We start from the raw sequence: 50,049 nt of genomic DNA on the forward strand, positions 1-50,049 counted from the left end.
GTTACGTTGGCTCATGTTCTCACTAAATATATAGTAGAAACACGAATGTTATTGTTTGTTTGCACGATTTTGTTTGTTTAGTTTTCAAAGAGCAATTCCACTTCAGTAAGAAGCGACAAAAAATATTATACTATAATTCTTTTAAACAAGTCAACATCTATTTTATAATAAAAAAGTTTATTGCTTGAAGATGTTTAACTGCTCGAAAAGAACTTTCTTATAGTACCATGCAGCTCACTCCAAGTTCAATGAAAAGTTTTTCCAGTAAAACAAAAATGGGCTGTGATTCGCAAACCACAACAGCCCTTTTGTTATTATTTTAAGTCTATCTTTTTCCATTCCTCATATATGGATGGGTTTAATTCCTTCACATGCCCTAAGAACTCATCTAAATAACCAAGTTTTTTTAATCCAGTGAATAATTTAGTCGGGACAGACCTTACAGTAGTCATTGCCCTCTTGTGATCAATCACTTTAATTTCTCCCAGCTCATTAAAAAATATGTGGCGAACCTCGGTGTCAAGTCTAGCAAAACCAACCTTTTTTAATTCCCCTAGCATGAATAATATCTTCATTGCGATTAGCTTGGGTAGTTGCTTTTCTTTTTTTAAGTAGGCTTTTAGATTACCTCCATTCACCAATTCCATTACAATATAATTGGATCCATATTCATAGAGACGGGGGATAACGGAACTTGATTGTCCTATTTGTAGAGCATTTAACTCCTTTTTTTGATTGTCTTCATTAACATATACTTTGACACACTTCTCAGGTGACAATTGAAAAACGGACCCATCTGCACCTTTCCCAAGCATTGGAAAACCGTTCAAATCTTGTAACGTTATTTTGCCATTATTTTTGGCTGCTAATTTATTAAAATCATTCATTTCTTATCTCCTTTTATTTCATTCTTCTTTCAATATCCTTTTATAATAGTTTAATGTTTCATTTAATCCTGTTTGCAAATCAAAGTTAGGTTTCCACGACAAAAGATTCACAGCTTCGGTATTATCCAATCGACTATAACGAATATCCCCTTCGCGTACAGGCATAGGGTTAGGTAATAGATTACTATTAGTTAATGAAGTGATTATTTGATATAGTTGGTTAATGCTTGTTTTAGAATTAGTGCCGATATTGAAAATACCATTTGTTCCCGTTTCAATGGATAATACATTGGCACGCGCGACATCTTTCACATACACAAAATCTCTTGTTTGTTCTCCGTCTCCTGATATATATGGGGCTTCACCATTGAGCACTTTCTTCAAAAAGATGGAGATGACCCCGCCTTCTCCATTAGAAGATTGGCGCGGTCCATATACATTCGCATATCTAAGAATCGTGTAAGGAAGTTGAAAAAGTCGATGAAAGGCCTGAATGTATTGTTCTGAAGTATATTTGCTAATTCCATAAAAGGATAAGGGGTGAACGGGGAATGTTTCCTTTATACTACAGTCATCTTTTTCCCCGTATACTGCACAAGACGAAGAAAATATGAATTTTTTCACGTTAAACTTATAGGAGCAGGCCAATAATCGAATCGTTCCCAGAATATTTTGGTTTGCATCCTCGACTGGATTTTTTATCGAGGAGGCAACATCTACTTGTGCCGCTAAGTGGATCACCACATCCGGTCTTTCTCTTTCAAAAACAGCCTCAATTTTGGGCGACGAGATGTCCATTCTAATGAATCGAACGTTTGGAGGGACAAATGCTTTATTACCAGACCGTAAATTATCTACTACGATCGGTTCATAACCGGATTGAATTAATAAATCAACAACATGCGAACCAATGAATCCAGCTCCCCCAGTTACGAGCACCTTCATCCAAACTCACTACTCACTTTAATTAAACTAAGGGAAGATCGTCTAATCTTTTCCATACAACAAACCCCTTTAAATGTTTATAAACTTTGGGTTCTTCATTAATATAACCCCAGTTCTTTGCCCCAAACCTCTATTTTCTCGAGATATCTCTTGAGGAGAGTGCTCTTACCTCCACCCAACACCTTTTGCAAATGACTAGAGAGCTTTTTTTCAAGCGTTCTTTGTAAATAGGCTTTTTTAAGAAGATTTAGTGGATCCTCATTAAAGGTTATTCCATATTTTAACATCTCTTCACAATAAACTTGCACGCAATTTCTTCGAATCTCTTCTTCACTCTGCTGCCAATCTGAGCGAAAATCTATTAATAATTCAACTAAAACGACTAAATCATACCAGCATGGATAATGTTTCGCAGACTCCCAATCAATTAAAGTAATTTTCCAATTCTCTACATCACGGGCATTTTCACAGCAAATATTATGGACATGGAGGTCGCCATGGATGAGACATTGTCCGGATTCAGTAATTTCAGGAAAAAAAACGGGACCTTTTTTTAATATTTTTTTGATTATTTTATACCTTGGTGCTATCAATTCTGTTAAATTAGGATCTTTCATTGCCCGTTCTAGGTTTTCCTTTGCCTTTTTGATTCCTTTCGTCCTTTCCTTAACCTTTTCCTCGGAATCAAAGTAAGGAAGTGAGGAGTCAAATAGGTCCGCATGCTGTAAAAATCGTTTATCATATGTTATGGCATGAAATTTTGCCACAGTAGGGATAATTTGTTCCAAATGCTTGGGGGCTAATTTTATTTGTCCACGTAACGGCTGTAAGCATTCAGTAAACATCCATGTTTCTTCGCCATTAACGTTCGGTTCCAACCAATACAATTTCGGCATAAACTCTTGATAAATGTTATAGGCTTTTTGATACATATTGATTTCCAACCGATGATTTTCTTTCAGCGGCTGTTTGTATATCTTTAGCACGATGGGAATGAACTCCCGTCCATCTGTTAGAATCAACTTCCAAATACTAGTCTTTTCACGAGTATTTTTAAGGCATTCTATTTTTTCATCTACTAATTTTACTTTTTTATTCAGGACTTTTTTTAGCTTTACTTCCCAATCATATTGTTTCCAACAGCTTAAAACTTCTTCTAAACTATTCAAAAAGAATGTTCCCTCCTTCATTTATTATTTATAACTGTCTTCCCCATAAATTTCGCAAATGGGAAACAAAACTTCGAACAAATGGAAGTGGGTCATTCCAAGCAAAAAGAGCCTCAACTTTTTTACCAGATAAGCTCTTTATCCACTCAAAGAATTTCATTTCCCCTTTTTTGTGTTTTTGGCGAAAGGATAGAAAATCCCGAACAAAGTAAACCCATTTGACCCCTTCTTTCTGCTGTGTCACTGGTGTGGGATTTTGCCCGGTAAGGGATAAATAATACAAGTGAGCCAAATTAACCCCACAAGCAATTGATAACGCTTGAGTTAAACCGATTCTTGAATTGATTTCAATAAATTTCAGTTTTCCATCTCTTGGGTCCCGTTTAAATTCGGCAATAGCTAAGCCTTTGAATTCAATATCTTTCAGAAATGTCGTAGCGAGTTGAATGACTTCTTCGTCCCTAATACTAAGGGCAAGGGCTGTTGATCCAAAATGTGGGGGAAATTGATGTAATTTTTGATTCATCCACAAGCCAACTAAATTCATTTTCTCATCAAAAAATGTTTTCACAGAATAAATGCAATCCTCATTACCAGGGATGACTTCCTGAATCATGAGTTTCCCGAATGGGCGATAAAAAAGGTACTCTTCTCTCAATTTAGAAGGCTCTTCAACAACGATTGCTTTTTTATAGAGTCTATGATCGATATTTGTGCGAAAATGGGAGGAATAAACTGGTTTTAAAATGCAAGGGAAGGTAACTTGATCAATAATTTCTTCGAACTGCTCTTCGTTATTAATAGCAAATGTTTTTGGGCATGGCACATTTGATTTAAGCGCCAATTCGTATGTTAGTCTTTTATCCAATACCGCTTCTACCAGGGTGTGTTTTGGTAATAGAAACCTATAATAGTGGGAAAGGACAAATCTGTTTTTTGAAATAAACTGAACAAAGTCATCAGAACCTGCGTACAGGACTGCCTTTTGTCCTACTTTTTGTGCCAGCCTGGTAAGAAATAAAATTAATGCAGGTCCTTCACTAACTGGATTCGGACAAATTCCACAAGTGGCTAATCGAGTTTTACCAATTTCATATTTTCCTTTCGTATCAAAGGCATATACCTTTATTCCGGTTTGCGCTAAACTTCTTACAATTCCTATACCTGTTGCACTAAGATCAAGTACAACAGCAGGAACATCGTGTCGCATGTTGTTCTCCTCCTTTCATAATAATGATTGATAAACTTCTTCAATTTTCCGAACCATTTTATTAACGGTTAAATGTCGTTGTGCATATGCATAGGCATTTTGTGCTAATTCTTCCCTTAATGATTTTTTTTGTAAGAGGAGCAATAACTTGTCTGCAAGTTGCTTGTAGTTAGCAGGTTCAACGATAATTCCTGAATAGTTATCTTCAATAATCTCTGGAATCCCCCCGCAATTGGTTGTAAGGATTGCCTGATTGCTAAACATTGCTTCGATAATGGAGAGCGGCAGTGTATCACTAGTTGTTGGGAGTACAAAAATGTCTGATTCGCTTAACAACTTGGGTATGTCATTTCTGCTCCCTAAAAAGGTAATATTTTTTAATCTCAACTGTTTTACCTGCTTCTCAAGATCCTTTCTCATTTCACCATCGCCGACAATCCTCACTTCTACATTTTTCAGTTTGTCTTTTATGAGCGCTAACGCTTCAAATAAATACTTATGTCCTTTACGAGGACGAAGCCGTGCGATACAAGTTATGACCGTTTTATTCCTGCTTTTCTTCTGAAAATTCCCTACACCAAAATCAATCCCTGTATGAACAGTAGTTATTTTATTATCCGCTGCACCTAAATTTCCTAGAATTGGACGGAAGATATCGCAAAGGACGATTACTTGATTGGCATTTTTTATGGCATGGCTATCAATCGCCCAAAAATAGTTTTGCTCAACCGAACCTTCCTCCATCAAGTTAAACTTTAATCTGTTTTGGGTCATAAATCCGTGAGGTGTAAAAAGAAGAGGTTTTTGAAAGGATTGGTTAAGCATTCCCAGTACATTAGCTGTATATCGATCTTGTGCGTGGATAATATCGTATTGAGACAGATCAAAATTTTTTAACATCATATAATAACTGGATAATTTGCTGATATTGTGTAGAATTTTTTCATTAAAACTGCCATAACGATTAAGAAAAAATTGTTTAAATTCCTCAGAAAAGTGATTGCGTAATTTCTTCATTTCCTCTGGCGAAAAAGAGTTTAATGCTATTACATCGACACTATGTCCTAAATTTTCCAAGCCAATTTTAAGGGTATTGATATATTTCTGCAAACCGCCTATCAATGGATATTCCCAAAATGTTGTGATTAATATTTTTAATTTTTTGTTTGGTATTTTTGTTGTATAGAAGTGCTCCCTTTTTGTTGCTAGTTCTTGTTCAATAGGTTGATCAATTCCGTAATATTGATCCAATGTAGAGATTAAATATGGAAAAATGGCTGGCATAAAAGGTTGGTCATTTTCGATCATTTCCATACCCTCCTAATGATTTCAAATGCTTCCCCGTATTCGACCCCAACCGTCATACCTCTGATACGCGCCAAATATCTCACACCATCATAGGAACGTGGATGTGGGAATGGTCTCATTTCTACATCATAATATTGAAGAGATCTGATTTTATCTTCTATGGTATCTGTAATATCCACAAAATAATTAGGTTTGAATTCTTTGTCATTTGTATGCTGACTCCATTCACTCGACGAAACCGTTTCAAAACAAAGAATTTCAACCGGATCTTTTCCAGGCAACGGCCGTGCTGCTGTTAACACTGCCTGAAATAATATTTGGTGGTCACGGTTGGTATCACCATAATGATGGGTGAAAATCATGTCAGGAGTATATTTGTCCATCAGGTTCTCAATAGATTTGTTAATTTCAACAAGCGGGATTGTTTCTAGTAATAAATTTGGGAATTCCAGAAATAGAACCTCATCTACTCCTAAGTGTTTATTTGCCTTCAGCATAAATTCTGGTATATGATGCTCCTCTTCCTTCCGCCCCTTAGCAGCAATCACAGTAATGACTTTATAGCCATGATTAATTAATTTCTTAATGGTACCTCCACTTCCAAGAATCTCATCATCAGGATGAGCGGCAATCACAAGCACATTCTTACTCATTAGAAAACCTCAACTCCTGTTAAAATAGTTTTCTTGTAATTATATGTTAATAAGAAGAAGGCGATATGGACAAATATGGTAATAAAGAAAAATAGGCATTTTTAGGAATTCTTGGCTATTTCCTTCTACACTAGATTTTTAATAAAAAAAACATATGCATTCCGCATATGTTCTCTAGAGCTGGAAAACTTTTCAAGTACATTTTCTAAAAAACACCCCTTTCTCATTAGAACCTCGTTAACCTTTTCATGATGTCTGTTTTTCGTTCCCTATCTTTAATTCTGGTTAAATCTAGCGCATACTCATGTCCTTTATTTTTCGATTTTAAGATTTCTCTTATTGCATTTTTTACACTTTCTTCATCATCTATAACCATAATCACCTTACGCAGCATTCTTCCCCACCTCTACATTTCATTTATTTTTCTATAAAAGTTTCAAAGCATGCCCTTTTCCAAAAAAGGGTATGAAATCCATCTAGCGGCATCCATAAAACACTGTACAAGATAAAGTATGCAATAATCGTTTCCGGTACAACCGAAAACGGTTCAAATAAAGCTTTTATGTTGTTGTAAATACGATTGTTGCAGGAACAATAAAAACCGTTCTCATCATTTGAGAACGGTTTTTATTGTATTAATTTATCTTGAATTATTTAGAAGCCTTCTTTTGTTTTTTATCACAGCAAGTGCATTGTCCGTACAAAGTTGATACTTTCTCATTCTCAAATTGCTCAATTGTGTTATTGCAATTTTGGCATATGATAGTTCCCATTAGAAAAACCCCTTTGTTTGAATTTTATTAGATAGACAATTTTAACCTCTTAAAATGTAAGCGGTTTTTACTTGTTGATATTATAATAGTATATCACATTTAGATTGTCAATCGTAAATTGTATAACACATTTCAAGGAATAATCTCGATTGTTAGGAAACTATAAATTTAAGGTACTGGTGCACAAATTTCAGATAACTTGAAAAGTAGATAATCACAAAGATTAATTTACATCTGTCCCTAGTATCGGCCCCACCTACGCCAAATACGCTGACGGCCACGCATGCCATCCAACCCATTATCTATTATAATAGAAAACGCTTACATTTTCAAACTTTAATTGAATTTTCAGAAAAAATTAAATCTAGAATTTATCATTTCCTACACAACGAAGAAAATGGCACCACATAATGGCACCATTCCTATTTTTCTTGTAAACTGCCAAGTTTAATATCACTTTATGCAATCTATCTGACACCTTACCCCACATACTTAATCATTGCGACTTCATCACAACAATCTAACTTAGGACAATTCATACAATCCACCCACACTTTTTCAGGCAAAGTCTCCCTAGCTACGATCTTAAAGCCACATTTTTTGAAAAACTCTGTTTCGTATGTGAAAGACATTACACGGCTAATTCCAAGTTTCGGTGCATCACTTATAATACGATTAACTAATTTGCGACCAATACCTTTTCCAGCATAATCGGGAGAAACAACCAAAGATCGTATCTCTGCCAGGTCTTGTCCTAAAACATGTAATCCTGCAACCCCTAGTATATTATTATCCTCTTTCATAACATACAAACATTGTATATGTTGATAAAGTGATAAATACGTGCGAGGCAATACGGTTCCTTTTTCAGCAAAAATTTGGATTAAATCATAAATATCTTTAACATCACTTGTCACTGCATGGTAAATATCCATTCTGTATCTCCTTTTGTAACATTTATTTATAAATATACAACAATATGTATTTTCATTCAATCGTTTTAAGGAATTACCCTTCAATGATCTTAAGAAAGTGAATGCAACTGCAGCTGACTTTACCTTACAAAGAGATTGAACCGAATAGCAAAAAAAGGGTGTCAGGCACCGTTAGGTGCCTGACACCCTTTTCTAACACCTATTTATTCCTATTGGAGTAGTTTATAATCCCATCTGAAATGTTGGTGACTAAGTTGGTAAGATAGCCGGTGTCGGACAGGTTCTTGTCTTCGCTAGGATTGCTCATAAAGCCCATTTCAATTAACGTACTAGGCACTTTCGACCAATTAAAGCCTGATAGGTCACTGCGAAACGATATCCCATTTACTTTTACAGCTGGATTTTTTTTAGTTTCATCAAGTATAAGCTGGGAAGCCTTTAGACTATCTTGATAAATAGCCTTTGTATATGGATCATCATCAGAAGGAGTTAAGACAGAAAGACCTTTAACATTCCGATTGGTTGACCCATCCGCATGAATCCGCACAAATAAGTCGGCGTGATTTTGATTAGCGATTTCGGCTCTTTCTTTGTTACTCATATTCACATCATGGCTTGTTCGGGTATAAATGACTTTTACTCCTCTTTTTTCAAGCAATTTTCCTAAAATTAGCGAGGCCTCTAACGTTAATTTGTACTCTGGCTTCCCTGTAGCAACTCCAGCCGTTCCACCCGTTACTTTAATTTTATTTTCTAACGCACCCGGTCCTACAGGCTCCTGTCCCAGGTTAGCCGAACGTTGGTGTCCAGGATCAATGACGACTAAAAAGTCCTTTTGCCCTTCCTCTTTTTCTTTTTCTTCTTCATCTGAAGTTTTGATTGTTTCTTGATTTTCTTTACTAAATTCCTGTTTTACAGGTTCTTCGTTCTTTTCTGCTGCTGGGTTATCTTGGCCTTCTGAAGTAAGTTCATTCGTATCAGTTGTTTCTTCCTTAGTTTTTATCGCTGCGATTTTAGCAACTTCTTGTTCCAACTTCACATTCTTCGTTGTTGGGTCATTTCCTCCCTCTTCGATTGGTTGATTGAAGAGAAAGTACACAGGAATCACTGCTAGAAGGATTATGATTGTGATTCCTATTTTTACTGTCTTTGACATTACAACAGAAACTCCTTTCGGCTATTGATCAAATTCATATTGTCTTTTCCAACAATATTTAATGGGCCACAATCATATTATGGGGCCGAGCCATCTTTAATAACATATTATTGAGTAAAATTCCGAATAATTACAGATAGTATTATATTTCGACAAACTCTTTATGAAATCCTACATTTCTAACTTTGAACCACGATAAAAATAACCACCTAGCAAGTAGATGGCTCCTTTTCCTCTGAACACTTCAATTTAGCGCTGCTAATTTCCTGGATAAGTATTTTCTTCTTTCCTCGATATATTTCGTGATGACCGATAATTCCTGGTCGAATTTATCCATATCTTGTTTTTTATATGGGTCCTCTAAGACATAAGGACGAATCAATTGTGAGAGTTTTTCCGCCTTCGGAATCATATGTCCTACTGTAAATTGCTGCTCCATTATCTCCTTTAGGAGCTGTTGATATTGCTTTCTAAAGGTATCCACATATAATAATCGTGCAGTTAATGTATTAAAACCATCAATCGGAACATAATCAGACTCCAACGGTTTCCCATTGACATCCCGGCCCCATGTTGCATCATAGTCCCACGGAATAATCTCAAAAAGGCGTGTTTCACCATTCCTATAAAGGGCATAGTTATGAACAAACCCATCATAGTTTGATGTAAAAATAACACCAGCCACCCAACGGAGATATTTATCAATATCTACAAATTTATGAATTTCTTTTTCAAATTCACTTTTTGAAAATGTATTGATATTAAAGATAAATTCCTGTAAGTAAAAATCATCTTCTGGCGCACCAAATTTTCTTTCATAGCCTAATCGGAGGGATTTTTTTGTTTCTTTGTCCAAATCGCTCATTAGTGAGAAGTTGGCGTCCCCATCAACGGCATAAAAGATACTCCCTTTCGGTAAGTCCCTTCTTGTTAAAAAATTCTCATCCACACTCTCAATTTCCAAATAGACCCCTTCAGCTTTCCCATTCAGATTCAAAAAGATATGATGCGATTGAGGTGATAAAACACCTAGCTCCGCAAAGAAATCAAATGATAGTTTGTTTCTAATAAATGAAGGATCCTTAAATTCCGCATTCAAATGAATATGTTTGGAACCTCTGTAGGTTTTTGGTTTGTAGAAGGAAACCTGGTATGACTTTTTTGAAAAATCACGGATATGTGATCCTCGATAGGCAATATCAATGTCGAGCCGTTTCCCTTCAATTGTTAACTGGGCTGGTATTGGGTCATCAATCCAAATGTCTCTTCTTAGTTCCCGCAGGTCGATGGGTCTAATAAATAGTTTGTATTGCGGTAGTAGTGCTGTCTCGTCCATTATTATATTCCTCCCTCCTATATTCGTATGAGAATTGTAGGAAGGAGGTCCCCGGTTGGACAGCTTTTTTTTCATTGATAGGCCTTTTTCTCACTCAAATGTACCTGTACACACGTAATTTATTAGAAGAAGAGAGAGTTTCTTGGACAAATTTGTCAATCAGATATGTACTCCCTTTTCAAGCTTAAAGGAGGTGCTAAGTTACTATGAGCGATTTTTCAGCTGAAGATATTGAAAGAGCGGCAGATGAAGTAAGACGAGGCGAATTTTGGGACTTTATGTTCCGTGACCCTAGTCAAGACCGTCGCACTACACGAAGAAGGACATCTAGACGTAAAACATCCAGACAGCAAATGACATCACGGATGAACACATCTAGACGTAATACATCAAGAAACCGTAACACTTCAAGAAACCGAAATACTTCTAGAAATCGTAATACTTCTAGAAATCGTAATACTTCAAGAAACCGAAATACATCACGCCGAAATACTTCCAGAAGGTGTACCTCAAGACGAAGAACTTCTAGATGCTGCAGATGGACAGGATGGCGTCGAGGTTATAGATGCAATTCTATCATCAATCGTTGTTGGAAGGATGGCAACATGTGGAATTTAAGAGTCCGCAACCGCTAATAAGGTATTTATAAAATAAAATGGGAAAGGAAACTTGTCTTCCTTTCCCATCCTTAATTTATGAAACAATCTCTACTTTTTCTCTGGAATAACACAATTGCCATCCGCACAACTAACATCTTCCTCGGTTGAAAGATCTTGCAGAACTGGAACCGGTGACTCTTCTTCCCAAACTTTTTGCAACGCTCCGATAAAGGTTTCTGTAGGTTGGGCACCTGAAATTGCATATTTTTGATTAATGACAAAGTACGGTACCCCGCGAACACCATACTGCTGGGCAAGGGATTCATCATTGCGGACATCAACCGCAAACGCATTTTTATCATTTAAGACATTCAATACTTCTTGTCGATTTAAACCTGCTGCTTCAGCAATATCTGCAAGTGTTTCAATTTCCCCAATATGCTTCGACTCTGTAAAATAGGCACGGAGAAGTTTTTCTGAGACGAGCGCTTCTTTTCCTTGTGTTTCTGCAAATTTGGCCAAACGGTGGGCATCAAATGTATTCGTTGGCTTCATTTCATCAAAATTAAACGTCAAGCCAACAGTGGCTGCCTGCTGACCGACCCCCTGATTCGCTTGTTTCGCTTGCTCCAAACTCATCCCGTATTTATGTGCCAACACCTCATGAATACTTTGATCAATCTTTTTAGGCGAATTGGGGTCAAGCTCAAAACTTTTGAATTCTACTTCTACTTGATCCTTGTGAGGAAATTGATCCAAAGCTAATTCTAATCGGCGTTTTCCTATATAACAAAACGGACATACATAATCAGACCAAACTTCAATTTTCATTTCGGCACCTCCATTTCTTCTGATAAGTTATATAGTACCACAAGGAGAGTGAAATCCAATTCATGATGCTCACTGAAATAGTTTGGGGATTGTTAAATGGGTCACTTTAGGATATGCAAAAAATAATGCCTCAAGTAGTTGATCATCAACCGGTTAAAGGGACAATGTAGCAAGCGATAAAATCGTCGTTCCATTTTGTGAAAGAGAGTAAAAGCAGTGGTTGAAGAAGAATATACATTCAAATTATAAGAAAAGAATAAATCGTTCAAATTTGGTAATAATAACCTCGGGTTAACATAGAAAGGATGGGATGTTTGATGTCGTTAGAATGGTTTGACAGAGTATGTGGAGAACTGCAAGAACACCTGGAATCTATTTGTGAAGAATATGATCAGGTTGGTCAAATGACCGTTGAAAGAGCTGCCAAACATCCGAGGATTGAGTTTTATGTCGATACCGCAGATGTTGATACGGAAGAGTTGGAGCGTGATTATTTCTGCTCATTGTTCTTTGATCCTCAAAACGAGGAATTTTACATCGATACCTTTGATGTGGACACCGGACATACGGCGAAGGTCATCCTTTCAGATATAGAGGACATTATCGAGGAAGTTCACGCCAGTCTGCATGATTATATGAACGGCGATGACCATTATACAGATGATGGGGTCTATCTTCAGACTTCCGAGGTCTATGATGAGGATGATGGTGAGATTGAAACCGTTTATGTGGATGATGACGACGAAGAAGAGTATTACGAAGCGGAACAAGTCAACAGTGACGACATCTTTGAGGAAATTGATGTAGATTGGTCTACACCGGAGGTAACAGCCTTTAAACATGAAGATGAAGTCGAAGTCACCTATCAATTCGGATTGGTTCAAGCCACTGGTGACGGTGTCCTCAAACGTGTTAATCGAATCTGGACAACTGATGATGAATTAATTAAAGATGAATCCCATTTTATTTTTAGCAAAGAAGAAGCAACCACCATCATCGCCATGATTGCCTCGCATATGGATCAATTAAGTGAGTTTGAATTTTAAGCTAAGTTGCACGAGCATACCTGCCGGTGTGCTCGTTATTGCTCATTTCTAGTTGATTGATTGTAACCTTTTCGATCCAATCATTGAAGGGGTAACACAGCCGATAAATAAAAGCTCTCCCTTTTAAGGAGAACCTTAACTGTTATTCCATAATGATCCCTTTTTGATAATCCTGCATAAACGTCTCAACCGTTTCTTTAGCTGCCTCGTTTAATTCAAACACTTGGACAAGGATTTCATTTCGATTGTCGACAGACAAAATATTAACATCATTGAACCGATTGACTTCCATTTGCACTCTTAAATCTTCCGCTATACTGTTCGCTTGAAATTGCTCATTGATGAGAAATCGGTAATTTCGCATAAATTCACCCTTCCTTTTTGAAAGAATACCATTACACTAGTTTTTCCGATATTAATTGAATTTATTGATTTCAAGCGAGAGAAGATTACTCTACTGTGTAATCTATTTGTATTAAATCCCATGGGGTAATCATACCCAATGGTGCCTCATCCATTTTCCCATTCTCAGTGATGATTACACCTTCGATCTTTCGTTTTTTCTTATGTGCTTTTTCAAAAATATTTTCAATCTCAAAGATATTAATCTCTTTGGAAACTATTTCTAATGGATATTCTTTCTCAAAATTCATGATTTCTGCCACTTGGATATCGGCAAAATTAACTAGACCACTCTCCAGATTTTGTGCCATCCATTTCACAATTGAACTTGAGGTAAGTAAGCCCATACATTTTTTGTTTTTATAGACGGGAAACTTCGAATAACCGTACTGCTTAATTGCGGCGGTTACTTTTAAGATACTGTCGTGATAATCAAAGAACACCACTTTCTTCGTAGCAATCGATAGTGCATAATTAGGTCGGTTAAACACATTAGCGATTTTTTCAATATGAGAAACGACCTTTGCATTAGGCTCCGCAATATAAAAGCCAATTTCCATTTTCTCGTGAACAATGGCGTTCCGAAGCCGAGCATATTGCTCTAAGTCTTTTTTATACGTTTCAATCATTTGATATTTTTTTGCGCCAACCTTCACGAGGACGACGAATCTATCATCATTTATTTGAACGATATCCCGCAACGCATCGTGTACTTGGTTAAAAGCTACTTCAAAACGTTCAGAAAGAAGCTGTCCTTGTTTTTTATTCATATTTTTTTGCTCTCCCACGGAATAACTATTTATCATTATATTTATAGTAAAATTAATACTTCAAATTTTCAAGAAATTATTACCCCCACTTTTGCTTGAGCATTTCAATTTCTTCTCTATGAGTCATACCTTCATCATCAGGAGTTTCTAGGACTAAGGGGATTCCCTTAAAAACAGGTGATGTAATTAGTTCCATTAATTGCTGGGCTTTGATTAGGCCATTCGTGTGGAAAATGTTTGCGTGCCGATCTTTCTTTGAGCCTGTTGGGTATTTCGAGTTATTTAAATGAATGGCCTTTAACTCGGCATAGTATCCTAAACTTTCCCCTTTTTCGAGCAGATCACCTGAATTTTCCCCTGTCCAAAGGCCGCTCGCAAAGGCATGGCAGGTATCGAGGCAAAAACCAATCTTTTCCGGATAATCACATAGATTTCTAATTTGGACCAGTTCCTCAAAGGTTGTTCCTAAAGCTCCTTTTGTACCAGCATTATTCTCTATCAGTATCAAACAGTCTCCATCCCACTGACTGAGTACTCCATTTAACATCGCAAGCATTAAATGATAACTTGCTAGTGGATCAGTTTGGCTAATTTGGCTTCCATAATGGACCACGACCCCAATGGACCCACAGGCATTGGCAATTTCTAAATCATTTAAAAGGGAAGCGATTGTTAATTTCCGCTTGTCCTCAGAAGGTGTTAAACTTGTGGAATATGGTGTATGAGCAATCGATTGAAGTTGATGCTGTTTGCAAAATTGTTTACAGTTTTTCGCATCTTCTCGGTCGAAATCCTTGATGAAAAGGCTTCTCGGGTTTTTCGGAAAATATTGAAAAGCGGATGCACAGTTTGCAACCGCTTGTTTTGCTGCTCCTAAATATCCGTTTCTAATGCTAACATGACTGCCATAGATCATCATTGAGTCTCCATCCGTACTTTTTACAAATAGGGTTTGTTGAGCATGACTATTCTATTCGAATTAGGTTAATTATTGATTGGCTATTATAGTTAGCATACGATCCTCTACCTTTTTCCCTTTAGTATCTTCAAGTAAATTATTTAATAGAATCGAAAAGATTAAGGTTTGTCCACTTTTCGTTTTTATGTATCCTGATATAGAACTCACCGTAGAGATGGTTCCTGTTTTTGCCTTTACCCTTCCTCGGACAAGAGGATCTTTTAAGCGATTTCTTAAGGTCCCGCCTTCCATCTTTCCAGGTGCCCCAGCGACTGGTAATGACTGAAGATAGCTCGAAAACCACTTTTCTTTCTGCACGGCAAACAACAGTTGCGTTAGTTGGTTTGCTGGTATCAGATTGACATGCGAAACACCGGACCCATCTCGCAGCACCAATGTTTTGGGGTTAACCCCAAATTTGACTAATTCGGAATTTAATACTTCCAATCCGTTTTCCCAACTCCCTTTTCCCTTCACAACCTTGCCCATTTCCTTCATTAATATTTCCGCATGGACGTTGTTGCTTAGTTTCATAAAAGGAACCATTAGCTCAGATAATGGTATCGAATGATAGGTTGTAAACATTTTTGCGGTGTCAGGCACCATTCCTGTTTTTAGTTTTCCAGTCACTTGAATTCCGTGTTCTGTTAACGATTGTTTTAATAGGGACATGGCATATTTTGTTGGATCCCAGACACCAATCCAGTCCTGTTCCGGTTTTGCCTTGATTGGGATTGTTCCTTTGATGGTGATGGCATTTTTTGCGTGTACCCGCTCGACCGTGATATTCTTTTTACCTTCCTCTGCACCGGTGACGGCGTGATTGACGATTTTTAGATAATTGGTTTTCGGGGTCAGTTTTATGATTGGCTTGTCACCTTTTTTCGTTGCAGGTTGGACGACAACTTTGACCGATCCAGCATCAAAGTCTTGGGTTGGTGATGCTGTTAGTGCCGAAATCTGTGCCCCATAATGGGTGGTTTCATCGCTCCAGGGCAGGTCGAGTGAATAGCGGACACCATCATACCAGGTATCATCGCCGACGATATTTCCGTTTATTTTTTTGATGCCATGTTTTTTGATTTCAACAGCTATTTGATCAAAATCGGATTTCAATAATGTTGGGTCGCCCTTCCCTTTTAAATAGAGATTTCCGTTGAGAGTTTTCTTTTTCAACGCGCCATCTGTATATATCTCCGTCGTGAACGTGTAATCTTCGCCAAGGATATGTAGGGCGGCAGCGGCAGTTAATAGCTTCATGTTCGAAGCGGGTCTTAAGCGGACATCGCCTTGATGGGAATAGATGATTTTTCCATCTTCAGCAGAACGGATACTAACCCCAGCAATAGCCCCCTTTAATGCTAGCTCGTTATTGATTAGTTGATCCATCTGTTGGACCATTTTTTCGTGACCATACATAGCATTTACTTTTATTGAAGATGGAATCATCAATATTAAAATAAGAATGTAATATTTAAATCTTTTGCTCAAGCTTTGCTTCCAGCCTTTCCTTTTTCCTAAAAGTTTGTCCGAAAAAAACAAATAATATCATCAATGCCCTTTTTAATAGGACAACCGTTAGATTTCCAGAATATGTCTAATTGTACTAAACCCTTTGAAAATGGTACAAAACACCCAATATTTTGTACAAAAGGCAGTAAAATTTCCACTAAACTATCCCAAAATTGTACAAAACCACCTTAAAATTGTACAAAAGCAAAATTCCCTCACCAATCGTAGTGTAATTTTACACCATTCTCCTCACCACATTAAAATTTTTTCTAAGATATGCCCAATTCTGAGGTGCCGGTAAGCTAATTTGCCAAAAAGTCGTGCCCGCTAATCGATAAATACCCATTAAGTTATACTTTTCTATATAACTGCGAATATCTTCAAACCAAACGATATGTTCCTTCCCACCAGGCCAATAGCGATACCATGGTGCTTTCGCTGTAGCATCAAATTCAATCGGTTCGCCAACAGCAATCGCTTGATTTTGTGCAGCATTTACAGATAGGGCACGTGTTTGATTCGTCCCAACAACCTTGTCATACCCATACAACGCCAACGCGATTTGTAACTTACGAGGATTAATCTGCGTAAGTGAGTATTGAATGACTTGCTCCAGCCACGGAATCGGGGCAATTGGATCAGGAGGTCCTCCAGGGTAACCATAATCCATTGTCATCACGGCAATTAAATCAACTACATTACCAATCCCAGCATAATCGTATGCACCGATAATTCGATTTGTCGGTATATCAGCTGTTTTCGCATGAACATTTACATGTAATATCAATTGTCCTAAACTCCTTTTTAATGCCGTAAGAAACAATATAAAGTCATTCCGTCGTGCAGGAGGAATAAATTCAAAGTCAATACTAACGCCCCCAAACCCACGTTGTTTCGTTAAATTCACAATACTTGCCACTAGATTGGCACGATATGTTGGATTTTCGAGCACCCTTCCAGCCAACTCCGCACTAAAATCAGTTCCCACCAAATTTCTAATCATCATCAATGGGACGACCTTCAATTGATTGCTTTTAGCAACTATGGCTGAATCCTCGACCATATTAAAGGCATATCCCTCCTTTGTAAAAGAATAAGCGACCACTGCCAAATAAGTAAGTTGCCCCGCAATAGAATTCAAGGTTGCCAGATTTGCAGCTACGGAGGAAGGTACTAAAAATCCAAGTGTCGTAAGATCCGATTTCATCGGAGATGGCACATTGATGATTTGACCTATTAACAATTGAGTTGGATTCAAACCGGGATTTGCGGCCAGAATGTCTGCCGGATGACTGTTAAATTGCTTAGCTATTTTCCAGATATGATCGCCGGCTTTAATTCGATACGCGTGAAGTGGAGGCAGATGATCCGGGAGATATAATGCAAGTCCTGGAGTGAGTGCATTAGATGATGGCAATCCATTCAGTGCGACAATCGTTTGGGTCGCAACACCATACTTTGTGGAAATCTTCCATAAATTTTCACCAGCAGCCACAATATGAACAGCCATGTTCTCACACTCCTTTTTTACTATCATATGGGCATGAGATGTTAAGTTATTACATAGAAAAAGCGAACTTGCAATAGACAAGTTCGCCCTTTTGTACCTATAATCGTGGATCAATTGGATCCGATTCCAACGCGAGAACCCCAAACACACATTCATGGTAACGCTCCAATGACTCCCTCCCAACAAAGCGCTTGACTGCTTCCACACCTAAGGAAAATTCCTTTAAGGCATTGCGTTGTTTCTTACCAGCATTTCGCTGCTTTAGCCGGGACAGATTCTCTGGTTGTAAGTAATCGATGCCGTAGATAATATGCAAATACTTGCGGCCTCTGACTTTAATAGCCGGTTGTACCAGCTTACCTTTATGACGGGCCACAAAGACTTTCGGTTTAACAACAAAGCCTTCATGCCCTTCTTCAGTCATTTCTTCCCACCAAACGATTGCCGCCTTCATGGAGTCCTCGTCGGTCACAATCCGATATTCCGTTTCCATAAACAAATCAGAAAGGACACTGAATTCTTTATTTTTCTCCATATGCCAGGTATGCGGTTTATCGAAAAATGTTTCATTACTATGAGCTAGAGTATGAAAAGGAGCAATTTGAATGCCTGCTAACCCTTCTGTGTCCCAGCAATACTTTTGATACACATCGTTAAACACTTTTGCATTGTGAATCTTTTCATCCGTTTCCAAGAGCCAACTGGCCACATCCTTGCCGTTAGCAGCGGCTTTCTCCAGTTGTTCTTTTAATTTATTGCGATCGAGTAACGCCATTTCGCCCACATGTGCATATTGATTCATGATTAGTTCTTTTGCTTTTAGATTCCAAGGCAGGATCTCAGCATCCATTAGGACAAAATCTGTGTTGTATGTTTCAAAATAACTTTTTAAATCGGCATGCAGAGTTTGTAAAATTTGTGCCTCCAGCTCTTTTTTGAAAAAGGCCCGGCCAGTCCGCGTATAAATCGAACCTAATGTTTCTCTGCCGATATACTCTTTGGCTGCTTCCTTATGTTTAAAAAGAAGTAAAATGCCGCGGCTGCCCATATGTTTTTTCTCCACAATCATCGTATCAATGCCATTTGCCTGATAGTAGTCAAACGCTTCTTGCGGGTGCTCTAAGTATCCCGCTAAATTCGAAGGTTTCGGAGTTGGGCTCATTGTCGGCGGTAAATAGACAATCTCCTCAAGCGGCAGGGTGTAATGAGAAAAGTCGTCCAAGGCGGATTTGGCCACATCCTTATAAATAGCGATCTCCCCATACTGTTCGGTTAACACCGAGAACCCATTAATTAACTTACCTAAATTAGGAGGGGCAAGCCGCATTTGTTCCCATTCCTTAATTGGGTTGTCAGGAACATTAGCATAATCCTGTTTAGCGGCCACAGAAACAAACTGTTTTTCTGGAAAACGATAGGCGGTTAGCCTCCCGCCAAATACCACTCCTTGGTCAATGTTAAGTGTGTTATTTACCAATAGTGGCTGCGGCTTTGGATCATGACCCCAAATAATTAATTCTTGTGATCTGTGATCAATGGTCCAGTCTTTTCGCCGCGGCTTGCCATTTTCATCAATCCCCTCTGAATCTCCGTACCGGCAAAAATCAGAAATGCGCTGCGATTGTTTGCCAATATACCCATCTCTTATGCCTGCATGTGTTGCGACCGCCACGTTTACACCATTTTTTTGGATAACCAAATGCGATTTCGAAGCAAGGAGAAGTTCCTTTAAATCTGCTCTTAATTGCTCAGTAGCTTCTTTACCTAATTCGCGCTCATACTCAAGAAATTCAGCTTCGACTTTCTCATCACCATGTGCCAGGTTCACCTTTCGTCCATCCAGCCAGCGGGCAATTTTCCAGCCATGGTTGCTATCTATCATGTAGGCAATGCCAGCATCTACATGTTTTTTGAAAAATTGCATAGTTTCCAGCGACCTTGGTCCACGGCTCATGACATCACCAAGTGAAAGGATTCTCCTTCCCTCAGGATGATGGAACAAGCCCTCCTCGTTTTCCTCATAGCCCAGCTTAGTTATCAATTCGATAAACTCTTCAAAACAGCCATGAATATCCCCAATAAAATCAATGCCATTACCCACATCGATGAAAAAAGAATTCGCAAGCCGCCCTATATCCAATGCCTCAAGCTCCCGTTCATCTAAAATATAGGTGCGGTGAAAGCTTTCCTTCTTAATAAACCTAAGCGTTCGCTTGAAGTGCTGGTATTGCTGTTTGAGCCGATTCTTCCCGCGTGGAAAATCCCGTTCCTTATCACGAGAAAGGATTTCTTTTTCCGTTACATTTAACACAATCGCGATGACGGGGACATGATATTTCTTACCTAGACGAAGATAACGCTCACGATCCTCTTCTTTTAAGTGTGTCGCGTCAATTATCGTTAGTTTATTTAAACGGCACCGCTTCCCAATTAAATATTCCATCGCATCAAATGCTTCGTTTGAAATCCGGTAGTATTCATCAAATAAGACATCCGCTTCATCCTTTGGACGCTGATTCCACGTGATAAATTCTACATCACTGACGAGAACCCGGAATTGATCGGAACTTACAACTTCCGAAACTTGAATCTTCTTTTCATGGACGAGCCGGTTTAATAACGTGGTTTTGCCGCTATTCGAAGGTCCGACAATGAGGACAATTCCAGCATAGGGTAAGTGAATTTTGGTCATTATTGCCCCTCCTCTCTTGAAAAGATAGCCATCTGCGTCGGTTGACCAAAAATTGGATGTTCTTCGCCAATGCCTTGAAAACGTACTTGATATGGATAGGAACTTGCCCAAGTTTCACATTTCCCCGTAAACTCTGCCCTCGTCCATTCAAAGCGGTGATCATGATGTCTCATTGACTCATCCATATCATAAACCTCATTATATTCTTGATTCGGTGTCGTCACGATCAACACTTCTGGTCGATAGTCTTTAAAAATCGTCTCGAATACCCTTAGTAACCGATATTCATCAATATGTTCAATCACTTCACAAAGAATCATAACATCTTTGTTGAGAAGGCGTTCATCATAATAAAATAGTGAGCCTGCTAATAACTGAGGATCCACAAATCCACGTTTTTCTTTTGCTTGATTAAATCTGTCTAATGCCTTTAACCGCGCTCGATTCGATGGCTCGACTGAAAGAATTTCCTGCACTCCTTCAATAAATCCTAACTTAACTGATAACTTTCCTTCCCCAGCACCTAAGTCAACAATGGTTTGTTTTTTGGTCAAAGCTTCAACATATTTAATAATCGCTTCGTAGCGAAGATCATTTAAACGTATTTTCGGCGGCTCGTTTCCCTCCTCTTTTTTCGTTTCTTTTTCATAGAACTTTGACTGTGAAATCATTTTTTGGAACCGTAAAGAACGATTTAATATCAACAACTTTTGTGGGTGGTTCTCTAACCAGCCTTCACCGTATCGGTCAAACTTCTCTAGTTCTCGTTCATCAATAAAATAATGTTTATAGTTATCGATAACCGGAATCAGAATCGAAAGTTGTTTGAGTGCATTCTGAAGTGTTTGTTTCCCTAAAAGGGTGATAAACCTTGCTGAGCTTTTTTCACGGATAAAACTTTCTCCATATTCTATGTTGACTGCATAACCGATTGGTGCAAATAACGCTTCCAGCTCACGGTTGCTTAAATCCGTGGCCACCGGACCAAAAGATAATTCCATGTCAAAGGGATGTTCGACCCATGAGGCATATTCCTCCTTCGGTTTTCCATTTAAGGCAGTCCCCAATGCTTTTCGAATGGAGGTAACAAAGATACTGCTTGCTGCAAACTCGCGGTCATTTATGTAGTGAGTAATATCATATAAATCGGATGTATTCTTAACCAAATCAATCGGGTCTGTTTTTACAAAAATGATGAACTGTACTTCTTCGCTAGAAAAAATTGGATAAACCAGGCGGACGGTTAGCCCTTTTTCTCCGCGTTCATAAAGATTATTTGGATTCTTGGCTAGAAGATAAGAAACAGCTTCTGCTCCTGGGCCTCTAACCGTTATGGATAGCTGCAATTTTCACACCACTTTCATGGTTCTATATTTTTAAGTCATATTTTATCACAATTTCCCAAAAATGGAATTAAGGGAAAAATTAAAACCCGAGTTCCAAAGGAACCCGGGCTGACCTTTACTTACTAGATTCATTAAAGTTATAGAAGAATTTTGCTGTAATTGAGCCATCCTTGTTTTCTTTAATATCGGTTACATGGATGCCGGAATCGGCAGGTGTCGAACTATAGCCTTTCCAGAAATAGTAGGAACCAGTATGAACATTCCCGGAAACAGGAGTAAGATTGCTGCCTGTCTTAAAGAAGTCTCCGGCATTTCCACGGTTCACATTCTTTTCAAGCTCATACTTACCATCCGCTTGTAAGATAGATAATCCGTAGTGTGTGACAATATCGCCATTGCTAGCTGTTTGTGATTGATTGAACTGGAAGCGCTTATTCATCCAGTTTTCCACATTATTCGGACGGAAGCCAGCTGTTTGATAGAGTGATAGAACATTTTCATCGACATGCCAAGCTACTAGTCCATGAGCATCTGCACCCTCACGAATTAACCCTTTGTTAAAACCTTTCTGCTGAACATTTTCAAATAAGAAATATTCAGTACCGTTAGATCCAGGCACTTCCATCTTCACAATTCCATTTTCTGCAGTGGCCGCATTGACCGGTGGCAATGTAATTGTTTTAATACCATCAGTAGGCTTAACTTCTTTTGGTGAAGCCCAGCCAAGGAAAATTTTTGAATATGGATCAAAATGGACTGGCGAGTTACCAGAGTATGCAGCGGCATCTGGATATCTCATCCAAGAACCACCTGCCATCATGGAGTAGTTACCAACACCCTCTGATGTGTAAACCGTATCATAGAAATCGGGAAGACCTAAGGCATGTCCAAATTCATGGGCAAATACACCAGGCTGTCCAGGGAATGGACCTGTTTTCGATGCTTCGTCATAACCGCCGGTTGCTTCATTGTATCCGGCAACGTTACCACCGATTTCCGGCTGGATATTGTAATTATCTACATAAACACCGTCAAAAGTGTGGTCCTCAACAAACTTTGAATACCATGTATTCCACTCTTCATCGGTTTCAACGCCGTCTTGGTTTAAATCCGCTGCAGGTTTCCCTGTTTCATAATACTTTCCGTAATATGAAGCACTTAGCGCATTCCATTTATGCGACCAAATTTGGGCAGGGCCTGCACTAAATTCTGCTCCTGTTCCTTCATGAACGATAAATACGTTTGGAACTTCTCCATCAACAGCATATTTTGAAAAACTACTACACTATCTGCTGCTTTAAATAGGTCTGTCACTAATTCACCATTATGGGCATCTCCATTAACGTTGCCATATTTATACTTACCATTTTCAGCGTACTTACCTTCTTGATCTAGATAGTAGGAAGCCCCTTTTGGAAGTTCGACCCAAACAAGATCGGTATTATCTTTCTTTACTAGTGTCACTTTTCCATAACTAGATTCCTTGTAAATATTTTGCATTGTACTATTTGTTGGTGCTTTTACCCCATTAAATTCAGCGTACTGCTTGAATTCATCTAATTGGTATGGATCATAATGATCACCAAAAATCAAATCCTCAAAATATTTGGCTGGTACTTGTCCTGGTACATCCCCCTTTGGCTCATCTCCATCTTTGAACTTTGCCAAAATTACTAGAACCGGTACATTTCCAGTTGCCTTTTGATTTACAACATGGTTATCCCCAGCCTGCTGAAATTTCGTCCCCTTATTGTTTGCTACTTTCTCAGCAGGATCTACTTTTGATAGATCTTTCCCTAATTCCTTTGCCTTAGCGGCTAATTCGGGGGATGCCCCAACATAATGAGCAAGACTCAAATCATATGTACTTTGTGCTTTAGTTACCTTAGGCTGCAAATCGGTAGATTGATAGCCAGTTAGGGTAAGACTACCAGCTAACGCTAAGGCAAATGCAGATTTTGATAGGACTTTTAACAAGAACAGCACCCCTTTTATTTTTGCAGAATTCTAATTTATCAGAATAATCAACCTACTAAAAACTGCGATATACCTACATATAAAATAATTTAGAGAGGCGAAATATAGTTTTTTTTCCCTGTTAAAAGTTATAATAAATGCGCCTTTCGACATGAATATTTCATTTCTCTACTAAAAATAAAAAAGGCCTATCAGGCCTTTTTTTACTAACTAATATTCATCACCATATCGATATCTTTTGTTTTTTGCTGCAAAGCACGCTTCACAGGTTGGAAATGAATGATCCCACGGCAGTTTTTTGCCACAGTTTTTGCACTTTTTTACGAACTTTTTAATATCTGTTTTCAGGCGATCTTGTACCTTATCGCTGACCTCTTCTCTCAATCGTTCCCAATAGATGGCTGTAGTTCCCTCTCTTAATCGATATAAAAATAAAAGATGGAGACCGATTGCCTTGTAACTTAATTCCAATTCCTCCAAGCTGCGTTCCTTCACAATCGGTTCAGGGAGTTCACGTCCCTGGATAATTGCATACATGGTATCTTCCCATTGCCTGGTTAAGATCGGCTCATTTTTTGAAAACGGCAGATGTAAAAAACCATAAAGGTCCGTTAAAGAGAGCCTTGCTTCAATTTCCGTCCCCGCGATTATTTGATAAAGCGACTTTTCCTCTGCCAGCGATGCCTTCTTCGTCCCTTTCGGACTTTCAAATTTCCCCCATAGTTCAAAAAAGGTACCTAAATCGTGATAATAACGTTGAAAGCGTTCAAAAACGGAATTGGTTGGTGCAATCGCAAAGGTATGAACAGGTTCATCCTCCCGTAAAAGTAAGTTCCGCATTTTTCTGATATCACTCGTAAATGCCACTTTCCCAATATTATAAATGCCCTTTCGCCCAGCGCGGCCAGCAATTTGCTTTACTTCTTGTGAGGTCAGCAATCGACGCCGTGTTCCATCAAACTTATCATTTTCTAAAAAAACAATCCGGCGAATCGGCAGGTTTAGCCCCATACCTATCGCATCTGTTGCCACAATTACTTTTGTCTTGCCAGAATTAAATTGCTGAATCTGCTTTTTCCTTGTTTCTGGAGGCATACTTCCGTAGATCATACTGACGGTATGGCCATCATTTTGCAGTCTTGAGGCCGTTTCAAGTACGCGCCGACGTGAAAAACAAATCAACGCATCTCCTTTTTTTACGTGTTTAATATGAAATTCTTTTGTCTCTACTTCGAGTGGGGTATCACGTGTGTATTCATGAATCTCAATATTTGATTCACCCAAAAGCTGCAACAGCATTGTTTTTGAATTCCGGCTTCCAATGATATGTACTTCTTTTGCATTAGCCTTTGTAATTGCCTTATACCAGGAAAAACCACGGTCTTTGTCAGTAATCATTTGCGCTTCATCAATGACGACTACTTCATAGAAATCTTTTTCATGAAACATTTCCACCGTGCAGGACGTATGATTGGCCCCAAGAGTCATTTTCTCTTCTTCACCCGTTTTTAAGGAACAAGGCGTCCCCTCAGCATTTAACTTATCATAAACCTCAAGGGCCAAAAGACGAAGCGGAGCTAAATATAAGCCGCTATAGGCTTCTTTCATCCTTTCAAGCGCATGATGTGTTTTCCCTGTATTGGTCTCACCGATATGAAGGACATAGCGGATCTGCCGCTGGAGTGAAGGGTCGTATTCGGTTGCAAATATGTCCTTCATCATCCGCTCTTCTGCTTCTCTTTTTCGCTTTAGTTCTTCTTCCGCTTCCTTTTGTTTTCGCTCGCGCTCTTGAAGGTCCTTTTCAAAAATTTCCTTGTGGAGCATTTCCTCAAAGGGAATTTCAGCCAATCTAATTAAATCTGCTAGGTATTCAGCTTGAATATCCTCAATAAAATACCCCTCAACATCATAAAGCACCTGTGCAATACTGCCTTTTACAAAAGAAGCCGATAGTTTTTCATGAAAAGTTTGAAAGAAATCAGCCTTCAGTTGATCTGGTAACTGCTCTAAAACTTTTTCCGGAATAAGGTCGGACAAATAATCACCAATTAAACTTTCATAAACAAAGAAATAGGTTTGATATTCATATAAACTTCTGCCCCAGTTCATCGTTTTATGAATATCTCCGGTTAGTTCTTCAAAAAAGCTGGCAACCGTGGTGTAGGATGAGGGATTAAAATGACCTTCATCAATTAATTTCTCTTCTAACGCAAAGGTATCGACAGATTGGAATTTCACGTTATTTTCTAAATCCGCCACTAATTGTTTTGCCACGAAGTATCGTAACGATAAATAGAACCCTTCATATTGTTCTTCTAAAATCGCAACTGCGTGATCCTCTATCTCACTTCTAATGAATTGCTTCTGTTCTTCCAGTTGTTTTTGTTCTTCGCGTTTTATAAAATTGATTTTCGCATCCTGATACTGTTTCTGCCACTCGTCTGGTTTTCCTGAAAATGTTTCCTTAATCCACGCCATCGCATCAAAAGGTCGATACACGCGCATTTCATCTCTAAACAATTTGTTGATCAACTTTCGGTCGATTCCCTGTACCTCAAAGCCTTTTTCACTTAGCAATTGCTTTTTTTCATTCCGCGGGACATCATTGGTCGACTTATTCAGCCAAACATTAATCCAAATTTGTTCGACATAATCCTTGCGGTCGGCTAGGTATTGATTAAAGGATGGAGGTGTTTCCTTCGTTTCAAAATAATGGTTAATATCTTCATAAACTTTCATTTTTGTATGTTCAATCGCTTGAGGGTATATGGTCGTTAATTTATTCATCAAATCCCCTCCTTTTCTATAAAATGGATGGTTTATTCTAGTATAACATAAAAATAAAAACCGAACGAATATTCGGTTTTATAACTGATGGTTATCACAATATTGATCCACTAAGTCTTCGATTTGGTCCATTTCAGGAAACTTTCCTGAAAATTGAAATTTAATTTCCTCAATAAAGTTTTCTTGATGGAACACGTGTATTGCTCCATTCTGTTGAATGACACTAAATTCTGGTACAAATCGATATCCGCTTCGTTCAATTGCCCCCATTGGAGTGAGTCCCCTTTTTCTGTTTTTTTATAGTATAAGCAGAAGAAAGTATCCTAATCCCATATAAGTTCGTAACACCCTTGGGAAAATAAAAAAGGATGGTGCACTTTACTTTGCACACATCCCTTTTCCTTGCTTTATGCTGTTGTATATACTTCTGCTTTGTTTAATTCATGGCGAATCGTTGCCTGTGCTGCTGCCAATCGTGCAAGTGGTACACGGTATGGCGAACAGCTGACATAATCTAAGCCTGTTTTGTAACAGAAATCAATGGAGGTCTTTTCTCCGCCATGCTCACCGCAAATTCCAGTTTTTAACGAAGGCTTTGTTCCACGGCCCAACTTGACGCCTGTTTCCACGAGTTTTCCTACACCATCTTGATCAAGAACCGCAAAAGGATTTTCCGGCAGCACTTTATTTTCAATATAAGCTTGCAAGAACTTTCCTTCGGCATCATCACGACTGTAGCCGAATGTGGTTTGAGTTAAATCATTGGTACCAAAGGAGAAGAAATCTGCTTCTTCGGCAATTTTGTCAGCAGTTAAAGCAGCACGTGGAATTTCAATCATGGTTCCAATTGTGTACTCGAAGTTCTTCCCTGTTTCTTCTTGAACCACTACTGCCGCATCAATTACCAATTTACGCATATCCTTTAACTCATTCACATGACCAACCAAAGGAATCATAATTTCTGGCTGTACTTCAATACCTTTGTCTGCAAGCGTTGCCGCTGCATAGAAAATGGCTTTCGCTTGCATTTCGTAAATCTCTGGATAAATCATTCCTAGGCGGCAGCCACGATGGCCAAGCATCGGGTTAAACTCATCTAATTGACGAACTTTTTTCAGCAACTGTTCTTTCGCTTTTAATTCTGGTGATTGAGGATCTAAGATTTGAAGTTTCGTCACTTCCACCAACAAATCCTCTTTATTTGGTAAAAATTCATGCAACGGCGGATCAAGTAACCGAATAGTGACAGGTAATCCTTTCATTTCTTCAAAGATTCCTTCAAAATCTCCTTGCTGCATTGGTAAAAGCTGATTCAACGCTACCATTCTCTCATTATAATTTTCAGCAAGAATCATTTTTTGGACAATTGGAATCCGTTTCAAGTCCATAAACATATGTTCCGTACGACATAATCCAATTCCGCCTGCACCGAATTCGAATGCCTTTCTTGCATCTTCAGGATTATCTGCATTGGCACGGACCCCTAGTTTTCGTTCTTGGTCTGCCCATGCAAGCAGCAACTGGAATTCATCCGATAGTTCTGGGTCAATCATTGGAATTTCTCCCAGCATTACTTCACCAGTGGAGCCATCAATCGTAATGATATCTCCATAACTAACCACTTGATCGCCTACCGTAAACTGTTTAGCCTTTAAGTCAATCTTTAAGGCTTCGCAACCGCAGATACAGGCTTTCCCCATTCCACGTGCAACAACGGCAGCGTGGCTGGTCATTCCTCCTCGGCTTGTCAATATAGCTTGGGATGCGACGATTCCGTGGATATCATCCGGTGTTGTTTCCGGACGAACAAGGATTACTTTTTTTCCATCAATGCTTAATTGCTCCGCTTCATCTGCATCAAAAACAACCTGACCTGTCGCTGCTCCTGGTGAAGCCGGTAAGCCTTTCGCTACTACTGTTTTCTGAAATTTATCGTCAATCCGGCGATGCAAGAGTTGATTAAGTTGGTCAGGGTCGACACGAAGCAAGGCGGTCTTTTTATCGATAATTCCTTCCTCGACCATTTCCACCGCAATGCGGATAGCCGCTTGTGCGGTCCTTTTACCGTGACGAGTTTGCAGGATAAAAAGCTTGCCGCGTTCAACCGTGAACTCGATGTCCTGCATTTCTTCATAATGGGACTCGAGTTTCTTACAGGTTTCAGTGAATTGCTTGTATACTCCAGGCATCTCGTCTTTTAATGTGGCGATCGGCTGTGGAGTACGAATCCCTGCAACCACATCTTCTCCCTGGGCGTTAATTAAGTATTCACCATAAAGGACATGCTCACCAGTCGAAGGGTTTCTAGTAAAGGCCACACCAGTGCCTGAATCATTACCCATATTTCCGAACACCATACTTTGAATGTTTACGGCTGTTCCTAAATGGTCCGCAATTTTATTCAGGCGGCGGTAGACAATCGCCCGCTGATTATTCCAAGAATTAAACACAGCATGAATAGCAAGGAATAATTGCTCTTTTGGATCTTGTGGGAAATTCTTTCTAGTATGTTTTTTGACGATTTCTTTATAGCCAATAATGACTTCTTTCCAGTCTTCCGCACTCATTTCCGGGTCAGAAGAATAGCCTTTTTCTTCACGAATCTCTTCTAATAATTGTTCGAAAAAGTAGGTATCAATATTAAGGACGACATTACTAAACATTTGAATGAAGCGGCGGTAAGAATCATAGGCAAAACGCGGATTATTCGTTAAGTTTGCCATTCCTACCACGGTTTCATCATTCATCCCTAGGTTCAAAATGGTATCCATCATACCAGGCATGGAGAAAACAGAACCAGATCGTACAGAAACTAGTAAAGGATTCTCCGGATCGCCGAGCTTTTTCCCCATTTTCTCCTCAAGACGCGCGAGGGCTTCTAACGTTTGAACTTCAACAATGGTAGGAATCGTTTTGCTAGCTTCATAGAATGCATTGCATGCCTGTGTAGAGATCGTAAAACCATAAGGCACCGGCAGTCCAATTCGCGTCATTTCCGCTAGGTTCGCACCTTTCCCCCCGAGCAAACCTTTCATATTGCCATTTCCTTCATGAAATAAATAAACGAATTTCTCCATATTATAAACCCCTCTCCTTTTTTAACACGTCTAAGATTAAACCTGCTGTTTCTTCTACGGCTTTATTTGAGACATCAATGACTGGACAGCCAACACGCTTCATTACTTTTTCAGCATGATCAAGCTCTTCAAGTATTCGCTTAAAGCTAGCATAGTTCGCCTGTGAGGCTAACCCCATTGCTTTTAGACGTTCTTTGCGAATTTCATTCAACTTATCTGGTGAAATAATTAATCCAATACAATTTTTGCGCGGTATATTGAACAATTCTTCTGGAGGTGCCACCTCTGGTACTAGCGGTACATTAGCCACTTTAAAGCGTTTGTGAGCTAAGTACATAGACAAGGGAGTTTTCGATGTACGTGACACACCAATTAGTACAATATCAGCCTTTGTAATCCCTCTTGGATCACGGCCGTCATCATATTTGACAGCAAATTCGATGGCTTCAATTTTCCGGAAATATTCCTCATCCAATTTTCTCATTAAACCTGGACGATGGTGCGGCTGTTTATGGAAGCTCGTTTCAAACGCATTCATTAATGGACTCAATAGATCAACTGCCAAAATTCCTTCTTCTTCGGCACGGTAATCTAAATAATTTTTTAATGCCGGTACAACGATTGTATAGGCTATAATAGCAGGGCCTTTTTTCGCCAATAAAATCATATCCTCAATATCTTCGAAGTCATCCACATAGGAATTCCGCCGAATTTCAACCTGCCCGCCATTAAACTGTGTTGCTACTGCTTTGACAACAAACTCAGCGGTTTCTCCTACTGAATCGGATACAACATAAACTACTTCTTTATGTACCAAAAGACAGCCACTCTCCTTCGCTTCATTTATTTTCCATCATTTCTAAATATGCTCGTGTAATCGTTGTTTTAGTGATGCGGCCAAGAAGTAAATATGTATTTTTTTGGCCATCTACTTCTTTTACAACTGGTAAGGAGTCAATGTGATTATGAATCATCTTTTTAGCAGCCTCGAGCAAGGTTTCTTCGGGATTAATCGTCATAATATTTGGCATTCTCGTCATGATCACACTAACAGGCAATTCATGTAGATTTTGATTTCCTAGTGATGCTCTGAGCAAATCCTTTCGAGATACAACCCCAGCTAAATGGCCTTTAGAATCAACAATATAGAGTGTTCCAACATCCTCTAGGAATAGTTGAACAATTGCATCATAGACGGAAGTAGATTTTTCAACCACGACCGGAAGGGCCTTATAATCTGTTACCTTTTGATGGATGAATTTCTTCGCTTGCTGCTTTGATTCATAGCTTTCATTAAAATAATAACCCACCCGAGGCCTTGCTTCTAAGTTTCCAGACATCGTTAATATAGCGAGGTCGGGTCTTAATGCAGCTCTTGTTAATGAAAGTTTCTCTGCGATGTCTTTCCCTGTGATCGGTCCATTTTGTTTAACAATCTCGAGTATTTCGTCCTGGCGTTTAGATAATTTAATCATTACCACCCCCTTAATCACATTAAATATGTTTTATTCATTAGGTTGATTATAAATGTGTTATACTTATTTGTATATAGTATATTACATTAGGACGAAAATCGAAACAATAAGTTTTATTTTTTTTGACAAAATAACAAAGTTTAATTTTTCAAAAAAAATCTCGCCGAATTCGACGAGATTCTGTAAACTATGTTTGACAAATAGGGCAATAAAAGGTTTTCCTTGATGATATTGTTTCCATTTTGATAATAGACCCGCATCTATTACATTTTTCACCTTCACGATCATACACCTGATACAAAGCATTAAACCCTCCTGTTAATTTATCATCCTTAAAGAGCGGATTATCCATGTAACCGCCATGTTGGATGCCTTTTTGGAGAATTGTTTTTATCGATTGATACAGTTTCTTTCGCTCTGAATCGCCAATATCATCAATGTCTTTTGTAGGAATGATGCCGGCATCGTAGCAAATCTCAGCGGAGTAGCAATTTCCTATCCCTGCGATAAACTCTTGATCAATCATCGTAGTTTTTAACCGGCCATGCTTTTGGCCAATTCTTTTTAAAAAATTATCTAATGAGAAATCAGTGGATAACGGTTCTGGACCTAAATGTGCTAGGTGCTGATCTATTTCTCTTTGATTATATAGATGCAAATATCCGAGGCGGAGGCCAATAAAGTACAGGTGGTGTTCACCAAAGGATAAACGTATCTGAACTGTCCGATTTGGCTTGTCTGCTTCTGTCCCATAGAACATCCACCCGCCAAGCATTAAATGGAGTAAAAGAATTTGACCATTTTGCAAGTGAAAAAGTAAATGCTTTCCCCTCCTGTTGATATCAATTATTTTTTGATGGTGACACGTTTTAATAAATAGGGCAGGGTTTAAATTGATTGATTTTTCTCGATTTATTTGTACTTCTGTTATCGTTTGACCTGCAATTTTTTGATTTAATAGGATTTTATAGTTTTCCATCTCAGGAAGCTCTGGCATCAAATGACTCCTTCCATATTAAGTATGTGTTTAATACAATTCCCCATTTAGTAAAAAAGAAGCCTCTTAGTTATAAAGAAAATCCTGCCCTAGTAAAAAAAAAGAGCAACCCCGCGGGATGCTCTACTAATTAGTACTCATGCATATTTCAAATTTTTCGAATGTTTATCATCAATTTTCGTCTCAATTCTTTCGATTGCTTTAAAATCACTTTCTATTTCCTGTTTATTATCCTTCACTAATTCCTTAAAGCTAAGATTACGTTTTCTCATTCATTCCTCCACCTTTCTTTGTTTCTATTATACCCAAATCAGAAACCTCAGAATCATCATAAATATTACAATTATTTGAACATTAGTAACCTTTTAAATATTTATTATGATAAAAACAAAAAAGATCAATGCTTTGAACTTTACAAAGCATTGACCTATAAGGACTATAACTTTTATTGATACCGATAATCGAGGGACCAGTAGGCCTTTCTCTACCAGTTTCTACCTAACTTGCAAAACCTTATTCATACTTCCACTCTTATAGCCAATGAGATCCATCGTAACATAGGTGTATCCAAATTCTTGAAGTTTTACTGTAATTTCATGATGATGTTCCAATAAACGTTGCATCTCATGCGGTTCTACTTCAATTCTAGCAATCTCACCATGGGTACGTACCCTTAATTGCCGAATTCCAAAAGCTCGAATAGCTTGTTCTGATTTATCTATTTTTTTCAGTTTTTCTATGGTAATATGCTCTCCATAAGCTATCCTTGACGATAGGCAAGCAAAGGAAGGCTTATCCCATGTTGGTAGACCCATTTGTTGTGATAGCTCACGAATTTCACTTTTATATAGATCAGCTTCCTGGAGCGGGCCCCTTACATTATATTCTCTCGCTGCCTTTGTACCTGGCCTGTGCTCCCCAAGATCATCTGCGATAAGGCCGAAAGCAACATTATTGTAATTATGTTCTTTCATAATCGGTACAAGATGCTCGAACAAGCTTTTTTTACAAAAATAGCATCGGTTTGATGTGTTCTCAGAATAACCTGGAATATTTAATTCCGATGTCTGAATCACTTCATATCTTGCTCCAAGCTGTTCGGCGAGATGAATTGCTTCTTGCAATTCCTCAAACGGATATGTTTCACTATCAGCTGTAACAGCCAATACATTTTCCCGTCCTAGAGTGTCGAGTGCAGCCTTCAATAAAAACGTACTGTCTACGCCGCCCGAAAAGGCGATGACTACTGTTTTCATTTCCCTTAAAATTTCTTGAAGTTTGTTATATTTCAATTCTAGCATCCTATCACCCTCTTCACATGTTTTGGGAACATTTCAACGCCTCCAAATTTAAATAAGGTTCTCCCCAATCGTTGAGGAGAACCAATCATGCTTAAGCTTTTACGAAAACAGTTTTTATAGAAGTAAAGAACTCTATAGCTGCCTGCCCCTGTTCACGTGAGTGTGAGCTTGATTGCTTCATTCCTCCAAATGGAGCCTGAAGCTCAACACCGGCAGTTTCAGCATTTACCCTAACAAGGCCGGCTTCAATATCATTGATGAATGCAAGGATCTTTGAAATATCTTTTGTATAAATAGAAGCACTTAAGCCGTATTCTGTATCATTAGCCAATTCAATAGCTTCTTCTAAAGAATCGAATCGGATTAAGGCTAGTACAGGACCGAAAATTTCTTCCCTGGCAATGGCCATATTATTGTTAACATTATCAAAAACAGTTGGCTCAACATAAAAACCATTTTCAAGGCCATTACCTGTTACTCTGTTTCCTCCAAATAAAAGTTCCGCACCTTCTGCCTTTCCTTTTCCAATATATGAAATAACTGTATTTAACTGGCTTTCACTGGCACAAGGACCCATCCAGGATTCACTTTCGAGTCCATGGCCAACTTTAATCTCTTTCACTTTGGAAAGTAGTTTTTCCCTAAAAGTTTCATAGACATCATTGTCTACAAAAACCCTGCTAGTTGCCGTACATTTCTGCCCAGTAGATCTTAGACCACCGCTAATGGTTCCTTCGACAGCCAAATCCAAATCTGCATCCTTAGCAATGATTACAGGGTTCTTTCCGCCCATTTCAAGCTGATATTTTGCACCTCTTGCAAAAGCAGCAGCACCGACTCTTTTTCCAGTATAGTCTGAACCGGTAAATGTAATCCCGTTTACATCTGGATGTTCAACAAGGCCTTGGCCAATCACGGAGCCTGAACCAGTTACAAAATTAACAACACCAGCCGGGAACCCTGCTTCATGGAAACATTCAATTACTTTAGCAGCTGTAACTGCAGTTTCTGTAGCCGGTTTAATAACAATAGTGTTTCCATATATCAAGGCCGGCGCCATTTTCCAAATTGGAATGGCAACAGGGAAATTCCATGGGGAAATGACCCCAACGACACCAAGCGGCGTCCTTGTTGTAAACATGAGAGCTTCATTATCAGAAGAAGGGATGACATCCCCGATTTTTCTCATTCCTTCGCCAGCATAGTAACGGAGAATAGCAATACCTCTTGCTGTTTCCCCTTTGGCCTCGGGTAATGTTTTTCCCATTTCGCGTGTCATTGTTTCTGCAATTTCGTCTAAACGGCTTTCAAGTACATTGGCTGCTTTGTAAAGGAAATCTCCTCTTGCAGCACCAGAAAGCTTGCGCCAGTTGGTTTTGGCACTCTTTGCTGCAGCAACAGCCTGTTCTAGGTCTTCTTTTCCAGAAAGGTGTACATAACCCACAATTTCATTCCTGTCTGCTGGATTGACGCTTTTTACTGTATTATTTTCTATAGAAGAAACCCATTCTCCATTAATATAGTTTTTAAATGTTTTGGCTTGTGTTTGTGTAGTCATTTTGTTCTCCTTCTTATTTGAAATAGATTAAAAAGTAGGGCCAATTCGCCAAATTCCAAAATCATGCTGTTTTAAAATTTCAGCTTTGGTCAGTTTTCCTGAGCTCACTTGGCCGATTTCTTGAAAGATTCTTTTGCCGACTTCATCGACGGATTCTTCCCCATCAATGATGGTTCCAGCATTCATATCAATGTTTTCACTCATCTTATTAAAAATAGGTGTATTCGTAGAAATCTTAATAACTGGAACAATAGGAGATCCGGTTGGTGTCCCTCTTCCGCTTGTAAAAAGAACAACCTGCGCTCCACCAGCAGCCATCCCTGTCAATTGTTCAATATCGTGGCCCGGGGTATCCATCCATACAAGCCCTTTTTGAGTAGGCGTCTGGGCATAATCAACGATTTCGGTTAAAGGACTGGTGCCGGATTTCGCTGAAGCACCAAGGGACTTTTCTTCCAGGGAACTTAATCCGCCCTCTATATTACCCGGGCTTGGGTTTCCTGTTCGAATGTCGACACCCATTAAAATTGCTCTTTTTTCCATCATGTCAATGATTTCATAAGCTCGTTTTGCTACTCTGTCATTCGTTGCCCGTTTGGCCAACAGATGCTCGGCACCGATAAGTTCAGTTGTTTCAGCAAGAATTGCAGTCCCTCCTGCCTCGACAATCATATCGCTTACAACGCCAACTGCAGGGTTTGCTGAAATTCCTGAACAAGCATCCGAACCCCCGCATTCCGTACCTATAGTCAGTTCGCTGAAATAGCAAACCTCCCGCATTTGTGCAGAAGCTTCCTGGACCATTTTAGCCGCCGCTTTGGATCCTTCTGCAATGGCCATCAATGTTCCACCGCTATCTTGAATGGAAATAACTTCTACAGGCTTGCCGCTTTTGGCTATTTCTCCTGCAACACTTCTTGCCTGGTGTGTTTCACACCCTAAGCCAAGCACTACTACCCCATAGACATTTGGGTTAAGCCCCATACCAACATATGTCCTAAAAGTTTGTTCATAATCAACTCCCACCTGTGCACAACCATGCTGGTGAATAAAACTGACTGTTCCATGGACGAGCTGGGTAATCTGGTGTGCAGCCTGAGTCGCACAAGTAATCGTTGGCAAAATTAATATATGATTCCTGACCCCTACTTTACCATCAGGCCTTCTGTACCCCATGAAGGTTAAGTTTTGATCAAGTTGCAACCTTATCTCCCCTTCCCCTTATCCCTTCCAGGTTATGAACATGAACATGTTCACCCGCAAGGATTTTTTTAGTGGCGAGACCGATAACTTCGCCGTATTTTAATATTTCTTCTCCCTGCTCCATATCAACCACTGCAAACTTGTGGCCAAACTTTATTTCTTCTGAAATCATTACTTTAAAAGTTTTATCCTGGCACGTTACTTCCACTTCCGAATCGGGTGGGATGGCCATTAAAGCAATGGCCACCTTATCGATTGGTTTCATCATTACCGTTTTTAAATTGCTTGCCATGATTACACCACCAAACACAGAATAAGTAGAATTGTAAGGTTACTTCGCTTCAATCGTAAAATACCACTTATTCTATTATTTTACAGCCTCTTTACTTCGCTGCTGTTCTTTTACTGGATTGGACAGTACACCAATAGTTGATACTTCAATTTCAATTTGGTCATTGTCTTGAAGAGTGAACTCATTTGGAGGAACAATGCATGTTCCTGTCATAAGAACCGTTCCATCAAAAATTTCATTATCTTTTTCCAGGAAAGAAACGAGTTCGTCGAATCTTCTCTTTAACTGTGATGTATTGGCGTTTCCTTCAACAACCAATTTATTATTTCTATAAATACGGCAAGTTATTTGGAAATTATATGGATCCTCCACTGTTTCAGCCAGGCGGATAGCAGGCCCAACTGAACAGGAATGTTTCCAGATTTTCGCCTGAGGCAAATAAAGAGGATTTTCCCCTTCAATATCGCGGCTGCTCATATCATTGCCAGCAGTATAACCGACAATTTTGCCTGACTTTGAAATGACCAAAGCTACTTCAGGTTCTGGAATTTGCCAATTGGAATCACTTCTTAAGTACACAGGCGTGTTTGGCCCGACTGTCCTTGCAGCCGTAGATTTAAAAAAGATTTCTGGCCTTTCTGCATCATAGACTTTGTCATAACAAGTTTCGACATCGACTTTTCCGCCAGTAGCTTCATAGTTTCTTGCATCCCTGCTTTTCTCATATGTTACGCCGGAGGCCCAAACTTCAGGAGCTTCAATAGGTACGATAAGTTGAAGATCTTCGACCCTTTCTTTAAGCGCGGTAACGCCGGAAATGGAAGTTTCAACAAGTTTTAGTGTTGAAATTCCAGATTTTTCAGCTAAATTAACCAACTCCATAAAATCATTAAAAGGAATTGGGTAAACCTCTTCCTGATCGGTTAAGGCCGCAAGTACAATTTGTGAATTATTATCAAGGAAACGAATGATTCTCATTTTAAAACCCTCCTGTTTTATATTGTAAAACCATGTTTTACCTTCATGTCATACTCTGCCCTTTTGAGCAGTATTATTTAAACGGGTAGAAAGATTTTATCTCCTCACTTCTACTCCATGTTTTGGAACTCCCAGGCCAATGGCTCCTTTTTTAGAGGTTTTCAAATGCGGTGCATATCGTTTGATCATATCTAACCCGATCTTCGCTCTTCTTAACCGTTCTCTTGAAAGAGCAACTGCAGTCTTTTCAAGATGTGTGCCTGATGGATAAATATTTGGTGAATTCTTCAGCCCGAATTTAATATAAACAGGGGCTGCAACACGGATGATTTCAGGAATTTCATAATGCCTGATAAAACCGCCGATATCATCTGGAACTTCTACATAAATATCAATAGGGATATCAATTGCCTGCCTGATTGCAGCGAGACGGGCAAGAGTTAAATCAGTAGGAACATTGAAAGTAGAAGCCCCAATATCTTCCATTAACTTAATGGATACAGGGTTCGCCTGCCCCATTTGTACGGAAATTTTAACAACAAGGTCCTCAGGAAGCTCTCCTTTTTTCTTAAACTCATTTACCAGCCAAAGCAATCCTTCATCAGCAACCAGTATGCTTCTGATTCCAAAATCACAGGCCCTCTTAATATCCTCAATAGAATATACGAGCTGGTCCATACTTTCGACCCTGAGCCCGATCACCTTACCAGCGCTTGCCCAGGACATCGGTGTAACATCCCAAGTCCCTCTTGGACCGACAAATAAACTAACTTCAAGGTTGTTATCCTGTCCTAGTTCAGCCATTTCTTTCAACTCGTCATCTGTTAAGAGCATGATTCCGCTTCCCTGTGAAATTCTGTGAATTTCTACATCATAATCCTGGGATGCTTGAATGACTTCCCTGAAGGCAGCAGGTCCCTCGACACTTGGAATTTCGATTCTATATTGAGCCCCATCTGGAAAAGTTTTCTGTGAATCTGGCAGGCTGTTAAGATCTCCACTTGGGAATCCAAGACTTTCAATGAACTTTCGTGTTTTTTCCATAGTTACTCTCTCCCATCGATATACTTTTCTTATGCCAATTCTTCCTTTACAGGGAATAGGACGTCATTTTTATAATCAAAAACAGCATCTTCCGCTACAGCAAGTGGTACTACACCGTTTGCTGCATCCGTATGCCCTGCCATCCTATTGCTTGCTGCTACAAGTCTCTGACGCTCGCGAATATTAAGAAGCCTCTGCTCTCCAAGCGCCTGTCTTGCATTCTTTGTATCTTCAAAATTGAAAGATAATCTTCCATTCTGGAATTCTGTTTCATCCAAAAACTCTATTTTCTTGCTTCGGAGTTCAAGATAAAGAACATCGCCAGTTTGCAAATAAAGGATGCCTCCGCCATTCTTGGCTTCTGGCGTCATATGCCCGATAGCTGCGCCATATGTAACACCAGAATATCTTCCATCACTTATAAGAGTTGCAATTCGCTTAAGTTTTCTGTTGGCATTAATATGTTGCATAGGTGTAAACATTTCAGGCATACCAAACGCTTCCGGCCCTTGCCCGGACACAATAATCGATATTTTCAAAGTGCCCTCCTCAACCATCTTTTCAAATAGCTGATCATATTCCAGCCCCTTATATTTATCGTACTTTTCAAGGGCATTTTGCTTTAGCATTGCAAGCATAGATTCATAGTTGAATTCTTTGTTTTTCTTAATCTTATCCAATAGATTTTCATCCAACAGGCTTTCATTGGCAGTTTCTTCATTATCATAGAAAAGAACGAATGATGCTTTTTTGTCGAAAGTATCGAGTTGATCTGTTGTCATCCCGCTAATTTTTACCACAGCACTCTCAAAAAAATTGCCTTTAATGACATCAACTCCGCTAAACAGCCTTCTTGGCTTTGATAAAATGATTGGATTCTCTTTTACTCCTAAAGCGGACAATTTATGCTTTTCTGATAGCCTTTCTGCCCAGGTTGAGCCTGTGACAGTTGGCGCATCCAAATTCATGGGAACGCCATTTTGAATAAGTTCATAGAACAAAGTCTCCATCCCTTTGATTTGGCCGCTGCAGCATTGCATCGCAAGGGCAAAAATGTCCCGCCCTTCAGTAAGGCTGTAATTGAACAAATCTGGAATAGGAATTTCGTGGTGTATCTGGTCGTAATCCCATAAATCAAATTTATAGCCGCCATAAAGCATCCCGGCAACTATATGCATCATTAAGTTCGTGGAACCTCCTGAAGCACTATGAATTCTAATCGCGTTCTTTATATTGGCTGCCATGATGTTGGCAACACCAAATACAGGATTATTTATCATAAGCGCAAGTGAGTCAACCGCTTGGTTTACTTCAAACTGCGTAGGCGGAGCAGTCAAAAGCTCCAATGCCGGGTGGACAAGCCCCATTCCAGCAACAAGATGCCTTGAACTGTTTCCGGTCCCATTGAATGCACACACACCGCCTTGGCCATCGCAAGTTGCAACTGCAAGCCTTTTCTCATAATCTTCATGCTGCTCTTTGGAAATAATGCCTCTTTCCCTGGCCCTCTCTAATACTCCCTGAAATGCCGTGTTAGAAGAACATTGGAGTATGTACGCTAATGCATCCCTTAAATCATAGGCAATATCCTCTGCACCGGAAGCTTCTGCTTTTACCGCTACTTCTTCAAGTTCTGCAAAAAGATAATCAGGAATAGTGCCTCCTTTTAGAACATGGGCAGGTGCAAAAGTCGCAATAAATGGCGCTTCATTTCGATGTCTTCTAATTCGGTCCAGATGTGCAAGTGCAGAAACAACACCCAGAGGCTGTTTATCGCATCCCTGAATAACAAATGCTCCATGGTAGCTGTGCGCTTCTATCTGGTTTACGACCATTTGGGCAACAGCATTTCTGCTCTGAAGGGAATAACTCATCCCCTGGTTGCTTTGTGCAGTTCCATCACACATAACAGGGGTCGAAAACTGGAATGGGACACCGCCGTTTTGCCAAATACGAATGGCAGCCCTGGCAATCGTCTGAAAATCCATGATATGCGCAGGATGGTCAGGAGACCCGCCAATTATGGCAATACGCGGAGCATTGTTATGAAGCCTGTCATAAATTTCTTCAAGTGTCCAGTCCGGCTTGACCCCTTTCATTTCTGTACTAAGGATTTGTTTGGAACGGTCCAATAAGCCCGCAACACAAATAGGTTCATTTGCCTTGCCCTGGACGTTATCCCGATAAGGATTTACCTTATTTTCGATATTGGGGTACTTTACTGTCATGATTGATCCTCCATTTACCTAAAGCAAAACTGCTTTTTAATATACTTGCTCCGCAGTCTTTGACGATAAGTCCATTTCTATAGGCTCAGATAGTATCTCAATAAATTCATTCTGTCGTGCTTCTTCAAGCAGGGATTCTGAGATCCATATTTCATGAATATCAAGTGTATTTTTTATTCTTACGACCCGGGCTTTGCTTAAGTCAAAGGCGTTGCACGTTTTGATGGCTGCCTTTACAGCCAGTTCCTCGTTCTCTAAAATCATTGGAAGCTTCACCACATCAATCACGGTACTTGTTAAGGCATTCGCATATCCTTTTTCCAAAGCTGTTTCATCAAGTACTTTTTTAGTGGACATGTCAGCCATTCCAATTCCATTTGCATTCCCGTGTGTCTTTTTTGTTAAGCCCAAAACAGCGATCCTTGTTACCTTCGGCCCGCCGCTTGCATAAGGCGTTGCATACCTTCCAGTAATATTTGGATCCATGCCATCGCCGGAAATATCTTTTCCCATTTCATTAACAACTAAAACATCAATTGGATCAAACATAATTCTTGGCATCAGCGATTTGGCTTCCAGCAATAATGAAGGTTCTTTTGTAAAAATTTCTTCAGAAGGAATGGCGACTATTTTCGCCGGTCGATCATAGGCATTCTCCAACGTCCCAAGCCCAAAAATAATAGGGACCCTGGCAATTGCAATTTTAGCCATTTTTACAACATGCTCAGCCATATATTTAAAGCTGTACGCATGGGCCGCCTCCGCACCTTTTTGTTTTCCCAGGCCAATCGTAATCATCTTCATCAAGCCGCTTTCAACAGGCCCGCGAAAGGCAGTATGTGGTTTAATCCTGTTAATAACAATTACCTTATCAGCCTCATAAGCATGTTTATCGATATAGATTGGAAGGCCATTTTCAAGCCTTCCAATCTCTACAACCTCCATACTGGATTTGACAGGGGCCCCTGTGGTTCCTTCCGTTACTCCCAGCTGCTCAAGCACATCCTTCTGGCCTTCGGCTGTGGCTCCGCCATGGCTGCCCATTGCAGGTACGATAAAAGGATTTCCTCCGGCATTTTTTACCGCATTTGCCGTTTCCCTTACCAAAATTGGCAGGTCTGCTACGCCCCTTGATCCTACTGCAATCGCTACAAGATCTCCAGGTTTGATCCGGGCCATTACCTTTGCCTCGGCAATTGCTTCTCGGACTGCTTCTTCCACATTTTCTATTTCAGGAGCATGAAATTTTTGCCTGACTTTCACCATCTTAGGAATCGGAATTCCCCGCAAGAGCTCATTAATAATTTCCATTTCCCATCATCTCCCGGGATCATTTAAACTATTTTCGTACCTTATCAATTTCTGCATTTAGCTCATCAACCAAGTCTTTTCCGAACTTTTCTGCAAACTTTTCTGTTACTGGAGCAATAATTTCTTTCATTTTCGCTTTTTCTTCATCAGAAACCTCATTAACCTTCATGCCAGCAGCTTTAAGATCTTCAACTGCCTTCTTATCTTCTTCGCGGCTTAATTGGCGCTGATATTTTCCAGCTTCAATAGCTGAATCCTTCAGGATTTTTTGCTCTTCTTTAGAAAGACCATCCCAGAACTTCTTGCTAACAAGGAAAACAAACGGAGTGTAAACATGCTTTGTAAGGCTTAAATAATCCTGAACTTCATTGAATTTATTTGACTTAATAGTTGCAAGCGGATTTTCCTGTCCATCAACAGTTTTGCTCTCCAAGGCTGTAAATACTTCGGAGAACGCCATTGGAGTAGGGTTCGCACCAAGATCCTTGAAAGCGGCAAGGTGGACTTCGTTTTGCATCGTTCTAACTTTCAAGCCTTTAAAATCTTCCGCTGTTTCAACGGGGTGTTTACTGTTTGTCAGCTGGCGGAAGCCATTTTCCCAGTATCCCAGTCCAATAAGCCCATGCTCCGGAAGTTTATCAAGAAGCTTTTGGCCGACAGGGCCATCTAGAACCGCATCTGCCTCTTCACCATTATTAAATAGGAATGGGAAGTCAAAAATTCCATATTCCTTGATCATTCCTACAAGAGGAGAAGTGGATGGAATGGTAATTTCCTGCATTCCGCCTTGAAGTGCTTCAGTCATTTTTTGGTCATCACCCAGAGTTGCAGCGTAGAAAGGCTTAACTGTTAATTTTCCTCCGCTCTTCTCTGATACAATTTCAGCAAATTTTTTCAATCCAAGCCCTTCTGGATGATCTTCATTTAATCCAATACCTGCTTTGATGGTTCTTTCCTGGATACTGCTTGATTTTCCTTCACCATTAGTACTGCTGCTAGTTGAGCTTGAACCACATGCACTTAACAGGAGTAAACTTGGCAGGATTAGTCCTACACCGATTTTCTTAATCAAAGATTTCATTTTTTATCCCCCTTTTATTTAACCAGTTGGCCATATCTTTCTAATGAAACGCCTTCTTCCAGTCTTGATTGCTTTTTTACCTCTTTGTTTACAAGATATTTCGGATACTCGCCGTGAATAAGGACATCAACAACACCCATTGCTGCCTTCAATCGCATTTCTTTTTCTGCTTCTTCTGAATACCATGCTACATGTGGTGTAACGATAACATTTTCCATCGATAGGAAAGGATGGTCATGGTTAATTGGTTCTTCTTCAAGAACATCCAATGCTGCACCAGAAACTTTTCCATTTTGCAATGCCTCAATAAGTGCCTGCTCGTCAATGACCGGACCTCTTGCTGTATTGACAATCAATGGGGCTTTTTTCATCCTTGCAAAAAGCTCCTTGCCTATCATACCCTTAGTACTTGGTGTAAGCGGGGCATGTACCGAAATAACATCTGATTGTTCAGCAAGAGTTTCCAGAGATACCAGAGTAACACCTTTTTTCTTTGCTTCTTCGGCAGGAAAGTATGGATCCGCTGCTATAACATTGAAGCCTAGGGGTACTACTTTTTCAGCCAGTGCTTGTGGAATCTTGCCAAACCCAACCAGTCCAAGAGTTTGGCCTCTAAATCGTTGAATAGGCTTTGTCACTTTAAAATCCCAATTTCCATTTTTCACTTGGTTGCTTGCCAACACAATTTTCCTCGTCCAGGAAAGGATAAGGGCTAATGCATGATCTGAAACTTCATCCATACAATAATCGGGTACATTTGCTACACAAATCCCCTTTTTCGTAACCGCTTCCAAATCTATTGTATTTACACCCACTCCATACCTGGTAATAACCTGACATTTTTCAAGAGATTCTATTACTCTTTTACTTAAAGGTGCATATTGATTAATGATACCGTCAGCATCTTTACAAGCACTTATTACTTCTTCCTCAGTACGGCACTGGGCACCGACCAATTCAATTTCTTTATGCCCTTCAAAAACCTGCTCTTCATAGCAAAGGTCATCATATTCCCAATCGGTAATGACTACTTTAAATTTACCCATATCCACATCCCCTTTACGTTATATAAACCATTCGAGCGGAACTAGTACAAGATCAGGGAATAAAATTAGTAGAATCAAAACCACCACTTCTACTAGAAGGAAAGGCCAAATCCCTTTCATGATATCTTCCATGCTTATCTTACTAACTCCACAGACAACATTTAACACTGTACCGACAGGCGGCGTTAACAAACCAATAGCATTATTAAGGATAAATAGGACTCCAAAATAAACTGGATCAATCCCAGCCTTCTCAATTAAAGGCATTAAAACAGGAGTAAGGATAAGAATCGTAGGTGTCATATCCATCGCAGTTCCAATAATAATTACTAAAAGATTAATCATCAAAAGAAGTAATAATGGATGATCCAATAACGGTTCCAAAAGAGTAATAACTTGTTCAGGGAGGTTGGCAACGGTAATTAACCAAGATGAAACCAATGCAGCAGCTACAAGAAACATAACAACACTCGTCATTTTTGCTGCTCTCACAAGAACGTGAAATAGCTCTGAGAGTTTCAGTTCACGGTACACCACCAGGCCAACGAATAGCGCATAAGCAGCAGCAACTACAGCCGCCTCAGTTGGAGTGAAGATTCCTCCTCTTAGCCCTCCAATAATGATCAAAGGCAATAACAGGGCCCAAAAACCATTTCTAACTGAAATCAAAATTTCTTTCATAGATTTTCGAGGCTGTACTTTCACTTGATCTTTATGGGCTACAATCGCCCAGGTAATGCAAAGCCCTACCCCAAGCAGGACTCCTGGTACGATTCCTGCCATAAAAAGTTTGGTAATCGACACCCCGCTGGATACTCCAAAAATAATAAATCCAATACTCGGAGGAATTATTGGTGCAATGATTCCACCTGAAGCAATCAACCCGCTTGATCGGTTAACATCGTAACCGCTTTTTACCATCATCGGAATTAATATCGCACCTAGCGCAGCAGTATCTGCTACAGCCGACCCAGATAAGCTGGCAAACAATACACTTGCAATGATAGCAACGTAACCAAGGCCGCCTCTGATATGCCCCACCATAGACATCGCCATTTTAACGATTCTTTGGGAAAGCCCGCCAGCGTTCATTAATTCCCCAGCAAGCATAAAAAAGGGAATAGCCATCAAAGGAAAGTTGTCTGCTCCACTTATTAAGTTTTGGGCAATAATCTGACTATCAAATATCCCAAGAAAGTACATTAATGCAACGCCACTCAATAAAAGTGCAAAAGCAATTGGCATCCCAAGAGCCATCGTCCCAAGCAGAGAACCTAAAAACACACCAATCATGCTTGTTTTCCCTCCTTTATCAAGTCTTTTTCGTGGAAATCAATCATTTCTTCAGAATCATTAATTAGCACTAATTCTTCATCCGTCAGTTTATTAGTTAAGAGTTTAATAAGATTATTGATTAATATTAACCCCATTGAAATACTGACTAAAATCCCTGTCCCGTAAACAGCAGCCAGCGGAAGACCTGTTGCAGGGGCTTTGCTATGTAAATTGATCAAGGTCATTTTCCAGCTTCCATCAAGGACCAAATAAAGAACATATAGCATTAATAAATCACTGATAACCAGTGCTACCTTTTTCAATCCGGTTGGCAAACGTTTTACAAGCATATCAACTCCAAGATGCTCTTTATCCTTAAAAGCACCTATCGCCCCTAAAAAGGTTAGCCAGACAAATAAATAGCGGGATATTTCCTCTGACCATGTTATGCCTGAATTAAAGAAGTAACGTAAGACAACATTTCCAAAAACAAGAATGACCATTAAGGAAAGAGCAAACGCCATAAAAATGTTCAACATCGTTTCCAAGTATTTTGATAACTTTTCCATCTTCCTCCCGCCTTTCTCTATAAAGAAGAGCTATAAGAAAGGGTGTGCCTTTCTATTGCTCATCCTTAATTCGTTTTACCAAATCTTCTGCCCAGTCATTTTCCTTATAGATATCCTTATATAAAGGCTCGGCAGCTTTCTCCATTTCTTTTACAAATTCATCAGATGGAGTATTAAACTTTACATTGTTTTCTTCAAGGAATTTTTTATCATCTTCATAGCTTTTTTCCATTAGTTCAAATTCATAATCTGCATATTCCTTGGAAGCATCTTCGATAATTTTTTGCTGTTCTTTTGTTAAGCTGTTATAAAACTTGCTGTTAATAATGAAAATATTAGGGCTAAACATATGTTTTGACTCTAAAACATCCGACTGAACTTCATACCATCCAGAAGCCCTCAAAGTTGCAATTGGATTATCCTGGCCATCAACAACCTTTTGTTCAAGCGCTGTAAATACTTCTGAAATAGGAAGCGGACTGACATTTGCGCCAAGAAGTTTTCCGAGAGTAATATAGTTAGGGATGTTTGGCATCCTTAATCTTAGTCCATCAAAATCATCCTGACTCTTAATTGGCTTGTTTGAAGAAAACATACGGAAACCATTTGCGCTCCAGGCGAGCGGTTTAACACCATGTTGTTTTTCAAGATCTGCTGTTAGTTCTTTACCAATTTCTCCATTTAGAACTTTTTTGACATGCTCATAATCTTTAAAGAGGAATGGCCATTCTGGAACACCCATTTTTGGGATGTCAGCTTGCATAATTAAGCCCGGAATGCCCATTTCAATTGTCCCGTTACGAACACCATCATAAAATTCCTTTTCCGCTCCAAGCGTACTATTTGGGTATATTTGAACCTTTAGGCTTCCTTTTGATTCTTCTTCAACAATCTTTTTGAACTTTTCTCTTAAGGCAACGTTTTGCGGATGGTTTTCAGCAAAATAATTTGCCACTTTTATTGTTTTAGCCGGTCCGGCAGAAGCTTCATTGGAAGACGATTTTTCTGTTGCTCCCCCGCAAGCCGAAAGAAGTAAAGAAGCACTAAGAATTACACCAGTCGCTACTGAATATAACTTTTTCATTTAATCGCTCATCCCCCAATTAAAATGGTTTTTGTTTTTTTTGAAAGCGGTATCATTTATACTAAAAAAAATTTATCACCACCTTTAGTTTTATATTATAAAACTTAGTTTTCATAATAAAACTAAAAACAAGAGACAAAATTAGTCTCGGAGTTTTATATTATAAAACTAGATATAACTATTTAAAACTCTAACATCATCTTAATCTTTAACTTTCCGAATTGTCAATATTTTAATTTTCTTTATTTTTAGAAATTTTATAAAACAATTGTAAAGTGCCATATGATTCCTATAAAAAGGAAAATATTTCCTTGGATTATACCCCCAATTTTAAAAGTATAAACAAATTTTCTAACCCGAATATAATTTAAAAATTGTAAATGAATAGTTTGTGACATGTAACATTTCACATTTCATATTTCACAAGGTAATGTTAGAATAAAATAAATAATCAGTCAATTCTTTTTTATTGTCTTTTTTGTAATTTACTTTCACACAAGAAATTGACTACAAGTATATAATTCCCCTATAATTTATTAATAGTGTGACATGTTACATGTTAGGTATTGCAAATTACCTATGAATTTTGGGAGGTTAATTTACTATAATGATTGATACTTCTGCTCTTGCAACACAAGTATATAAAGAACTTCGAAATGAAATTATTTGCGGGATTTTTTCACCTGGAGAAAAATTGGATATCATTGAATTAGCAAATAAATATGGAGTAAGTCGATCACCCGTAAAAGAAGCGGTAAATCAATTGGTACATGATGGGTTAGTCGAAATATTTCCAAGAAAAGGAACATACATCACCCAATTACGTTTCAAAGATTGTATGGAGGCTCTCGATGCTCGATTTATGGTTGAAACATGGGCGGCAGCACAAGCTATTGAGCATTTATCAGATGAACAGATAGAAGATATGAAACAAATAATTGAAAAAATGGATTCACTATTGAGAGTACAGCCCTTTTCTTATGAGTCTTACAGTAAACTAGATAAGGAGTTCCATCAATTATTGGTGCAATATGCTAGGAATCATAAGGTTCAAAACATTTATGACAGTATTAACCCTATAATTTCACTAGCACGAGTTGGGTACAGTGAAGTTTTTGAAAATAGCTTAAAAAGACACAAAGATCATCATAATATGTTTGAAGCATTAAAAAATCGTGACCTCTCCTCCTTAATTGAAGCATTGCAACAACATAAGCGTTCCTTAGAAGAGGACATAAGGTTACATTGGAATGAACAATTATTTGGACCTATTGAAGAATCAAATTAGAAGCTGCAAAGTTTGTTTTCTATGGTGACCGACAAAACCGAAGAAAGCTCAGAAACATTGATATATCAACATTTCTGAACTTTCATTTCGATTTAAAATGAACTTGAACTTAAAAGTTCTATTGTGCTATTTAAATAATGTTATTCGTTTGTTAATTAGATAGCTACTAGTATACTTACCTGTATTTCTTAGAATATATAAATTCTGTAATCGGAACTGTAACAAAAGTAATACCCACTACTATAACCAATGGATAATTATCAATTTCATTGAAACTGCCTGTTCCTTCAGAAATAAACAATATCAATCCAGATAAAATCATGAGAACATAATAACCTATTTTGGCACTTTGGTTTCAATATGCCTGTCTAATTCATCTTTCTCGCCACCACCTTCATGATGGCCCCAATTAAGCAAATTAAAAAAATAGCTTAACGCTAGAAAACTAAAGAAAATACCAGCTGCATCTATAGTTCCATAACTAACCCATTTGTATAACGTAAATCCTACAATGGATAGAAAAACAATAAAGACTAAAATAACGATAATACTTTTTTTGAAGTAATTTTGTCATGAAGGAAACAGCAAAGAATAACTTAAAGACAAACAAAAAACGCCTACTTACATTACTGTAAATAGACGTTCAAAACGTTGATATAACTCAATTCTACTGCTAATTGACGATAAGAAAAAGTAATAAAATAAAGATACCGGTGATCGGGGTCGAACCGATACTCCTCACGGAACACGATTTTGAGTCGTGCGCGTCTGCCAATTCCGCCACACCGGCATAATTAAAGAATCCATAGATAAAACTATGATATTTTGTGAGTAATATTTAACAGGGGCAGTAGGAATCGAACCCACACTGAAGGTTTTGGAGACCTTAGTTCTACCTTTAAACTATGCCCCTAAATGGTGGAGGGGGACGGATTCGAACCGCCGAACCCGGAGGGAGCGGATTTACAGTCCGCCGCGTTTAGCCACTTCGCTACCCCTCCACATATAAAAAACAAATGATAAAACTGGAGGAGGAAGAGGGATTCGAACCCCCGCGCGGTGTTACCCGCCTGTCGGTTTTCAAGACCGATCCCTTCAGCCAAACTTGGGTATTCCTCCATTATAATAATTAAAAAATCTTAATTGGTAGCGGCGGAGGGGATCGAACCCCCGACCTTACGGGTATGAACCGTACGCTCTAGCCAGCTGAGCTACACCGCCATAATATTGTCTTTAAAGTAATTGGTGGAGTCTAGGGGGATCGAACCCCTGACCTCCTGCGTGCAAAGCAGGCGCTCTCCCAGCTGAGCTAAGACCCCAAAAGTTATAAGAAGAATGGTCGGGAAGACAGGATTCGAACCTGCGACCCCTTGGTCCCAAACCAAGTGCTCTACCAAGCTGAGCTACTTCCCGATAAAAAATGCGCCCTGAGAGATTCGA

General features: G+C 39.1%; 44 protein-coding genes and 7 tRNA genes. 3 read left to right on the plus strand and 48 right to left on the minus strand.

Annotated elements, in window-relative coordinates:
* Window positions 1-314: 314 nt before the first annotated feature.
* The 11 genes from COJ96_RS12635 to COJ96_RS12680 form a co-directional block, all read right to left on the minus strand.
* On the minus strand, window positions 315-887 hold the full coding sequence (locus COJ96_RS12635; RefSeq protein WP_098573760.1) for a kinase: 573 nt from the start codon (window positions 885-887) through the stop codon (window positions 315-317).
* An 18-nt stretch (window positions 888-905) separates the two neighbouring features.
* Window positions 906-1,832 carry an NAD-dependent epimerase/dehydratase family protein gene (locus tag COJ96_RS12640; RefSeq protein WP_098573762.1) on the minus strand — a complete coding sequence of 309 codons (927 nt, stop codon included), beginning with the start codon at window positions 1,830-1,832 and terminating at the stop codon, window positions 906-908.
* Window positions 1,833-1,930: 98 nt separating this feature from the next.
* Window positions 1,931-3,001: a phosphotransferase gene (locus tag COJ96_RS12645; protein ID WP_180230098.1), complete on the minus strand. Its 1,071-nt coding sequence runs from the start codon at window positions 2,999-3,001 to the stop codon at window positions 1,931-1,933.
* 28 nt (window positions 3,002-3,029) lie between these two features.
* Window positions 3,030-4,211 carry a carboxylate--amine ligase gene (locus COJ96_RS12650; RefSeq protein WP_098573767.1) on the minus strand — a complete coding sequence of 394 codons (1,182 nt, stop codon included), beginning with the start codon at window positions 4,209-4,211 and terminating at the stop codon, window positions 3,030-3,032.
* Window positions 4,212-4,226: 15 nt separating this feature from the next.
* Window positions 4,227-5,519 carry a glycosyltransferase family 4 protein gene (locus COJ96_RS12655; RefSeq protein WP_257148502.1) on the minus strand — a complete coding sequence of 431 codons (1,293 nt, stop codon included), beginning with the start codon at window positions 5,517-5,519 and terminating at the stop codon, window positions 4,227-4,229.
* On the minus strand, window positions 5,516-6,172 hold the full coding sequence (locus COJ96_RS12660; RefSeq protein ID WP_098573770.1) for a PIG-L deacetylase family protein: 657 nt from the start codon (window positions 6,170-6,172) through the stop codon (window positions 5,516-5,518). The genes COJ96_RS12655 and COJ96_RS12660 overlap by 4 nt, the downstream gene beginning before the upstream one ends.
* A 226-nt stretch (window positions 6,173-6,398) precedes the next feature.
* On the minus strand, window positions 6,399-6,566 hold the full coding sequence (locus COJ96_RS28640; protein ID WP_180230099.1) for a hypothetical protein: 168 nt from the start codon (window positions 6,564-6,566) through the stop codon (window positions 6,399-6,401).
* Window positions 6,567-6,822: 256 nt separating this feature from the next.
* Window positions 6,823-6,945 carry a GapA-binding peptide SR1P gene (locus COJ96_RS12665; RefSeq protein ID WP_098573773.1) on the minus strand — a complete coding sequence of 41 codons (123 nt, stop codon included), beginning with the start codon at window positions 6,943-6,945 and terminating at the stop codon, window positions 6,823-6,825.
* A gap of 479 nt (window positions 6,946-7,424) precedes the next feature.
* Window positions 7,425-7,880 carry an N-acetyltransferase gene (locus COJ96_RS12670; RefSeq protein WP_098573775.1) on the minus strand — a complete coding sequence of 152 codons (456 nt, stop codon included), beginning with the start codon at window positions 7,878-7,880 and terminating at the stop codon, window positions 7,425-7,427.
* A 199-nt stretch (window positions 7,881-8,079) separates the two neighbouring features.
* Window positions 8,080-9,036: an N-acetylmuramoyl-L-alanine amidase family protein gene (locus tag COJ96_RS12675; RefSeq protein WP_098573777.1), complete on the minus strand. Its 957-nt coding sequence runs from the start codon at window positions 9,034-9,036 to the stop codon at window positions 8,080-8,082.
* Window positions 9,037-9,280: 244 nt separating this feature from the next.
* Entirely contained in the window at window positions 9,281-10,372 is a 1,092-nt protein-coding gene (locus COJ96_RS12680; RefSeq protein WP_098573779.1) for a CotH kinase family protein, read from the minus strand.
* A gap of 206 nt (window positions 10,373-10,578) precedes the next feature.
* On the opposite strand from COJ96_RS12680, the gene COJ96_RS28260 reads away from it, so the two are divergent.
* The gene (locus tag COJ96_RS28260) at window positions 10,579-11,007 is read left to right on the plus strand and encodes a CotG/ExsB N-terminal domain-containing protein (protein ID WP_142332997.1); all 429 of its coding nucleotides are present in this window, start codon (window positions 10,579-10,581) and stop codon (window positions 11,005-11,007) included.
* A 72-nt stretch (window positions 11,008-11,079) separates the two neighbouring features.
* Here COJ96_RS28260 and COJ96_RS12685 read toward each other — a convergent pair whose 3' ends face one another.
* Window positions 11,080-11,802 carry a DsbA family oxidoreductase gene (locus COJ96_RS12685; RefSeq protein ID WP_098573781.1) on the minus strand — a complete coding sequence of 241 codons (723 nt, stop codon included), beginning with the start codon at window positions 11,800-11,802 and terminating at the stop codon, window positions 11,080-11,082.
* A 317-nt stretch (window positions 11,803-12,119) separates the two neighbouring features.
* Here COJ96_RS12685 and COJ96_RS12690 point away from each other — a divergent pair, with 317 nt between their 5' ends.
* Window positions 12,120-12,848, plus strand: coding sequence for a hypothetical protein (locus tag COJ96_RS12690; protein ID WP_098573783.1), 729 nt, complete (start codon window positions 12,120-12,122; stop codon window positions 12,846-12,848).
* Between the two features lie 142 nt (window positions 12,849-12,990).
* On the opposite strand, the gene COJ96_RS12695 is transcribed toward COJ96_RS12690, so the two are convergent.
* The 29 genes from COJ96_RS12695 to COJ96_RS12830 all read right to left on the minus strand — a co-directional run bounded on the left by COJ96_RS12695 (window position 12,991) and on the right by COJ96_RS12830 (window position 47,321).
* Window positions 12,991-13,212 (minus strand): hypothetical protein, encoded by a 222-nt coding sequence (locus COJ96_RS12695; RefSeq protein ID WP_098573785.1) that lies wholly within the window; start codon window positions 13,210-13,212, stop codon window positions 12,991-12,993.
* An 85-nt stretch (window positions 13,213-13,297) separates the two neighbouring features.
* Window positions 13,298-14,020 (minus strand): CBS domain-containing protein, encoded by a 723-nt coding sequence (locus tag COJ96_RS12700; protein ID WP_098573786.1) that lies wholly within the window; start codon window positions 14,018-14,020, stop codon window positions 13,298-13,300.
* Between the two features lie 79 nt (window positions 14,021-14,099).
* The gene (locus COJ96_RS12705; RefSeq protein ID WP_306460592.1) at window positions 14,100-14,939 is read right to left on the minus strand and encodes a deoxyribonuclease IV; all 840 of its coding nucleotides are present in this window, start codon (window positions 14,937-14,939) and stop codon (window positions 14,100-14,102) included.
* A gap of 69 nt (window positions 14,940-15,008) precedes the next feature.
* Window positions 15,009-16,469 (minus strand): D-alanyl-D-alanine carboxypeptidase/D-alanyl-D-alanine endopeptidase, encoded by a 1,461-nt coding sequence (gene dacB / locus COJ96_RS12710; RefSeq protein WP_098573844.1) that lies wholly within the window; start codon window positions 16,467-16,469, stop codon window positions 15,009-15,011.
* Between the two features lie 256 nt (window positions 16,470-16,725).
* Window positions 16,726-18,000 carry a LysM peptidoglycan-binding domain-containing protein gene (locus COJ96_RS12715; protein ID WP_098573790.1) on the minus strand — a complete coding sequence of 425 codons (1,275 nt, stop codon included), beginning with the start codon at window positions 17,998-18,000 and terminating at the stop codon, window positions 16,726-16,728.
* A 97-nt stretch (window positions 18,001-18,097) separates the two neighbouring features.
* Window positions 18,098-20,692: a polynucleotide kinase-phosphatase gene (locus COJ96_RS12720; RefSeq protein WP_180230100.1), complete on the minus strand. Its 2,595-nt coding sequence runs from the start codon at window positions 20,690-20,692 to the stop codon at window positions 18,098-18,100.
* Window positions 20,692-22,038 (minus strand): 3' terminal RNA ribose 2'-O-methyltransferase Hen1, encoded by a 1,347-nt coding sequence (locus tag COJ96_RS12725; protein ID WP_098573793.1) that lies wholly within the window; start codon window positions 22,036-22,038, stop codon window positions 20,692-20,694. The genes COJ96_RS12720 and COJ96_RS12725 overlap by 1 nt, the downstream gene beginning before the upstream one ends.
* 115 nt (window positions 22,039-22,153) lie before the next feature.
* Entirely contained in the window at window positions 22,154-23,272 is a 1,119-nt protein-coding gene (locus COJ96_RS28645; RefSeq protein WP_180230103.1) for an immune inhibitor A domain-containing protein, read from the minus strand.
* Entirely contained in the window at window positions 23,197-24,015 is an 819-nt protein-coding gene (locus tag COJ96_RS28650; protein WP_180230101.1) for a hypothetical protein, read from the minus strand. The genes COJ96_RS28645 and COJ96_RS28650 overlap by 76 nt, the downstream gene beginning before the upstream one ends.
* A gap of 210 nt (window positions 24,016-24,225) precedes the next feature.
* Complete coding sequence (locus COJ96_RS12735) at window positions 24,226-26,802, minus strand: DEAD/DEAH box helicase (protein ID WP_098573796.1); 2,577 nt, start codon at window positions 26,800-26,802, stop codon at window positions 24,226-24,228.
* 78 nt (window positions 26,803-26,880) lie between these two features.
* Entirely contained in the window at window positions 26,881-27,072 is a 192-nt protein-coding gene (locus tag COJ96_RS12740; protein WP_098573799.1) for a YbxH family protein, read from the minus strand.
* A 137-nt stretch (window positions 27,073-27,209) separates the two neighbouring features.
* Window positions 27,210-29,879, minus strand: coding sequence for a pyruvate, phosphate dikinase (gene ppdK / locus COJ96_RS12745; RefSeq protein WP_098573802.1), 2,670 nt, complete (start codon window positions 29,877-29,879; stop codon window positions 27,210-27,212).
* A 1-nt stretch (window position 29,880) separates the two neighbouring features.
* The gene (locus tag COJ96_RS12750; protein WP_098573805.1) at window positions 29,881-30,696 is read right to left on the minus strand and encodes a pyruvate, water dikinase regulatory protein; all 816 of its coding nucleotides are present in this window, start codon (window positions 30,694-30,696) and stop codon (window positions 29,881-29,883) included.
* Between the two features lie 22 nt (window positions 30,697-30,718).
* Entirely contained in the window at window positions 30,719-31,354 is a 636-nt protein-coding gene (ccpN, locus tag COJ96_RS12755) for a transcriptional regulator CcpN (protein WP_098573807.1), read from the minus strand.
* 187 nt (window positions 31,355-31,541) lie between these two features.
* Complete coding sequence (locus tag COJ96_RS12760) at window positions 31,542-32,351, minus strand: Fpg/Nei family DNA glycosylase (protein ID WP_098573810.1); 810 nt, start codon at window positions 32,349-32,351, stop codon at window positions 31,542-31,544.
* Window positions 32,352-32,488: 137 nt separating this feature from the next.
* Window positions 32,489-32,623, minus strand: a complete 135-nt coding sequence (locus COJ96_RS12765; protein WP_098573813.1) for an FbpB family small basic protein — start codon at window positions 32,621-32,623, stop codon at window positions 32,489-32,491.
* A gap of 222 nt (window positions 32,624-32,845) precedes the next feature.
* A complete protein-coding gene (gene larE, locus COJ96_RS12770) occupies window positions 32,846-33,652 on the minus strand; it encodes an ATP-dependent sacrificial sulfur transferase LarE (protein ID WP_098573816.1) in 807 nt (268 codons plus the stop codon).
* Between the two features lie 91 nt (window positions 33,653-33,743).
* Window positions 33,744-35,210, minus strand: coding sequence for an alpha-ketoglutaric semialdehyde dehydrogenase GucD (gene gucD / locus COJ96_RS12775; RefSeq protein ID WP_098573818.1), 1,467 nt, complete (start codon window positions 35,208-35,210; stop codon window positions 33,744-33,746).
* A gap of 27 nt (window positions 35,211-35,237) precedes the next feature.
* Window positions 35,238-36,386, minus strand: a complete 1,149-nt coding sequence (locus tag COJ96_RS12780; protein ID WP_098573848.1) for a UxaA family hydrolase — start codon at window positions 36,384-36,386, stop codon at window positions 35,238-35,240.
* A gap of 16 nt (window positions 36,387-36,402) precedes the next feature.
* Window positions 36,403-36,705 (minus strand): UxaA family hydrolase, encoded by a 303-nt coding sequence (locus COJ96_RS12785; RefSeq protein WP_098573820.1) that lies wholly within the window; start codon window positions 36,703-36,705, stop codon window positions 36,403-36,405.
* 75 nt (window positions 36,706-36,780) lie between these two features.
* Window positions 36,781-37,683, minus strand: a complete 903-nt coding sequence (locus COJ96_RS12790) for a fumarylacetoacetate hydrolase family protein (RefSeq protein WP_098573822.1) — start codon at window positions 37,681-37,683, stop codon at window positions 36,781-36,783.
* Window positions 37,684-37,779: 96 nt separating this feature from the next.
* Window positions 37,780-38,727: a U32 family peptidase gene (locus COJ96_RS12795; RefSeq protein WP_098573824.1), complete on the minus strand. Its 948-nt coding sequence runs from the start codon at window positions 38,725-38,727 to the stop codon at window positions 37,780-37,782.
* A gap of 29 nt (window positions 38,728-38,756) precedes the next feature.
* Window positions 38,757-40,955, minus strand: coding sequence for a dihydroxy-acid dehydratase domain-containing protein (locus COJ96_RS12800; protein WP_180230102.1), 2,199 nt, complete (start codon window positions 40,953-40,955; stop codon window positions 38,757-38,759).
* A 36-nt stretch (window positions 40,956-40,991) separates the two neighbouring features.
* Window positions 40,992-42,266, minus strand: coding sequence for a nickel pincer cofactor-dependent isomerase, group 22 (locus COJ96_RS12805; protein WP_098573828.1), 1,275 nt, complete (start codon window positions 42,264-42,266; stop codon window positions 40,992-40,994).
* A 28-nt stretch (window positions 42,267-42,294) separates the two neighbouring features.
* On the minus strand, window positions 42,295-43,347 hold the full coding sequence (locus COJ96_RS12810) for a TRAP transporter substrate-binding protein (protein WP_098573830.1): 1,053 nt from the start codon (window positions 43,345-43,347) through the stop codon (window positions 42,295-42,297).
* A gap of 14 nt (window positions 43,348-43,361) precedes the next feature.
* Window positions 43,362-44,393 carry a C-terminal binding protein gene (locus COJ96_RS12815; protein ID WP_098573832.1) on the minus strand — a complete coding sequence of 344 codons (1,032 nt, stop codon included), beginning with the start codon at window positions 44,391-44,393 and terminating at the stop codon, window positions 43,362-43,364.
* Between the two features lie 18 nt (window positions 44,394-44,411).
* Window positions 44,412-45,686: a TRAP transporter large permease subunit gene (locus tag COJ96_RS12820; RefSeq protein WP_098573834.1), complete on the minus strand. Its 1,275-nt coding sequence runs from the start codon at window positions 45,684-45,686 to the stop codon at window positions 44,412-44,414.
* Window positions 45,683-46,237: a TRAP transporter small permease gene (locus COJ96_RS12825; protein ID WP_098573836.1), complete on the minus strand. Its 555-nt coding sequence runs from the start codon at window positions 46,235-46,237 to the stop codon at window positions 45,683-45,685. Before COJ96_RS12825 ends, COJ96_RS12820 begins: the two co-directional genes overlap by 4 nt.
* A gap of 52 nt (window positions 46,238-46,289) precedes the next feature.
* Window positions 46,290-47,321, minus strand: coding sequence for a TRAP transporter substrate-binding protein (locus COJ96_RS12830; RefSeq protein WP_098573838.1), 1,032 nt, complete (start codon window positions 47,319-47,321; stop codon window positions 46,290-46,292).
* Window positions 47,322-47,928: 607 nt separating this feature from the next.
* Between COJ96_RS12830 and COJ96_RS12835 the strand changes: the two genes are divergently transcribed.
* The gene (locus COJ96_RS12835; RefSeq protein WP_098573840.1) at window positions 47,929-48,609 is read left to right on the plus strand and encodes a GntR family transcriptional regulator; all 681 of its coding nucleotides are present in this window, start codon (window positions 47,929-47,931) and stop codon (window positions 48,607-48,609) included.
* Window positions 48,610-49,317: 708 nt separating this feature from the next.
* Here the strand turns inward: COJ96_RS12835 and COJ96_RS12845 are convergent.
* From COJ96_RS12845 to COJ96_RS12875, 7 genes are all read right to left on the minus strand, one after another.
* Window positions 49,318-49,399: transfer RNA gene (locus tag COJ96_RS12845), tRNA-Leu, on the minus strand.
* Window positions 49,400-49,451: 52 nt separating this feature from the next.
* Window positions 49,452-49,522 (minus strand) — tRNA-Trp (locus COJ96_RS12850).
* A gap of 3 nt (window positions 49,523-49,525) precedes the next feature.
* Window positions 49,526-49,610: transfer RNA gene (locus tag COJ96_RS12855), tRNA-Tyr, on the minus strand.
* A 25-nt stretch (window positions 49,611-49,635) separates the two neighbouring features.
* Window positions 49,636-49,728: transfer RNA gene (locus COJ96_RS12860), tRNA-Ser, on the minus strand.
* 25 nt (window positions 49,729-49,753) lie between these two features.
* Window positions 49,754-49,830 (minus strand) — tRNA-Met (locus COJ96_RS12865).
* A gap of 22 nt (window positions 49,831-49,852) precedes the next feature.
* A tRNA-Ala gene (locus tag COJ96_RS12870) sits at window positions 49,853-49,928 on the minus strand.
* Between the two features lie 17 nt (window positions 49,929-49,945).
* A tRNA-Pro gene (locus tag COJ96_RS12875) sits at window positions 49,946-50,022 on the minus strand.
* Between the last annotated feature and the right edge of the window lie 27 nt (window positions 50,023-50,049).

This window comes from Bacillus sp. AFS073361 (genome assembly GCF_002567005.1).
In the GTDB taxonomy this organism is placed as follows: Bacteria; Bacillota; Bacilli; order Bacillales; family Cytobacillaceae; genus Neobacillus.

What these genes read in the sequence shown, in the direction of transcription:
- COJ96_RS12635 (WP_098573760.1), bottom strand. Translation starts at nt 887, where the DNA reads ATGAATGATTTTAATAAATTAGCAGCCAAAAATAATGGCAAAATAACG.
- COJ96_RS12640 (WP_098573762.1), bottom strand. Translation starts at nt 1,832, where the DNA reads ATGAAGGTGCTCGTAACTGGGGGAGCTGGATTCATTGGTTCGCATGTT.
- COJ96_RS12650 (WP_098573767.1), bottom strand. Translation starts at nt 4,211, where the DNA reads ATGCGACACGATGTTCCTGCTGTTGTACTTGATCTTAGTGCAACAGGT.
- COJ96_RS12655 (WP_257148502.1), bottom strand. Translation starts at nt 5,519, where the DNA reads ATGATCGAAAATGACCAACCTTTTATGCCAGCCATTTTTCCATATTTA.
- COJ96_RS12660 (WP_098573770.1), bottom strand. Translation starts at nt 6,172, where the DNA reads ATGAGTAAGAATGTGCTTGTGATTGCCGCTCATCCTGATGATGAGATT.
- COJ96_RS28640 (WP_180230099.1), bottom strand. Translation starts at nt 6,566, where the DNA reads ATGCTGCGTAAGGTGATTATGGTTATAGATGATGAAGAAAGTGTAAAA.
- COJ96_RS12665 (WP_098573773.1), bottom strand. Translation starts at nt 6,945, where the DNA reads ATGGGAACTATCATATGCCAAAATTGCAATAACACAATTGAGCAATTT.
- COJ96_RS12670 (WP_098573775.1), bottom strand. Translation starts at nt 7,880, where the DNA reads ATGGATATTTACCATGCAGTGACAAGTGATGTTAAAGATATTTATGAT.
- COJ96_RS12675 (WP_098573777.1), bottom strand. Translation starts at nt 9,036, where the DNA reads ATGTCAAAGACAGTAAAAATAGGAATCACAATCATAATCCTTCTAGCA.
- COJ96_RS12680 (WP_098573779.1), bottom strand. Translation starts at nt 10,372, where the DNA reads ATGGACGAGACAGCACTACTACCGCAATACAAACTATTTATTAGACCC.
- COJ96_RS28260 (WP_142332997.1), top strand. Translation starts at nt 10,579, where the DNA reads ATGAGCGATTTTTCAGCTGAAGATATTGAAAGAGCGGCAGATGAAGTA.
- COJ96_RS12685 (WP_098573781.1), bottom strand. Translation starts at nt 11,802, where the DNA reads ATGAAAATTGAAGTTTGGTCTGATTATGTATGTCCGTTTTGTTATATA.
- COJ96_RS12690 (WP_098573783.1), top strand. Translation starts at nt 12,120, where the DNA reads ATGTCGTTAGAATGGTTTGACAGAGTATGTGGAGAACTGCAAGAACAC.
- COJ96_RS12695 (WP_098573785.1), bottom strand. Translation starts at nt 13,212, where the DNA reads ATGCGAAATTACCGATTTCTCATCAATGAGCAATTTCAAGCGAACAGT.
- COJ96_RS12700 (WP_098573786.1), bottom strand. Translation starts at nt 14,020, where the DNA reads ATGAATAAAAAACAAGGACAGCTTCTTTCTGAACGTTTTGAAGTAGCT.
- COJ96_RS12705 (WP_306460592.1), bottom strand. Translation starts at nt 14,939, where the DNA reads ATGATGATCTATGGCAGTCATGTTAGCATTAGAAACGGATATTTAGGA.
- COJ96_RS12715 (WP_098573790.1), bottom strand. Translation starts at nt 18,000, where the DNA reads ATGGCTGTTCATATTGTGGCTGCTGGTGAAAATTTATGGAAGATTTCC.
- COJ96_RS12720 (WP_180230100.1), bottom strand. Translation starts at nt 20,692, where the DNA reads ATGACCAAAATTCACTTACCCTATGCTGGAATTGTCCTCATTGTCGGA.
- COJ96_RS12735 (WP_098573796.1), bottom strand. Translation starts at nt 26,802, where the DNA reads ATGAATAAATTAACGACCATATACCCTCAAGCGATTGAACATACAAAA.
- COJ96_RS12740 (WP_098573799.1), bottom strand. Translation starts at nt 27,072, where the DNA reads ATGGGGGCAATTGAACGAAGCGGATATCGATTTGTACCAGAATTTAGT.
- ppdK (WP_098573802.1), bottom strand. Translation starts at nt 29,879, where the DNA reads ATGGAGAAATTCGTTTATTTATTTCATGAAGGAAATGGCAATATGAAA.
- ccpN (WP_098573807.1), bottom strand. Translation starts at nt 31,354, where the DNA reads ATGATTAAATTATCTAAACGCCAGGACGAAATACTCGAGATTGTTAAA.
- COJ96_RS12760 (WP_098573810.1), bottom strand. Translation starts at nt 32,351, where the DNA reads ATGCCAGAGCTTCCTGAGATGGAAAACTATAAAATCCTATTAAATCAA.
- COJ96_RS12765 (WP_098573813.1), bottom strand. Translation starts at nt 32,623, where the DNA reads ATGAGAAAACGTAATCTTAGCTTTAAGGAATTAGTGAAGGATAATAAA.
- larE (WP_098573816.1), bottom strand. Translation starts at nt 33,652, where the DNA reads ATGCTAGAATTGAAATATAACAAACTTCAAGAAATTTTAAGGGAAATG.
- gucD (WP_098573818.1), bottom strand. Translation starts at nt 35,210, where the DNA reads ATGACTACACAAACACAAGCCAAAACATTTAAAAACTATATTAATGGA.
- COJ96_RS12780 (WP_098573848.1), bottom strand. Translation starts at nt 36,386, where the DNA reads ATGGGGTACAGAAGGCCTGATGGTAAAGTAGGGGTCAGGAATCATATA.
- COJ96_RS12785 (WP_098573820.1), bottom strand. Translation starts at nt 36,705, where the DNA reads ATGGCAAGCAATTTAAAAACGGTAATGATGAAACCAATCGATAAGGTG.
- COJ96_RS12790 (WP_098573822.1), bottom strand. Translation starts at nt 37,683, where the DNA reads ATGAGAATCATTCGTTTCCTTGATAATAATTCACAAATTGTACTTGCG.
- COJ96_RS12795 (WP_098573824.1), bottom strand. Translation starts at nt 38,727, where the DNA reads ATGGAAAAAACACGAAAGTTCATTGAAAGTCTTGGATTCCCAAGTGGA.
- COJ96_RS12800 (WP_180230102.1), bottom strand. Translation starts at nt 40,955, where the DNA reads ATGACAGTAAAGTACCCCAATATCGAAAATAAGGTAAATCCTTATCGG.
- COJ96_RS12805 (WP_098573828.1), bottom strand. Translation starts at nt 42,266, where the DNA reads ATGGAAATTATTAATGAGCTCTTGCGGGGAATTCCGATTCCTAAGATG.
- COJ96_RS12810 (WP_098573830.1), bottom strand. Translation starts at nt 43,347, where the DNA reads ATGAAATCTTTGATTAAGAAAATCGGTGTAGGACTAATCCTGCCAAGT.
- COJ96_RS12815 (WP_098573832.1), bottom strand. Translation starts at nt 44,393, where the DNA reads ATGGGTAAATTTAAAGTAGTCATTACCGATTGGGAATATGATGACCTT.
- COJ96_RS12820 (WP_098573834.1), bottom strand. Translation starts at nt 45,686, where the DNA reads ATGATTGGTGTGTTTTTAGGTTCTCTGCTTGGGACGATGGCTCTTGGG.
- COJ96_RS12825 (WP_098573836.1), bottom strand. Translation starts at nt 46,237, where the DNA reads ATGGAAAAGTTATCAAAATACTTGGAAACGATGTTGAACATTTTTATG.
- COJ96_RS12830 (WP_098573838.1), bottom strand. Translation starts at nt 47,321, where the DNA reads ATGAAAAAGTTATATTCAGTAGCGACTGGTGTAATTCTTAGTGCTTCT.
- COJ96_RS12835 (WP_098573840.1), top strand. Translation starts at nt 47,929, where the DNA reads ATGATTGATACTTCTGCTCTTGCAACACAAGTATATAAAGAACTTCGA.